Raw genomic sequence first — 55,529 nt, forward strand, 5'->3', positions numbered from 1 at the left:
CGCTCGTTTTTGGGGGCGTGCCGCCGGGGGGGCCGCCCCCCCCCCCCCCCCCCCCGCCGGGGGGGGGGGGGGCGGGCCCCCCCCCGGGCGGGGGGGGGGGGGGGGGGGCCCCCCCCGCGCCTCCAGTCCGTCACCCGGTCGCGTCGCGAGCCGGGCGGACGTCGTCAGCGACGACGGAAGTAGCCGTTCGCGCCACCGACGAACATCAGGACGGTCGCGACGATCACCGCGACGGCACCGATCCAACCGAAGGCGTTGCCGCCCGAGGCCGCGCCCACGCCGACACCGATGACCTGCAGGATCGCGAGGACCAGCAGGACGATGCGGGCCCAGTTCCGGCCGTCGCGCATCTTGAAGACGATGATGAGCTCGATCACGGCGAGGATGAAGGCGAAGATCGCGCCGCCGACGAGCGGGGCGGTGCCGACGCTCTCCGCGGCGGACGATCCACCGCCGGACACCAGGCTGATGATCCCCTGGAGGATGTTGGCGAGGACCACCACCAGCCAGATGACGAACGAGACGGTGACGGAGGTCGGACGACCTGTCGTGCTTGCCATGTGCTGCTCCTTCTGACCTGGCCGCGTTCAGCGACCTTTCCGCCAACGTACAGCGTCGTCTGAGGCTTGTCCGGATGTCCGTTCTGCGCTGGCGCAGCCGACGCTCGCTCAGTCGCTGGTCGCGCGGATGTTGGCCGTCGTTCCGGGCTCGGCCGGCAGGTCCACCCACTGGCCGGAGGCGGCGGACTCCTCGGCGGCGCTGAGCACCCGCGCGGAGGTCACGGCGTCGTGGATGTTGGAACCCGTCGCCTCGCCACCGGTCGCGGCCGTGAGGAACTTCGCGGCCTCGATGACCTTGAGGTCGTCGTAGCCCATGCTCGTGCCGGAGCTCGGCTGGAAGCGCGAGTAGTCGGGGAAGTACCCGTCCGCGAACGCTCGGGTGTACCCGACGTGCCGACCGGTGCGGGCGAGGGCGACCTCGAGCTCGTTGAGACGCTCGAAGTCCCAGCGGAGCGAACCCTCGGTGCCGAAGATCTCGAACGCGTACTCGGACCGCGGGCCGACCGCGATGCGGGACGCCTCGAGGTTGCCGATCGCACCGGCACCGACGGCGGACTCGTCGAACCGGACGAGCATGGTCGCGTAGTCCTCGTTCTCGACGGGCAGCAGCTTCCCTTCGTCCGGGGTGCCCGGCAGACCCGGGCGCTCGGTGAGGTACGTGCCGGTCGCGGCGGAGATCGAGCCGATCGGGCCGAGGACGTAGTGCATGAGGTCGACCAGGTGGCCCATCAGGTCGCCGAGGACGCCGCTGCCCGAGGTCGCGCGGACGAAGCGCCAGGTCAGGGGGTCCTCGGGGTTCGACGAGAACCCGCCGAAGAACCGGCCGCGGACGTTCGTGATCCGGCCGAGTGCGCCGTCGAGGACGAGCTGGCGGGCGTGCTGCACCGCGGGGACGTGCCGGTAGTTGAAACCGATCGTCGTCGCGACCCCGGCGGCGTCCGCTGCTGCTGCGACGGCCTCGGTCTCCTCGGCGCCGCGGCCGACCGGCTTCTCGATCCAGAACGGCTTGCCGGCCCGGGCTGCCGCGATGCCGATCTCGGCGTGCAGTGAGTTCGGCGCGCAGATCGAGACGACGTCGACCTCGGGGTCGGCGAGGACCTCACGGTAGTCCGAGACGACCCTCTCGTAGCCGAGGACGTCCTTCGCGTAGTCACGCCCGGCCGGCGCCACGTCCGCGGCTGCGACGAGGCGCGGGCGGATGCCGAGCTCCGGGTACAGGAGCGGGAGGAGGGCGTAGGAGCGGGAGTGCAGCCGCCCCATCCAGCCGACGCTGATGAGCCCCACACCGACGGTGCGGGGAGCGCTGTTCGTGGGCGCGCTGGTCTCGGCCACAGGGGGCTCCTTTGCTTCCTGGAAGGATTTTGAACCGGTCCAAAATCTTGGACCGGTTCAATCTACGATGCCGCTCCCGAGGATGTCAATCGGTGCGCTGGCCGGCCCCGAGCCGCTCAGCGCGCGGCGGGCACCGAGGATGCCCGGACCCGGAGCGACGGTGCGACCAGGACCTCGCCGGGGTCGTCGTCGGACAGCAGGACCTCGGCAGCACGGCGTCCGATCGTCGCGTTGTCGGGGTCGACGGAGGTGAGCTCGATCGCCCCGAGCGCTGCGAGGTAGGTGTTGTCGTACCCGGTCACGGCGATCCGCCCGGTGAGTCCTCGCTGCCGGAGGGCGGCGGTGACGCCGATCGCCGCCAGGTCGTTGACGGCCGTGATGGCGGTGGGTGGCTCGGCACGGTCGAGCAATTCCCCCGCAGCCCGGAACCCCGCGGACTCGGAGAAGTCGCTCTCGGCGACCAGCGTCCCGTCGAGCCCGTGCTCCCCCATCGCCGCCGCGAACGCGCTCGCACGCCCCGAGGAGACTCGACCACCAGCACCGCCGACGTGGCCGATCCGTCGGTGCCCGAGCCCGGTGAGGTGGTCGACGACGAGCCGCATCCCGACCTCGTCATCGCCGCGGACGGTCGCCGCCCCGGCGAGCCGCCCCGGCCGCGCGCTGGCGATCACGATCCGGGCGGACCCCATCGCCTCGACGACACGGTCCATGCTCGGCAGCGATCCGACGACGATGAGTCCGGACGGCTGCAGGTCGCCCAGCATCGCGACCGCCTCGGCGTCGAGCTCGGGCCGCGCGGAGTCACCGGCCCCCTCGGGCAGGACCGCGCTCGTCATGAGCCCGAGCCGTCCGTGCGCCGCCAGTTCGATCCGTGCTGCGTCGACGACCTCGGCGAACACCGGGTAGCGGGAGCCGGCGACGAGGATCCCCACGAAGTCGTCCCGCAGGCCGTTGAGGGACCGCGCGACCCGGTTCGGCCGGAAGCCGAGGGCCTCGGCCGCGTCGGTGATGCGGGCGAGGCGCTGGGGGCTCACCGACTCCGGCGAACTGAACGCCAGCGACACCAGCGACTTCGAGACCCCGGCACGGTCCGCGACGTCGCGCATGGTCGCGCGGCGCACGAGCGCGTCGGATCCGTCGCCAGCCATGGACCTCATCCTGCCGCACGTCCTAGTCGAGCAGCTCGACGCCGGCGCGGGCGACGACCGCACGCACCTCGTCGAGGTAGGTCTGCGCCTGCTCGGAGAGCGGGATCGCGGTGTGCGCGATCCACCCGATCTCGATGCGTTCGTCGACGTCGAGGGGCACGGCGACGATCCCGGGGTCGAGGTCGTCGCTGATGAGCCCCGTCGAGATCGTGTAACCGTCGAGCCCGATCATGAGGTTGAAGATCGTGGCTCGGTCCGAGACCCGGATCTCCCGCTTGCTGGACAGGGTCGAGAGGATCTCCTCGGACAGGTAGAACGAGTTGTTGGCGCCCTGGTCGAACGTCAGCCGGGGCAGGTCCGCCAGGTCGGCGAGCGTGGCGTGGTCCCGGGACGCGAGCGGGTTCCGTCGGGACACGAAGATGTGCGGCGCCGCGACGAACAGCGGGTGGAACGCGACCCCCGCGTCCCGGAGCAGCTTGGCGATGACCTTCCCGTTGAAGTCGTTGCGGTACAGGATGCCCACCTCGCTCCGCAGCGTCCGGACGTCCTCGATGATGTCCCACGTGCGCGTCTCGCGGAGGGAGAACTCGTACTCGTCGGCGTCGGCCCCGTCGACCATGCGGACGAACGCCTCGACCGCGAACGAGTAGTGCTGCGTGGACACGCCGAGCAGCCGCCGTGACGGCTGACGGCCGACGTAGCGCTGCTCGAGCAGGGCGACCTGCTCGACGACCTGGCGCGCGTAGCCGAGGAACTCGACACCGTCGACGGTGAGCTCGACGCCTCGGGCCGACCGGATGAGGAGCGCGCGTCCGACCCGCGCCTCGAGGTCCTTCATCGCCGCGGACAAGGTCGGCTGCGCGACGTAGAGCAGGTCGGCCGCCGCGCTGATCGAGCCCTCGGACGCGATCTCGATGAAGTAGCGGAGCTGCTGGAGGGTGATGTCGTTCGACACGCGAGGCATAGGCGCAGCCTATACGTGGCCATAGCAGCTGTGGATTACCCGATGACTGCGCTCGATCGGCAGGATTGCACCACACCCACCGCACGGTCCCCGGACCGCTGAACGTACGGACTGGCCGGCCTTGGACTTCTCCTTCCACATCGACACGACTCGGTTCGACGAGGACTACACCCCGTCGACGAGCTCGCGAGCGACCACGAACTTCGCCAACCTCGCCCGCGGCGAGCACCGCCAGCAGAACCTCCGCAACGCGCTCACGATGATCGACCGGCGGTGCAACGACCTCGCACGGTGGGACAACCCGAACGGCAACCGTTACCGCGTCGAGCTCGAGATCGTCTCGGCCACCGTCCGGTTCGAGGCGTCCGGCGCGGACCAGGAGTTCCCGCTCCTCGAGGTGCTCGACGTCCACATCGTCGACCAGCACACCGGGCTGCGCCACCAGGGGATCGTGGGCAACAACTTCTCGTCGTACCTGCGCGACTACGACTTCGCGGTCCGGCTGCCGTCCGTCGACAAGGCCGCGGGCATCCCCGAGGACTTCGGCCGTCTGCACGGGCTGCTCTTCCAGGACTTCCTGGCGTCGGACGCTTACCGCGCCCGCTTCGACGCGGAGCCCGTCGTGTGCATCAGCGTCTCGTCGAGCCAGACCTACCGCCGCACGGACAACGTCCACCCGGTGCTCGGCGTCGAGTACCACCACGAGCGGTCCTCGCTGACCGACGAGTACTTCGGCCGGATGGGCCTGCAGGTGCGCTACTTCATGCCGCCCGGGTCGAAGGCGCCGCTCGCCTTCTACTCCGGCGGTGACCTGCTGAACGACTACTCGGACCTGCAGCTCGCCGGCACGATCAGCACGATGGAGACGTTCCAGAAGATCTACCGACCGGAGATCTACAACGCGAACGCGGCCGCCCCGAGTGTCTACCGCCCGAGCCTCGAGCACCAGGACTTCTCGAAGACCGCCGTCGACTACGACCGCGAGGAACGCAGCCGACTCGCGGTCACCCAGGGGCACTGGACGGCGGAGCACTTCGTGCAGCCGCACGGAGAACTCCTCGACCGCTGGGCCGCCAGCGCCGCCACGATCCGATGACCGACAGGGACACCATGACGAACACCCTCCTGCCCACCTCGATCGTCGGCAGCCTGCCGAAGCCGTCCTGGCTCGCCGAGCCCGAGCGGCTCTGGTCCCCGTGGCTGCTCGACGGCGACGCATTGGCCGAGGGCAAGCAGGACGCACTCCGGTCGGCCGTCCACGAGCAGGTGCACCGCGGCATCGACATCGTCAGCGACGGCGAGCAGACCCGGCAGCACTTCGTCACGACGTTCATCGAGCACCTCGACGGCGTCGACTTCGAGCACAAGGAGACCGTCCGGATCCGTGACCGGTACGACGCACAGGTGCCGACCGTCGTCGGAGCCGTGAGCCGCCGGCAGCCCGTGTTCGTCGAGGACGCGAAGTTCCTGCGTGCGCAGACCGACCGGCGGATCAAGTGGGCGCTGCCCGGCCCGATGACGATGATCGACACCCTTGCGGACCGCCACTACGGGAGCCGCGAGCAGCTCGCGTGGGAGTTCGCCACGATCCTCAACCAGGAGGCGCGCGAGCTCGAGGCCGCCGGTGTCGACGTCATCCAGTTCGACGAGCCCGCCTTCACCGTCTTCCACGACGAGGTCCGGGACTGGGGCGTCGCGGCGCTCGAACGGGCCGCCGAGGGGCTCCGCGCCGAGACCGTCGTGCACATCTGCTACGGCTACGGCATCGAGGCGAACAACAAGTGGAAGGCGACCCTCGGGGCGGAGTGGCGCCAGTACGAGCAGTCGTTCCCGCTCCTGCAGCAGTCGTCGATCGACACCGTCTCGCTGGAGAGCATCCACTCGCACGTGCCGCTCGAGCTCGTCGAGCTCATCCGCGGCAAGAGGGTCATGCTCGGCGCCGTCGACGTCGCCACTGAGACGGTGGAGACGCCGGAGGAGGTCGCGGAGGTCCTCCGCCGTGCCCTCGACTTCGTCGATGCCGACAAGCTCGTGCCGAGCTCGAACTGCGGGATGGCACCGCTCGGGCGGCAGGCCGCGCTCGGGAAGCTGAGCGCGCTGTCCGCAGGCGCGGAGATCGTCCGGAGCGAACTCACGGAACGTAGCTGACGGTCTCGACCTGACGAGTCGACGGACTGGAGGCACGGTGCCAGCTGGCACCGTGCCTCCAGTCCGTCTCTGCGCGCGTCAGCGCGACGTCGCCCCGATCGACCGGATCAGGGCCCGTGCACTGCGGAGGTACGACGCGGCCAGCGCCGCCTCCCCGTCGAGGTACCCGGCGACCATCGCACCGTCGCGCAGCAGCATGAGGTCCGTCGCCACCCCCTCGGAGTCCGGCAGACGCAACGGTTCGATGACCTGCGCGTAGGTGGCCTTGCACCAGGCCCGGTGGCGGTCCACCGCCTGGCGCACGCCGCTGTCACGGTCCGGGTACTCGGCCGCGGCGTTGATGAAGGGGCAGCCGCGGAAGCCGGGCTCGCACGCCATCGAGCCGAGCGTCTCCGCGATGAGCTCGAAGGTCCGCTCTGCATCGCCGCCGGCGTGCTCGATCGCGGCACCGATGCCGTCCCGCTCCTGCTGCGCGCGGCGCTCGAGGTGGGCGACGACGAGGTCGTCCTTGCTCGTGAAGTGCCGGTAGAACGTGACCTTCGTCGTCCCGGCACGCTCGATGACCCGGTCCACGCTCACGGCCCGGATGCCCGACGCGTAGAAGAGCTCGGTCGCCGAATCGATGAGTCGATCGCGCATGGACACCTTCACCGCACCGATCATAAGCGGTCCCCCGTCCTCTCTTGCGCTTGATGGTTGCGGCCTACGGTCAGTAGAGTAACTAGTCATTCTACTTCTGATCTCGACGAGAGGCACTCCGTGTCCACCACCTCCGCTCCACGTCCGGCAGGCATCGCCGCGACGCTAAGCACCCTGTACGCCGTCCGCTTCGTGTTCCAGCTTGTCTGGGCTCTCGTGCTGATCCTGACCGCCTCCGCCGGGCTGGGTCCGGTGAGCATCACGCTGCTGCTGCTCTACCCGCTGTTCGACGTCGTCGCGGCGATCGTCGACCACCGTGCGTCCCGCGGCACCGGGCCGTCGCCGCTGCTGTACGTCAACATGGGCCTCAGCCTCGTCGCCGCGATCGGCCTCGCGTTCGCCGTCGCCTCGGGCATCCCGGCAGTCATGGTCGTCTGGGGTCTGTGGGCGATCACCGCCGGCGCCGTGCAGCTCATCGTGGCGCTCCGACGCCGCCGCCTCGGTGGGCAGTGGCCGATGATCCTGAGCGGCGGCATCTCGGTGCTCGCCGGTGCGGGCTTCATCGCCGGGTCGGTGAACAGCGAGTCCGTCGCCGGGGTCGGCGGGTACGCGATCCTCGGGGCGGTGTTCTTCCTCGTCTCGGCGGTCCGGCTGCAGCGTGCCGCGAGGGCGGACGGAACCGGTGCCGTCCGGGCATGAGCGGCGACGAGGTGTTCGGCGCTGCGATCCGCAAACAGCGTGTTCGTGGGAGCCGCGCATCTCCGCTGCGACAGTCCCACCGTCAGTGGTCACGGCGGGTGGGCACGTGAGCCGCGTCGAGATGCAGCCCGCTTCGGCCCGTTTGTCCCACGGCATCGGAGCGCGTTCGCGCTGACTCTTCATCGGTAGATCCGCTGAGCCGTCCGGGAGACGGCGCTCTGGGATCGTCCTCCCCCAATTGGGCTGTCCCTGGCCGCTGGTGCACACGGTGCGCGGTAGCCGCGGTGACGATGAGCCCCGGACCGATGATCCACCTGGCGTCGATGTGCGCACCCGGTGGGCCCGGAGTCGTCCGAATCGTCCCGTCCGCAAGCACCTGGGTGATCTCGATCCGGTGTCCTGGCTCGAGGTGGGCCTGCAGCTTGAAGAGAGATTCCTTGGCGCTGAACAGCAGGCGATCCCAGTTGATGCCGGCGGGTAGGCCCCGAGTTGCTGCGGCCTCCCCAACCGTGAAGATTGCTCGTGCGACGCCGGGCGGGAGGGGCGCATCGGGTTCAGCGTCGACGCCCACGGCGAGCACGTGCTCGCGCTTGGCGACGACCGCGGCTCGGTACCCGACGCAGTGGGTGATGCTTCCGACGATTCCTGCCGGCCAGACCGGTGCGCGGTCCGCGCCGACCGGGATGCTGATCATGGGTTCACCGAGCGTCCGGAGGGCCTCCCGTGCGCAAGACCGCGCCGTGCGGAACTCGGCAAGGCGTTCCGGCGATGCGTGCGCGAGCGTTCTCTCTTCCTGTTCGAAGAGTTCAAGGTCAGTGCGGTTGCCGAACGTTTCGTCGGTAGCCGTGTGGCTCCCGAAGAGAGCGGCGGCAAGCATGCCTGATCCGTTCATGCTCGCCGCCGCTCCGGCCCGTTACATGGAGTAGCCCGGTTTGCGGACGAGGCCTTCGTGGCGTGGCCCGATCTCGACGTCGAACACGTCGACTTTCCAGGCATCCTCCGGTACCGCGATCTCATCGACGGACACCGCGTTCGGCGAGGTTCCGAAGACGTCGACCGCGACGGTTTCGAGGGCGGCGGCGAGCCGCTGCCGTTGGCCATCAGTGAGTTCTGGGGGAAAGTGCCAGATCTTGAAGTGGGGCATCATCCCTCCTGCAGTTGTCGGTCACCGAGCATCTCGACGATGGTCGCCGCCGTCGGGTCGCGAAGGATCGTGTAATGGTCGACGGGAACGCGACGAAGCCGACCAGCGTCTTCGAGGTTCGTCTCTGCTGCTCGGAGGAACGATGGGCTGTCGCCGGTGGCGGTGAACACTTCCATGTTTTCCAGCAGCCCGGTGACGTCCGGGCCTATCTCTGCCCGGAACTGGAAGGTGGTCGATGCGACGCGGAGGATCCTCCTTGCGAGTTCGGTGTCGAGGTCCGGCCGCCAGACCGTCAAGGCAGCGAGGAAGTCAGCCTCATCGGAGACCGTGTCCAGGCGTGCTGACGCTGCAGCGTCGGGGAGCTGGCCGAGGAACACTGAGTACGCCATCCTGAGGAAGTACGGCTCGGTGAATCGGTCGCCCGGTGTGACACGAAGCCCCGGAACGAATGGTGAGCCTGGCGCGACGAGGATGAGCCGACTGATGGCGCGTTCCTCCCGCCGCAGGGCGGCGGCGACGGTGGTCGCGACCCGAGCGCCGAACGAATAGCCAGCGAGGGACAGCTCCTGGTCGGGGAACGCTGTGCGGAGGAGCGCAACGTCTCGGTCGACCATCTCCTGCAAGGTCGGATACGGGTTCTCTCCCACGTTCAGCCCATGGGTTTGGATCGCGTAGACCGTGAACTCCGAAGACAGGTGCTTCGCCAGCGTGCGGAGGTTCATCGGGTATCCGCCGAGGCCCGGCCAGACGACGCATGGCCGCCCCGGACCGTCGGCGAGTTTGATCAGCCTGGAGCCGGACGAATCGGCGCTCAGCGCCGTGGCAATGGCGCGGACGGTGGGCCGTTCGAAGACAGTCTGCACCGGGAGTGTCCCTCCGAGTTCCCGATTGATGCGGTTGATCAGTTGCACCGCGTCAAGGGAGTTCCCGCCGACATCGAAGAAGTCCGCCGTGACGGAATGCTGCTCGCTGCGGATCACCTCGTTCCAGATGGTGAGTATGCGCCCCTCGACTTCGTTCGCTGGCGGAACTGATTCGGCTGGGGGTGCGACGGTCGTCTCCATCGTCGTGATGAGCGCGGACCGGTCGTGTTTTCCACTGTTGGACACGGGGATGCTGTCGATGACGGTGACCCGTGACGGCACCATGTAGTAGGGAAGGGTCTTCCGGAGGTCGTCGCGGAGGATTTCCTCCGGACCGCGCGTGTGGACAGAGTCTTCACGCATGCCGACCGAATCGACCTGCTCATCGGATACCGCCCCGGCGACAGCGAAGTACACCAGGGGATCACCTCCGATGATGGTCCGGTAGCGGACAGCGGATGGCAGGTCACGTCCCGTCAGTGACGAGTAACCAGCCGACATCAGTCCGATGTTGGAGGCGTTCATCTGCAGACGGTGGAGGGTGCGACCGAGTTCTACGAAACCGCGCCATCCTGCCCCGGCAGGCACTGACATCGCCACTCCGAAGCTGGACCGATCGTACGTTTCCTGGTTGATCGCGATGACGTGCCGACGTTCGATGACGTCTGCGCTGACACGTTCCAGACCGTTGGGCCCGACGTCGTAGGTTCCGGCGCGTCCGTTCGCGACGTTGCTGTGGAGCTGCACCGTCGTCCGCACCGGGAAGCCGTCCGGAGCCGGTCGGTCCGTTCGAAGCTCCATGACTGCGGTGCAGACCCGGTGGGTGCCGGAGATCCGCGGATCCTGCACCGGGGTGCGGTGGTGGCTGAAGTAGCCGAGCTCCGCGGAGGCATGGTCGAGGAGGCCAGCGATGTGCCCTGCTTCGAAGTGCAGCACCTCGTCGACGTTGGTGGCGTACACCGCTTCGATTGCGTCACGGTCACCGACGAGCAGCACGCGGATCAGTCCGGACGCGGCTTCGGTTGGCACCGTTCCGACCTGGAGGAGCGAGTGGGTGTCGGGGTGGTACTCGTGAAGTCCATCGTCAATGCCGTCGACGCCGACGACCTCGAGGTAGACGGTGGTCGCGTTGAGGGCTCCGGGCGACGCGTACGCGTACTTCGGGAGAAGGCGTTCGCTGCTGCTGAACGGCCCGAACCAGCGGAGGAGGTGCCCGATGCGTTCGACGTCCATGGGCACGGGCGGCATGGTCGGTTCCGGTTGCCGGTCGTCGGCGATGAACGCGGAGATGTCGTCCTTGGTCAGGTCGCCGCCGTCGTAGAACCGGTACGTCTTCCGGGCGAACGCCGTCTTTCGCTGCTCGGGGGAGCCGTCCGCGTTGGGAAGGGCGGTTTGCTCTGATGGTGACAGGACGCTGTCGCGCTCGAGTGCGGCGAGTTGTGCCCGGACTTGCTCGTGCCCCTTCTTCGACCGGTGATGCTGTCCAGCGCGGTCGGCGTCCATGACCGCCGCCTCTTCAGGGTCAAGCTCCACGAAGGCGGCCAGGCGTGCGAGGCCATCACGTGGGTCAGTCCAGGGGACGACCGCGGCGGAGCGCACCCAGTGATGCTGCTCGATGGCGAGGCGGACTTCTTCGGTCTCCACACGGTGGCCGTTGATCTTCACCTGGTCATCTACTCGACCGTGGAAGTGCAGGTCCCCGTTCGGGGACTGAGAGACGAGGTCCCCGGTGACGTACACACGCGCAGGTTCCCGGTCGATGTGGAGGAACCGTTCCGCTGTTCGCTCCGGGTCGTTCATGTACCCGGATGCGACTTGAGGGCCTCCGATGGCAAGCTCGCCGACGTCTCCAACGGCGACGGGTCGATTTGCGCCGTCCAGGATGTGGATGGTGCAGCCGGGCACGGGCTGTCCGATGGCGATCACCGACCGGACATCGTCGATGTCCTCGGCGCTCACTCGGTGGAAGGTGGCGTTGATCGTCGTCTCAGTCGGGCCGTAGAGGTTGATCAGCGCCGCGCGAGGTACCGCGTCCATGATTTCTCGCGCGTCGGTGGCCGTCAGCGCCTCGCCGCCGCTGAACACGTGGGTGAGTGTGTCGTTGGTGGTGAACGAGGGCTGTCGCACGAGGGCACGCCACAGGGTGGGTACACATTGCAGATGTGTCACCCGCTGCTCGCGGATGAACTGGACGATCTGTGCCGGGTCTCTGTGAATACCGGCGGGGCCGATGATGATGGTCCCGCCTGCAGCGTTGGCAAGGATCTCCCACTGCGCCGCATCGAAACTCGTCGGCGTTTTGAGGAGGATGCGTGAGCTGCCGAGGGTCATCTCGCGAGCAAGCCAACCCATCTGGTGGCTGATTGCCCGATGCGGGACCACGACACCCTTCGGCTTCCCCGTCGAGCCGGACGTGAAGATGACGTACGCGGGTCCGGCAGGGTTCGGGAGGTGGTGGTCGACCGTCTGGTTCACGGATGACGGAGCGTGGCCATCTACCTGGTGCACCCGCACAGTGTCCGGCGTCAACTGTCGAACGAGGGCTTCAGATCGCCCGTCCGTGATGATGTTCTCGAGCTTCGAGTGGTTGATCATGTACTTGATGCGTTCCGCCGGGTAGTCCACAGCCAACGGGACGTACGCGGCCCCGGCGAGGAGGACACCCCAGACTGCAGTGACGAGTTCGACCCCGGGTTCCAGGAAGAGCCCTACGGCGTCGCCGAGGCGGACACCGGAGTTCGTGAGATGCGCTGCCTGCGCTTGGGCCTGTGTCCACAGGTCCGCGAAGGTGACGACGGTGTCACCGTCTATGACCGCTGCTTTCCGAGGGTTCTCCTGGGCTGCCGCTCGAAGCAGCGCGGTCAATGTCGCTGCGTCCCCAGATGCAGCGACCGATGTGAGTGGTTCCATCAGATTCCCCTTCCTGACGGTGATGCTTATGAGATGGCTTGGCGCAGGGCCGCACGTGGCTTGTACGCCGGCGTGAGCTGACCGCCGAGCGAGCCGCCGAGCGCGACCACGAACCCGATGATCTGCACGAGTGTGAGTGCCTGCCCGAGGACGACCCAGCCGAGGACGGCTGCCGTGACCGGGCTGAGTACACCGAGGAGTGCGATGCCCGTGGGGGCGAGGGCGCGGGCGCCTCGGAACCAGAGGCTGTATGCGAGTGCCCCACCGATGAAGGTCAGCCATGCGTAGCCCGCGAGGCCACCTGCTGTTGGGTCCCAGGGCCCCCGGTCGAAGACGGGGATGAGCGGGATGATGGCAGCACCACCGACGATGAGCTGCCACGCAGTCGAGTTCAGCGGATGCGTGTTCGGTGGGGTACCCCACCGGCGGGTCAGGAGGATCCCGGACGCCATCGACACGGTGCCGAGGACCGACGCGCCGAACCCGACGAGGTCGAAGGACTCTCCTCCCGTTACGGACACCAACGACACTCCGATGAGGGCGACGATGCCCCAGAGCAGGTGTGCCAGCGACGGTCTGCCCCATCGGAGCACCAGCGTCAGCCCGATGATGATGAGGGGTTGCAGTGCGCCGACGACTGACGCAAGTCCGCCGGGAAGGCGGTATGCGGCGATGAACAGCAGCGGGAAGAAGCAGCCGATGTTGAGCATTCCGAGGACCGCGGTCCGGAGACGCCACCCCCGAGGAGGGAGGCCGGGCCGCATTGCCAGCAGGAGCAGCCCCGCCGGCAGGGCGCGGAGGACGCTGGCGGTCATCGGGTGAGCGGCGGGTAGCAGCTGAGTGGTCACGACGTAGGTCGTTCCCCAGACGATGGGCGCCACGGCGGCTGCCGCGGTGATGCCAGCGACACCGATGACCGGCGTGCTCGCGGAGGGGGTCATCGGAAGGTTCCGTAGTACCTGTCGCCGAAGTCTCCGATGCCCGGGCGCATGAACGCCTGCTCGGTGAGTCCCTCGTCGATGAAGCTGGTGACGACGCGAATCTCCGGATAGTCGTCGAAGAGCTTCTCGAGCGCCTCGGGGCAGGTGAGGAAGTTGACGAGGACGATGTCCGCCGGTCGGACGCCAGCTGCGGCGAGGATACTGACCGCCATCTTCACTGTGCCCGCGGTCGCCATCATCGGGTCGAGGAGGAGCACTTCCTTGCCTGCGAGGCCCTCTGGCAGCTTGCTCCAATGGAAGACGGGGACCTTCCTGTCGGGATCCCTCTGGATGAGGATCTTCCCCAGCCGCGCATCCGGGACGATCGCTCGCAGTTCCGCTTCCAGGGCGTCGCCTGCGCGTGGAACTGACACAGCGAAAGTCTCGTGCTGGACTCGGCGGCGTCCGGGGAACTCAGCACCGATGGGAGTGGTCGGGATGCTGTCCGTGTGTCGCAGCCTTCCGAGTGCGTCCTCGAGGAGGAGCCGCATGATGCGTTGCGTTGCGAGGACGAACTCCAGATGGGTGGCGTCGGCGTTCCGCGCTGCCGCGTGCAGAGCCAGTAGGGCATCAGTGCGGGCGAGTGCGTGGACCTGGCGGACAGCTTCCATCGGCCGGGCGAGCGTTTCGGTTCTGTGGTTGCTCACGAGTGGACCGCATCCTTTGCAGTGGAGTCAGTGGCGAGCGCGGATGCGACCGCCGGGAAGTCGTTCACGATGAAGGTGGGCTGCAGGGCTGCCATCGCTGCTGCACTGGTCGCCCCGTAGGTCACCCCGATGGACTGCATGGGGACCGCGTCAGCCATGTGGATGTCGTCCGCGGTGTCGCCGACCATCACTGCAGAAGCAGGCTTCGCACAGAGCAACTGCAAGGCGTGACGGCCGGCGTCTGCCGCGGGTTTCGGGGTTCGAACGTCGTCAGCGCCGACGATGACCTCGAAGAACGGCAGGAGGCCTGCCGAGTCAAGGATCAGTTCCGCGGCATGGTGGTTCTTGCTGGTGACGACGGCGAGTTGTTTCCCGTCCGCTGCCAGCGCGGCGATGCCGACCGCAACGTCGGGGAACAACAGGTTCTCCGCGTTCGGGACGATGTCTCGCCGGTAGCGGTCCTGGTACGCGGCGATGACAGCGATCGTCACCGGGTCGTCTTCGTCCCGGTTGACGAGCCGCGCGCACAGTCCCGGCAACGGTCTGCCGATCAGTGGGACGATGCTGGCCAGGTCCAGTTCCTCACCAGTCGTGTCCACAACCGCCGCCTGAAGCGCGACCGCGATCGCGGGAGGGGTGTTGATGAGCGTGCCGTCCAGGTCGAACAAGACCGCTTCGACGCCGTTCACGAGCGACTCTCCCGCGTCGCTTCGGCATGAGCGACTGCAGCCTCCGCGCCGATCGCGGTGGTGCTGATGAGGACGGCGGCGTTCGCTGCACTCGCTCGACCCTCTGTGGCGTCGTTCACCGCGTCGAGGAGATACCGAGTGACGCGTTGTCCGCTGATGCGTTCGGACGCCACTCGGAGAAGCGCTTCATCGATGGCTACGTCGACCTCAACAGATGAGAGTGCATCTGTGTCGGGAATCGGGTGGGTGACGAGGATCGCCCCGCTGTCCCGCATCGACCAGTGGTTGAGTGCTGTTCGCACGATCTCCGACATGTCGTCGGTTCGATGTGGCACCGGCAGACCGCTGGAAACACAGTAGAACGCTGGGAAGTCATCGGACCGGTAGCCGACGATGGGGACGCCCGCTGTTTCGAGGTACTCCAAGGTGGCCTGCAAGTCGAGGATCTTCTTCGCGCCTGCGGACACGACGATGACTTTGGAGCGCACGAGTTGTGGCAGGTCTGCGGAGATGTCGAAGCTCTCGCTCGCGCCGCGATGCACGCCGCCGAGCCCGGCAGATGACACGACGGCGATGCCGGCAAGCTCCGCAATGGCCATGGTCGCAGCGATCGTCGTTACACCGGTGCCACCGCGCGCCAGGCACGCGCCGATGTCTCGGGTGGAGAGTTTCGGCAGCGTCGGCGAGGATGCGATCCGTTCGAGTTCCTCCTGGGTGAGGCCGACGCGGAGGACACCGTCGAGGACCGCAGTGGTCGCAGGGACGGCGCCCGCGTTCCGCGCAGTTTCCTCCACCTGCAGCGCGGTGTCGAGGTTCCTCGGATACGGCAGCCCCTGGGCAACGACGTTCGATTCGAGCGCCAGTACGGCAGCACCGTCGGCGAGCGCGTCCGCGACCTCGTTGCCGAGGCGCAGCTCCATCGCTCCTCGAGTGACGCCCCGCCCGTTGTTGCTCATATCGCCGCCCCCACCGTTCTCTTAACGTCGTACTGTTGAACGTTCATGAGTATAGGGGGCGTACAGTCGACGTCAAACAGTTCGACGTGAAGGAGTGTGGATGCCCGACGCCGTCGACCGCGTGCTCGCGCAGTGGGCGAAGGAACGTCCAGAACTCGATGTGAGCCCGATGGCGCTGATCGGACGCATCAGCCGCGCGGAAGCAATCCTTGACAGGCGCATCGCCGCAGTCCTTGCCGAACACGATCTCCTGCCGGGTGAGTTCGACCTCCTTGCAGCCCTCCGCCGCGCCGGCACGCCTCACCGGCTGACCGTCGGCGAGATACTCGCCAGCACGATGGTCACATCCGGCGCCATCACGAACCGCCTCAACCGGCTGGTGGCGAAAGGGCTCGTCACCCGAGAGACCGACCCCGCGAACCGCCGCAGCGTCATCGTGGCGCTCACACCGCAGGGGCTCGCAGCCGTCAATGACGCGCTCGTCAGCCACGTCGAGAACGAGCGACAGCTCCTCGCACCGCTCGACGACGACGAGCAGTCGCAGATGATCGGCCTGCTCAGGAAGTTCCTCGAGGGCCTCGGGGACGGCGGCGACCGTCGCCCCTTCCCCTGAACACCCGTGGCTCCGCCTCCAGGATTCGAACCCGGACCTAACGGCACCAAAGGCCGTCGTGCTGCCATTACACCAAGGCGGAACGCGCACGGAGGCGCCCGACCATCCTCCCACGACCGACGAGGCTGGCCGTGCAGCCCTCGCGTCCGCCAAGATGGGGGGATGCCGCAGGAGGACGAGGTCGACCGCATCGTCGCTGCGTGGGGACGGGAACGAGCAGACCTGGACTTCGGACCGCTCGAGGTCCTGTCCCGCGTCGACCGGCTCGCCCGGCACCTCGACCGTGCACGTCGGGCCGCGTTCGACGAGAGCGGCGTGGAGCCATGGGAGTTCGACGTCCTGTCGGCACTGCGGCGGGCTGGTGAGCCGTACGAGCTGAGCCCGAAGACACTCCTGCAGCAGACCCTGGTGTCGAGCGGCACGATGACGAACCGGGTGGACCGGTTGGCGGCGCGCGGACTCGTTGCGCGACGAACCGACCCGAGGGACGGCCGGGGCATCCTCGTGTCGCTCACCGCCGAGGGTCGCGCCGCGGTGGACGCCGCGATCGCCGATCTCCTGGCGGCCGAGCGGGACATCCTCACCGGGGTGTCCGACACCGAGCAGGACCAGCTGTCCGGACTGCTGCGGCGACTGATCCTGGGCCTCGGGGACTGACCCGCCGGCCAGCGACTACGCTCCGGCGCATGCATGCGATCACCCTGGCCGTCGCCGACGTCGCACGATCGGCGGAGTTCTACCGTGCCCTGCTCGGGATCGACGGCAGCGGGGTGATCGGTACCGAGTACCCCGCGACCGAGACCGAAGCGGGCGGCACCACGGCGATGTTCACGCTCGACGACGGCCTGATCGTGAGCGTGTACGGCCGGGACGACATGGCGAAGGACTCGGGTGTGCCACTCGCCACTGCACCGAGCAGCACGATCGGGCACTTCGTCGACTCGCAGGCCGACGCCGAGGCGTTCCTCGAACGGGCACGGACCGCGGGAGCGACGATGCTCGCGGCGCCGTACACGCGTCCGTGGGGCATGTGGTCCGGCTTCTTCCAGGACCCGGACGGCCACCTCTGGGAAGTCGTCGCCAACCCCGGCGGGGGCGCCCCCGAGGACGCGAAGCCAGCCGCGTAGAGCTCGCTCAGGCTCGGAGGGCGATCGCGCCCCGTGACGAACATCGCGCCCCGGCACAACGGGGCGCGATGTTCAGTACGGGGCGCGATCGCACATCGACAGCCGCCGACCGACCCGCGCCTCAGACCCCGAGCAACTCCGCGACCTCGAGCCAGCGCTCCTCGAGCTGCTCGACCTCGGCCTCCAGGTCGGCCAGGCGCGACTGCAGCTCCCCGAGCCCGGCGTAGTCCGACTGGTCGTGGGTCGCGAACGCGTCGAGGAGCTTCTTCCGCTCGTCCCCGACCTTCGCGATGCGACGGTCGAGCGCCGACATCTCCTTCTCCGCCGTCCGACGATCGGCTCCGGAGAGCGACGACGCGGCAGACCCGGAACCGGACCCGGCGGCACTGGACCCGGCCACCGCGGACGGCGAGCCGGTCCCGCCGGCCGTGTCGGGCCTCCCGGCAGACGCGGCGGCAGCCGCCGAAGCGGTCCCACCACCGGTGCCGGACGACCGCAGCCGCATGTACTCGTCGACGCCGCCCGGCAGGTGCCGGAGGTGCCCGCCGAGCACGGCGTACTGCTGGTCGGTGACGCGCTCGAGCAGGTAGCGGTCGTGCGACACGACCAACAGGGTGCCCGGCCAGGTGTCGAGCAGGTCCTCCATGGCGGCGAGCATGTCGGTGTCGAGGTCGTTCGTCGGCTCGTCGAGGATGAGCACGTTCGGCTCGTCGAGCAGGATGAGCATGAGCTGCAGGCGGCGCTTCTGACCACCGCTCAGGTCCTTCACCGGGGTCGAGAGCTGCTCCGACGTGAAGCCGAGCCGCTCGAGCAGCTGGGAGGGCGTCATCTCCTTGCCGTCGGCGACGTAGCTGGTCTTCTTGCGGGCGACGACCTCGCGGACGCGGTCGTCGGCGAACTGCGCGAGGTCGGCGAGCTGCTGGTCGAGCACGGCGATCTGCACGGTCTTGCCGGTCTTCACCCGGCCGGACGTCGGCTGGAGCTTCCCCGCCACGAGGTTGAGCAGCGTCGACTTGCCGGCGCCGTTCGGGCCGAGGATGCCGGTGCGCTCCCCCGGTGCGATGCGCCACTCGATGCGGTCGAGGATCTGGGTACCTTCGAACGAGACGCTGACGTCGAGCAGGTCGACGACGTCCTTGCCGAGTCGCGCGGTCGCGGTCTTCGCCAGCGCGACCGTGTCGCGGATCGGGGGCACGTCGTCGATGAGGGCGTTCGCCGCGTCGATGCGGAACTTCGGCTTGCTCGTGCGCGCCGGAGCGCCACGGCGGAGCCACGCGAGTTCCTTGCGGGCCAGGTTCTGTCGGCGCTGCTCACTCGCGGCGGCCTGCCGGTCACGCTCGACGCGCTGCAGGATGTACGCCGCGTAGCCGCCCTCGAAGGGGTCGACGACACCGTCGTGGACCTCCCAGGTATCGGTCGACACCGCGTCGAGGAACCACCGGTCGTGCGTCACGACGACCATGCCGCCCTGGTTCGCCGACCACCGGCGGTTGATGTGCTCGGCGAGCCACTGGATGCCCTCGACGTCGAGGTGGTTCGTCGGCTCGTCGAGGAACAGGACGTCCCAGTCGCCGACCAGCAGCCGGGCGAGCGCGACGCGGCGCCGCTGCCCACCACTCAGGTCGTCGACCGACGCCTCCCACGGGATGTCGGACACGAGGCCGCCGATGATGTCGCGGATCTTCGGGTCGCCGGCCCACTCGTGCTCGGCCAGGTCGCCCACGACGACGGTGCCGACGGTCTCGCCCGCGGGCAGGATGTCGCGCTGGTCGAGGTACCCGACCGTCAGCCCGCGGCGGTGCGTGACGCGGCCGCCGTCCGGTTCGAGGCGCTGGGACAGCAGGGCGAGGAGCGTCGACTTGCCGTCGCCGTTGCGTCCGACCACGCCGATCCGGTCCCCCTCGTCGATGCCGAGGGTGACGTTGTCGAAGACGACCTTGGTGGGGAACTCGAGATGGAGGTTCTCGGCGCCGAGGAGATGAGCCACCCGTCAAGGGTAGGCGGCGCGCGGGGGTGCGTGGTGCGGGGTGCGGACCGAGTCGGAACGACAGATCCGCTGTCGTGCGACACCGGCGTTGTCGTTCCGAGTCCGGTCACGTCGTGCAGACGGGCGGCGAGCACCGGCCTGGAGGCGCGGGTCAGCTCCCCGGGGTCGGCTCGCCTTCGCCGGCAGCCTCCTTGGCACGGCGCAGTCGCGCCTGGGCCTCCCAGTACTCGATCTCACGCTCGAGCTCGGCGAGCTCCTGCTCCGTGCCGGTCACGCGCTTGTCACCGTGGGCGGCGCGGGCGTGACCGAGACTCGCGTACTGGTCCTCGTGACGCCTGGGCTCGATGTAGCGGCCGTGGTTCCGGTCGCCCTGGCTCCAGTCGTGCCCGACGGCGAACCACACGATGCTGCCGACGACGGGCAGGAAGATGCAGATCAGGATCCACGCGAACTTCGGCAGGCCCCGGACCTGGTCGTCGCTCTTCGTGATGATGTCGATCAGGGCGAAGACCAGCAGGACGATCGACGCCCCGTACAGCAGCACGCTCATGAGCAGCGAGTCTATGGAGCGCCTACGAACCTGCGCTACGCCCCGAACGCGTGCCGCGGTTGCGATCCGGCAACGGTCTACTGCGCGGTCAGGTGGACTCCGAGTCGAGGTACCGCCGCGCGAGCAAGACCTCGCGAAAGGCGTGGATGCCGGCGACGCCCCAGAGCGCCGCGACAACTGTGTACATCGGCCACAGGTCGGCACCCGAGACCGCGAGCGCGGTCCACAGCAGGAACGGAGCGCACGCGGCCAGGAGCGTCCGTCCTCGTGCTTGCTGCACCGCGGCGGCACGGACCACGTCGAGGCGATCGTCTTGCACGGGACTGCGCCGGCGGATCGCTCGTGAGACTGCGGACTGCTCACGCGTGAGGAGACCCTTGATGACAGCCTGCCGTTCGGGGTACCGCGCACCGTCGACGACGGTTCGGATGACCTCGACGGTGACGACCGCCAGGCCGACGACCGCGCCGACCATCGCGGTCACCCACCTCCCGACTTCCTCCGGGTCGAACGACAACGCAACGGCCACGAGGACGAGCTCTGCTGCCGCGAGCACGCCCAACGCAAGCGGGACAGAAGCCCGGCGTTGCACATCGCTCTCGAGGATGCGGTGCGCCTGCTCGGCGGCCTGCGTCCAGCGCCACTCGGCGGCTGCTGCGGTGTCGGTCATCGCCTCCGCCCCAACCACACGGCGTGAGGATCCGTCAGAGGGCGGCGACCCACTCGTCGGAACCGTCGGTGAACTGCTGGCGCTTCCAGATCGGCACCCGCTCCTTCACGAGGTCGACCAGGGCCCCGCACGCTGCGAAGGCCTCAGCCCGGTGCGGCGACGACACCGCGGCGGCGAGCGCCACGTCCCCGACGACCAGCGCCCCCACCCGGTGCAGCACCGCGATGCGGACCTCGGGGTGGGCGTCGGCGATGGTCCGGGCCACCTCGGCGATGACGGCACCGGCGCTCGGGTGCCGTTCGTACTGGAGGGCGGTCACGCCCTTGCCGCCGTCGTGGTCACGGACGACCCCGGCGAAGGTGACGACGGCGCCGTCCTGGTCGGTGGCGACGACGGCCGAGACCTCGTCCGCGGAGATCGACCGGTCGACGACGTCGGCGACCACGACACGGTCGTGCGCAGCTGCGCCCGTCACGAGGCGCTCCGCGGCGCGTGCCCCTCGCCCGCCACCTGCGCCAGCACGTGGTCGAGCAGCCCGTCGAGGACGGCGAGCCCGTCCGCGACGCCGCCGCGCGACCCGGGCAACGTGACGAGGAGTGCGCCGCCGCTCGCGACCCCGGCCACACCGCGGCTGAGGAGCGCGGTCGGACCAGCGCCGGCGAGCCCGCGACGACGGATCTCCTCGGTGATGCCGGGCAGGTCGAGGTCGATGAGCGGTGCGACGGCCTCGGGTGTGCGGTCGGTCGGGGTGACGCCGGTGCCGCCCGTGGTGATCACGACGCGGGCATCGGCGATCAGTTCGCCGGCGACGGTGTCGGCGATCGGACCGCCGTCCGGCACGATGAGCGGCTCCGCCACGGTGAAGTCGTGCTCCCGGAGCCAGCCCGCGATGACCGGCCCGGTTCGGTCGAGCGCGGGGTCGGCGGCGGCCTGGGTCGACACGACGACGACGGCCGCACGGCCCCTGGTCGGTTGCGAGGTCATCGGTTGCTCCAGTCTCCGGAACGACCGCCGTGCTTCTCGAGCACCCGGACGTCCGTGATCGTGGCCGTCCGGTCGACGGCCTTCACCATGTCGTACACGGTCAGCGCCGCGACGCTCGCCCCGGTCAGGGCCTCCATCTCGACGCCCGTGCGGGAGGTCGTGCGGACCGACACCTCGACGACCACGCGGTCGTCGTCGCCGGTGATGTCGACCTCGACCCCCGCGATCGGCAGCGGGTGGCAGAGCGGGATGAGGTCGGAGGTCTTCTTCACCGCCATGATCGCCGCGATCCGCGCGGTGCCGATCACCTCGCCCTTCGGCAGCGAGCCGTCGAGGATGCGGGCGACGACGTCCGGCCGGGTGACGAGGGTCGCCGTCGCGGTCGCCGAACGGGCGGTGACGTCCTTCTCGGAGACGTCCACCATGTGCGCACTGCCGTCGGCGCGGACGTGCGAGAGCTCATCGGAGGCGGGTGCTGGTTCGGTCAACGGAGGCTCCAGACGGTCAGCGGGTCACCGGGCTCCACCGTGGCGGTGCCGATCGGGACGTGGACGAGGTGCGTGGCGGTCGCGTAGTGCGCGAGCAGGTGCGAGCTGGGGCCGCCGACGAAGTGCACTCGGCCGTCCTCGACCCGGCCGCGCCGGACCTGGTGCTTGCCCTCCGGTGAGGTCGCGGTGTCGGCTGCAGGCAGGACCTCGGCCACACGGTCGTCGGGGAGCCCGGCGTCGGCCGCCAGCAGCGGGCGCAGGAACACCTCGAAGGACACGAGCGCCGACACGGGGTTACCGGGGAAGGACACCACCGGGATCGGACGGCCGGCGAGTTCCACGGTGCCGAACGCCTGCGGGCCGCCGGGCTGCATCGCGACCGGTGTCACCGCGAGCCCGCGGGGTTCGAGGGCCTGACGCACGACCTCGTACGCCCCGGCACTGATGCCACCCGTGGTGAGCACGAGGTCGGCCCAGTCCCCCACGGCCTCGTCGAGCGCGGCGACGAACGTCGCGTCGTCGTCCGGCACCCGGACGGACCGTGAGACCGCCCCGACCTCTGCGAGCGCCGCCCGCAGCGCGATGCCGTTCGCGTCGCCGATCGTGGCGTCACCGGCACCCTGGAGTTCGGACCCGGTGGACACGACGAGGACGCGGAGCTGGCGGACCAGGTCGACCGTCGTGACCCCGGCGGCGGCGAGCGTGCCGAGCAACGCGGGGGTCACGGCAGCGCCGGCCGGAGCGAGTTCGCCCCCGCTCGGCAGGTCGGTGCCGGTCGCCCGGACGAAGGTCCCCGCTGCGAGGTCGTCGGGCACGGTGACCTGGTCGAGCGCCAACGCCGCAGGGAACGCTCCGACCGCGGTGGCCTCGACCGGGAACACCGCGTCGGCGCCGAGCGGGATGCGCGCTCCGGTCATGATCGGCGCCGCGGTACCGGGTTCCAGCGCCGGCGGCATCGTCCCCGCCGGGATCGGGGCGACCACCCGGAGCGCGCGTCCTGCCTCGGCGGCGCGGACGGCGAAGCCGTCCATCTGACTGTTGTCGAACGGCGGGAGGGGAACCGGTGCGACGACGGCCCGTCCGAGCACGCGGCGACCCCGTCCGGCGCCGGCGCTGGTCGCCAGGTCGTCGATCTCCCGTGCCTCCAGGCCGGAACGCCGTCTGCCGGACAGGACCGGTGCGACGAGGGCCGCGATCTCGTCGCGGTGCTGACCGATCGTTCGCACGTGTGCCTCCGAACAGGTGAGAAGTGCCCGCTCCCGGTTCGTCCGGGGGCGGTTTCAGTAGCGTAACGAGCGCGCAGAACGCGCCGAGGACCATTCGGAGGACCTGTGGAGAACGACGTGACCACGACCGGAGCTGTGGACGAGACGCGCATCGGGGTGATCGGGGGCTCGGGCCTCTACGAGCTGTTCGAAGCCGGCACCGCGGACGAGATCGACGTCGACACCCCGTTCGGCCCCACGTCGAGCCCCATCAGCATCGGCACGATGGCGGGCAAGCGCGTCGCGTTCCTCACCCGTCACGGCCGCGCGCACTCCGTCGCGCCGCACCGCATCAACCACCGGGCGAACCTGTGGGCCCTGCGCTCGCTCGGCGTCCGCGCCGTGGTGTCGTCGAGCGCCGTCGGCGGCCTGCACCCCGACTACGCACCGGGGACCTTCGTGGTGACCGACCAGCTCATCGACCGGACCTGGGGCCGCGCGGACACCTTCTTCGAGGACGCCGTGCAGCACCTGTCGTTCGCCGACCCGTTCGACCCGGTGCTCCGCGGTGTCGCGGTCGACGCGCTCGCGCAGCTCGACGTGCCGTTCCGCCCGACTGGTACCTGCGTGGTGATCCAGGGGCCGCGGTTCTCGACCCGTGCGGAGTCCGTGTGGATGCGCGAGGCCGGAGGCCACACGATCAACATGACGATGACGCCCGAGGTCCCGCTCGCCGCGGAGCTCGGCATCGGCACGGTGAACCTGTCGTTCGTGACCGATGCGGACGCCGGCCTGGCGCCCGCCGAGGGCGAGGAGTCCGGGGAAGCCCCGGTCACGCACGGCATGGTGATGGAGCGGCTCGCCCGGGCGAACGAGGTCATCGTCCGCGCGATCGGCTCGATCGTCGGCGCGATCCCGGACGACTACAGCCCGCGCGAGCTCGTCCCCGCCGAGGCGAGCGCGAGCGCACTGGCCAGCGCCGGCAGCCGCACCGCCCCGGGAGCCACCGCGTGACCCGCCTGCTCGTCACCGGCGGCGCGGGGTTCATCGGTTCCGCGATCGTCCGTCGCGCCCGTGCCGACGGCTACGACGTCCGGGTGCTCGACTCCCTCCGCGACGACGTGCACGGCGACCCCGCCGAGATCGTCACCGCGCACCAGCAGCAGGGCATCGAGTTCGTGCACGGCGACGTCCGGGACCGGGTCGCCCTCGACGCCGCCCTCGACGGGGTCGACGTCGTCTGCCACCAGGCCGCCAAGGTCGGCCTCGGTGTCGACTTCCAGGACGCCCCGGACTACGTGTCCTCGAACGACGCCGGCACCGCGCACGTGCTCGCCGGCATGGACCGCCACGGCATCGGCCGTCTGGTGGTCGCGAGCTCGATGGTCGTCTACGGCGAGGGCGCGTACACGACGGCGTCGGGCACCCCCGTCCGACCGCCGGCACGTCGCCGCGAAGACCTCGACGCCGGACGCTTCGACCCGATCGGCGAGGACGGCCAGCCGCTCCTACCGGGCCTGATCGACGAGTCCGCCGCCCTCGACCCGCGCAACGTGTACGCGCAGACGAAGGTCGCGCAGGAACACCTCGCGTCGTCGTGGGCCCGCGCCACCGGCGGTCGCGCGATCGCTCTCCGCTACCACAACGTCTACGGTCCGGGGATGCCGGCGAACACCCCCTACGCCGGTGTCGCGTCCCTGTTCCGCTCGGCGCTGGCGCGCGGCGAGGCCCCTCGCGTGTTCGAGGACGGCCGGCAGCGCCGCGACTTCGTGCACGTCGCAGACGTCGCCGGAGCGAACGCTGCGTCCATCGCCGCGACCGCCGAGCAGCCGTCCGAGTCCTTCCGCGCGTACAACGTCGGCTCCGGCGTCGTGCACACCATCGGCGAGATGGCCGCCGCGATCGCCGGACCCGATGGCCCGCAGCCGGTCGTGACGGGCGAGTACCGACTGGGCGACGTCCGGCACGTCACGGCCTCGTCGGACCGGATCGCGTCCGAGCTCGGCTGGCGAGCCGAGGTCGACTTCGAGCGCGGCATGCGCGAGTTCGCGACCGCGCCGCTGCGCGCCGCCGTGCTGTAGCGGACCCGGTGGGCGGACTGCCGCCCTGGTCGCAACCGCCTGGAGGCGGGGGGGGGGGGGGGGCGGCCGCGCCCCCCCCCCCCCCCCCCCCCCCCCCCCCCCCCCGCCCCCCCCCCCCCCCCGGGGGGGCGGGGGGGGGGGGGGCCCCCGGGGGGGGGGGGGGGGGCGGCCCGCCCCCCCCCCCCCCCCGCCTCCAGGCGGTCACGTCGCGTCCCCGCACTGACCGACGCGCCTGTCCCCCGTTCGCGGGTCGCAGCAGACCGATAGTGCGCGGAACGTCCAGCGGGGGACACCGAACCTGTACCCCGCCGGACTGTTACGTGTTGTGTCGTAGGCATGGATCGACAGCCGGCCGATGAGACCGACCGCACCGACGCGGCGACACACGCGGAGGACGCCGCGACCAGTCGATCCGGCGCCCGGCACCGAATGGATGCCATGAACGTCGACGTGATCCTGCCCTGTCTCGACGAGGCGGACGCCCTCCCCGAGGTCCTGGGCAGACTCCCCCGCGGCTACCGCGCGATCGTCGTCGACAACGGCTCCACCGACGGTTCAGCCGACGTCGCCCGCGCACACGGCGCGACGGTCGTCACCGAACCCGTCAAGGGCTTCGGCTCGGCATGTGCCGCCGGCGTCGCCGCTGCGACCGCCGAGTACGTCGCGTTCTGCGACGCCGACGCCTCGATGGACCCCGCCGAACTCGTCCCGCTCGTCGCACGCGTCGCGACCGGGCACACCGACCTCGCGCTCGGCCGACGCGTCCCGACCACCCCCGGCGCCTGGGCACCGCACGCACGCTTCGCGAACCGTGTCCTCGCCGTGCTCATGCACCGCGCGACCGGCTACCGCCTCCGCGACCTCGGTCCGATGCGCGTCATGCGTCGCGAGGACCTCGTCGCACTCGACCTCCGCGACCGTCGCAGCGGGTACCCGCTCGAGATGGTCCTGGCCGCGCACGCGGCGGGCTGGCGCGTCGACGAGTCCGACATCGGGTACGCGCAGCGCATCGGCGACAGCAAGGTCACGGGCACGCTCCGCGGCACGGTCAACGCTGTCAAGGACATGTCACGTCTCCTGCGTCGGTACCGCCTGGAGGCACGACGCACCATGGGCGCACCGGCTCCCGTCCGCCAGGCGGCCGGTCCGGTCGAGACAGCTGATCCGGTCGAGACGGCCGGTCCGGTCGGATCGGCCGCGACCGAGGGGGTCCGGTCGTGATCGACATCACCGTGGCCGTGGTCGCCAAGGAGTGCCTGCCGGGCAAGGTGAAGACCCGGCTCACGCCGGCACTCACCCCGTCGGGGGCGGCGCGGGTCGCTGCCGCCAGCCTCGCGGACACGCTCGCCACCGTTGCTGCACTCCCCGCCGCCCGCCGCGTGCTGTTCTTCGACGGCGACGTCCTCCCTGACGGCGCCGACGACTTCGACGTGCTGCTCCAGCCCGGTGGTGGCCTCGACGAGCGGCTCGGGTTCCTCTTCGACGCGATCGACGGCCCCCTGCTGCTCGTCGGCATGGACACGCCCCAGGTCTCCGCCGAGGCGCTCGCCCCGCTGTTCGACGACCCCGAGCGGGACGCCTGGTTCGGACCCGCTGAGGACGGGGGCTTCTGGTCGCTGTACCTGCGCGAGCCGACCGGGGACCTGCTGCGCGGCGTGCCGATGTCGCAGGACGACACGGGTGCGGTCCAGTTCGCTCGACTGACGGACGCCGGGCTCGACGTGGGCACGCTCGAAACCCTGCTCGACGTCGACACCGTGCCCGATGCCGAGCGCGTCGCCGAACTCGTGCCGGACTCCCGGTTCGCGCGGGCGCTGCAGGCGGGGGAGTCCTCGGCCGGGTCGTCGTCCGCTCCGTCATCGTTCGCCACAACCGGAGGGATTCGCTCATGACCATGGAAGCCCCGGTCTCCTTCGGCGCCGGTGGCGGCGAGCCGTACGCACGAGCCCTCCGCACCGACGGCCGGCTCCGACTCACCGACACCTCGCGCCCGGGTTCCGCCGTGACGCTCGACGTCGGACGGTGGAGCGCCGCCGCCGACCGGGTCGACCGATCGCTGCTCGACGGCGTCGACGGTCCCGTGATCGACATCGGTTGCGGTCCGGGCCGGATGCTCGTCGCCGCACGGACCCTCGGGATCCCGGCGCTCGGCGTGGACGTCTCCGCCGATGCCGTCGCGATCGCGCAGCGCTCCGGTGGCACGGCACTGCAGGGGTCCGTCTTCGACGAGGTCCCCGACGAGGGCCACTGGGACACCGCGCTCGTCATCGACGGGAACATCGGCATCGGCGGCGACCCCGCAGCACTGCTCGCCCGCTGCGCCGAGATCGTCCGGGTCGGTGGACGCATCGTCGTCGAGACCCACGTCGACCGGAGCGCCGACCGGGTCTACACCGCCCGCGTCGTGGACGCCGACGGCCACCAGAGCGAGGGGTTCCCCTGGGCCGAGGTCGGTGTCGACGCACTGCTCGACCACGCCGAGTCGGTGGGCCTCGTCGCCCGACAGAGCTGGACCGCGAGCGGCCGGACGTTCTGCGAGCTCGTCGCCTGAGGTTTCCTTTCTTTGCATCATGCAAAAGAACACGGTAGGCTCAACGTCATCAGGCCGACGGAGTCGTGGTCGCCGGCCCGGTGACCGACGACCCTCGGCACGACGACGAGGAGCACCCATGCAGAACCGTCAGAACCCCCTGGGCGGCGCCTACGTGACCGGCCTCGAAGCACGCGACGAGATCGGTGGCTACGCGGTCGACGCGGCATGGCGACCGGTCGGCAGCTACACCGGAACCGGCATCGGGCGTGCGCTCGGTCGGTTCGTCGACACGCAGTTCCGTCGGCCCGGCACGGCGACGTCCTCGACGCGCACGGCGACCGGGTCGCTGCGCACGGCGACGGGATCGTTCCGTACCGCCTGACGCGCCGCCCCAGGCCGCGAGCGGTCGTCCATCCCGGGTCGTCCCCCTTTCGACCCGGTGTGGGCGGCCGCTCGCTCCGTGCTCACCAGTCGACTTGTGGCCCCCATGGCTGGCGCTTCGCCATCGGATGCTGGATGAGGTGCGGCGACCACGTGTCGGGATGACGCTGCGCCCACTCGAGTGCGCGCAGGAATCGAGCCTGCGTGGACGGTGCGCAGTCCCCGAGCCATCCCGACGGTTCGTCGTTGTAGGGAAACTCCCACATGAGAAACCGATGGGCGACCCCCTCGCCGAGATCGATGCGGTCGATGGTCGCTCGATCTCCGCACGGATCCTCCTGTCGATCGTCGCCCTCCCAGACGATTCCCGCGTTGTCGAGCGCGTCCGTGAACGCATCCCACGTCGGAGCCGCTGGCGCGTGTTCCAGCGCGACTTCGTCGAGGTGGGCGAACAATTCACTCCGCACCGCCGCACGCCGCTGCCAGGAGTCAGCAGTCACGAGCGCCCGGACCACCTGATCGTGGTCGCCGAAACAGGCAATCGTCACGGCGTCTGGTTCGACGGACTCCGTGACGGGATCATCGAGTCCGAGCGCCCACGCCAGGACCTCTTGCCGGGAACGAGACTCGAAACGATCATCCTCACGGCGCAAGCGCACGGCGACCCCGGATCGGTCGCCCTGCAGCGCTTCCATCCCGAGGACATCCTCGGCGGGAGGCAAGAGTGCCTCGACCTGCCGGATCAAGGCCGCAGCAACTTCCTTTCCTTCCACGACGGCAACGACGGCCGCGAGCTCGGATGAAGGGTTGAGCTCCGCGGGGAAGCTCCGATGAACCACCGGGTTCGCCGTGGTGTCTCGATAGCGCAGCCAGACATGCTCCCCGGCCTGCAACAGTGCACTCCAAAGGTTCGGAACAGCGAGAGCGAAGAGTGCTCGCTGACAAACAACTCGCGGCGGAGCAGGTACCGCTCTCCTCGCCCAGTCCGACAGGAGGTTGCCGTCCGCGAACCCGTGTTCATCCGTGATGGACGCTGCGTCCAACGCCACCGGTCCGAGCTGGTCGGCCGCTGCCATGAGCTGTGCTGACGTCATTCCGCCATCGCCTCCTTTGTTCGGCCGCACTCCTTTGGCCTGCACCATCGACACCCACGTGCTCCACTGCAAGGACACGCGCGCTGGAACAGTGCAGAGTCTGCCGTTGAATCCATCAGCGCTCGGCGTCTCGACGTTCGCCCGGCTGCTTACACATCGGCAGCGTCGAGCGCGTTGATGCGTTGGACGAGACGGTCGACCCAACCGAGAGCGCTCACCTGCGCATCGACCTCCGGCCGGAAGCCACTACTCATCGACTCCAACAATTCCACCACGTCAGCCTCCGAGCACGTTTCCCGTATCTGGAGCAACTCGGGCAAGAGCGCTCTCCTGGTCGCAGGGAAACCGTCGAGGGCTTCGGACAGGACCTCGTCAACCGAAGACCACTCGTCCTTCCAATCCTGGTTGAAGGCGCCACCCATGAGCGCATCAAAGCCGGGGTACTCGGGGGAGGCGTCCAAGTGATTCACTTCTTCTCGATCTGCGGCGATCGGCCGCTCATCGACGGCGAACCACGCCGACCCGGTGCGGACGGCCCCTGACCGCAGATTATCATCGGTCACCGCGGGGCTCCCGGGTCGAAGTCACTGAGCCGCCGTTCAACTCGCTCGGCCACCGTTCTCAGCCACACGTCGAGCGCGTACGCCACCACCTCATTCGCTCGCTCGACGCTCGGGAAGTAGGACTCGCCGGTCCGGAGGCTATGCATCATCAGACCGCGTCGACCTTCTGACGACGGTGCGATCGGAGAACGTCAGGCATGACTATCCCCGCAGTCTCCGCGCGACGGTGAGCAGCCACTCTCGGCCGCTCACACCAAGGTCTGAGTGCGGGCGGATGCCGGTTTGACTCGCGCGGATGACGTCATCGACCTCATCCTCCGAACGAGTCGCGACGAACGCCTCGATCTGCTCTGCTCGCGCCAGGCGCGCGACGAGCGGCTCGTCATCGAGGATGTCTTCGTAGACTTCCTCGACACGGTCGTAGTCTTCCCGCCAGTCCTGGTTGAAGACCGCGCCGAGGAGGTTTCGGACAAGCGGGTACTCGCGCAGCTCAGCTTGATACTCCAGTGTCATCCACTCGTTCTCGGGGTTGCCAAGGTGTAGCTCCTGTACACCTCGTACCAGGGCGGTACCTTCGTCGCCTGGAGCAGGACGTGCGCTCTGAACCACTCGGAACTCCGCGGTCATGCTTTCGTTCGACGCCGTAAGGGTGCGCCATGAGTTCTCTTCAATCAGGAGGCGACCCCCGCACGACCCCGCGGGCAGCTTCAAGCCAGGCGCGAACATCTCCACCAAAATCGCGTCGGAAGTCGATGTCAACATTGAAGGAGAGGAAAAATCCCTCGACGTCCTCCGTCGTCGGAAGCGCCGCAAGGAGTCCATCGATTTCGCGCACGATCGCTTCTCGCTCCGCCAGCGGGCGGTATGCGAAGGCCAGTTCCAACGTCTCGTCCGCCGAACGATCCTCGTACCAACCTTGGTAGAAAAGGCCTCCGATGACGTTGGCCATTCGCGGAGCCCTACGAGCTAGGGTCTGACTGTCCATTATTTTACCGTTCCATCCGTATAGGCACTGACGATACGGAAGCCAGCCGAGTCGTCTGGAATGCGAACGACCACCACGCGGAGCGCGCGAATCTCGGGATTCCAAATCCCATTGACTTCACCATATCCAATTGGATCATCAAAGCGCATGGTCCGATCAAAGACTGGAGCTCCGCCATTCAGCCAGCTCTGAATTTCTGCACGATTCTTTTCAAGGTAGTCGCCGACGAGTGAATTCACCTGCTCCACACCCCCAGAGAACACGGTGTGGTTGGGCTTCGGCGAATTTCGTATCTCCTCGGGCGTAAAATGTTCTCCAGTTTGCGCGTTGACGATATGTCGCGATGCGACATGCCCACCGGCTGCATCGACTCCCTGCACGCCGCCCGTCCTGGCGAATGAGTCCGGATCGAATCTCGGGCCGAGAAGACCGGACTCCGGGTGCGCCGCTTTGTACGCCCCGACCTCCACATTGAACATCCGATCGAAGGCACTCCCAGCCCCCGCCGCGCCCTGGTCTTCACGAAGGACCCGTTGGATGAGATTGTCCATAGCGTCGACATCGGAATCGGACGCACCTGACCTGAGCCAATGCTCGACATCGGATCGAAGTGCGCGCTGTCCGATTCGATCCAGATCGCCGAGGATCTTCTCGGCCCGACCCGCACGCCCTGCCCAACCTTCGGGCCCGAGGAAACTCGTCCCCACCGCCGATGCCGCCGCTCCGGCCGCGATGCCCGGGTGCTCGCGTGCGTCCTTCCACCAGTCCTGCGCCGCATCCCCCATCGCGCCGAGCGTCTGCCCTGCTTCGCCCTTCGGGTTCACCGCGGCGTCGAGCCACGCCATCGGGTTCACGAGCAGGCTGAACGCAACAGCGCCGTCGGCGGCGCCCTTCCACGCCGACCCGAGGTTGCCCCAGCTCCAATCGCCGCTGTTGTCCCAGCCACCCAAGTGCAGGAGGCCGCTCAGGGTCTTCAGCAGATCGTCCTCGAAGCCGTCCTCGAACTGCTCGGCCCACGTCTTGCCTTCGGCCGTCCCCACGCGTGACCAAGGCAGGTCGACGCCCCGAGCATTGAGGTCGCTCTCGGACGGAGCCACGAAAGCCTTCTTGACGAAGGCACCGGCAGCCTTCTTGATCGCGAGGGCGCACTCCGCCTGCGCCGCCTGCAACAACGCGACCTGTTCGTTGATCCGCTGGACCAGCTGGTCGTTCTCGTACCGGGTGCCGACGTCGTCGTACCACGGCACGGTCTTCGACTGCGGTTTGGGTTGCTCAGGCTGGTACGCGTTCCAAGATCCCGACACCGGCGCTTCGGCCTTCGGTGTGAAGGCGGACTCGAACCGTGGAACGCCGTGCTGCACCCTCGCGACGAACGCAGCCGCCTTCACCCGCAGCTCGTCGAGCTTGCGCTTCGGATCGGCCGCGGCCGACGCGTAGGTCTCGAGCGCCGACGCGACCTTGCGCGCGACGGTACCGATCGTGTGGACGTCGTCGGTCACGGGGTCCATCAGGGCGAACACCTGCTCAGATTCCGGCGACTCGTACACGCCCGACAACCGCTGCCACTTCGAGGGCAGGTCGTCGGCGACGGTCTTCATGGACCGGCCGCCGGAATTGATCGTGCCGGCGCCGGAGGACACGACCGCCAGGTCGAGGTCCGCACCGGGGATGCCGTCCGGATCGACCAATCCGTGGTCGCCGTACCCGACGCCGCTCACCGTCGCGCCTCCGCCGCTCGGATGAAGAACGACACGTCGTGACTCTCGTGCGCCGACAGCCCGGCGCGCTGCGCGTTCGCTGCCATCTCGAGGTCCCCAGCGCGGTAGGCGTCGACGGCGTTCGTCACGCCCTGGACCCCGCCGATCAGCCGGTACGTGACCTGGTCGACGTCGTCCTGCGTCTTCGTCAGGAACGCGCCCAGTGCCTCGTTCACGATGTCGCCCGCACCGCCCGCGACCTCGGCCACACCGCCCTGCACCGACTGCAGTGCGCTCGCGGTGCCGTTCACCGAAGCGCTCACGTCGTTCATCACGGATTCGACCCCCGCCGGATCGATCCGCCACCCCGCTGCACCCATCACTGTCCCCCCGTACGGGTGCCATCGTGGCGGAGCCCGCCACGCTCTCGCAAGTCCTCGGGATGCACGGCATCCGCTTGCAGATCCCGCAGCCCGCTGGCCAGCGCCGCGGCGTCGGACCAACGATCCCGTTCCGTGCCGTCGAACCAGAAGACGACTCCCGGAGACGGACTGACGCCGATCGTGTGGCCACCGAGGGCCTCGGCCGCGTCCGCCAAGCCACGAGCGCGCGTCTCGCGCGCTCCGGAGAACACGCCGAGCGGGGCCGGCGGCCCCGCCATAGCCGTGTCGACGACGCCGTCGACGCGCCCACGGCTGGTCGAGAACTGTGCCGACTGCGGGTGGCGACCGAGCATGACGGACTGGAGACCCGCCTCCAGTCCGTCTCGGACCACGCGGAGATCGTCGGTCGGCTCCGGCAACGCGACCATGCACCGGAGCGTCTCGAAGACGGACCGGGGGCCACGCTGGACGGTGAGCACCCCGCCGACTGCGCGCGATCCCGTGCCGGTCACGACGAAGGTGGCGTCACGTGGGGATCGGCGCTCGGCCATCGCCGTCAGGCGGGCCGGCGCGAGTGCGGACGAGCCCTCGGCGAGACTGAACGCGAGCTCCGTCCCGAACGAACGCTCGATGAACCGCGCGGGCGTCGCGGCGAGCACCAGTCCTGCGTGTGCGGCGTGCTCGATCGTCAGGTCGACGTGCAACCGCAAGCCTGTCGGTCCAGGCTCCACGGTGCTCGGGTCCTCCGGCGCCCAACGGAACCCGTGCGCTGCCAGCAGGTGCAGCGCCGCCCAGGACACGACCGCGCCGCTCACCGTGTGCAGCGTCGCCCCGTCGCCGGCCTGCACCTCGGCGAGCAGCGCTGCGTCGGCGCGGATCACGTCCCCCATGCGCTCCACCTTAGCCCCGGCCGGTGACATGCCGGATACCGCGGTCCCGCCGGCGACTGCACACCGCGACGACGGATGCGCACGGTCCACCACGCGCAGATGTCGTCAGGGTGCGCACAAGCACGCACCCCGCACCCACACCCGCGCCGCCTCCCCACACGCGCACCCCGACCCGACCCTGAGCGCCCCGAGCCCCGCGATGCCAGGATGGACCCATGAACGACCGCGCCGGCACCCCCGCCACTGCAGACGACCTCGTCGACCTCGACGCCCTCATCGCCGCGTACCACGAGCGCGTGCCGGACGTCTCGGTCCCCGAGCAGAAGGTCGTGTTCGGCACCTCGGGCCACCGTGGCTCGTCCCTGGACTCCGCGTTCAACGACACCCACATCGCCGCGATCACGCAGGCGATCGTCGAGTACCGCAACTCGCAGGGCACCGACGGCCCGCTGTTCATCGGGCGCGACACCCACGCCCTGTCTGGTCCGGCGGAGCGGACGGCGCTCGAGGTCCTGGCCGCGAACGGCGTGCACGTGCTGGCAGACAGCGAGAACGGGTACGTGCCGACGCCGGCGCTGAGCCACGCGATCATCGCCTACAACAAGGCCGGCCACAGCGACACGGCGGACGGCATCGTGATCACGCCGAGCCACAACCCGCCCCGCGACGGCGGCTTCAAGTACAACCCGCCGCACGGCGGCCCGGCCGACAGCGACGCGACGAGCTGGATCGCCGACCGCGCGAACGCGATCATCGCGGGCGGGAACGCCGAGGTGCAGCGCACCGAGCAGGCCTCGCCGGACCGGTACGACTTCCTCGGGAACTACGTCGCCGACCTCGAGAACATCATCGACATCGATGCGATCAAGCGTGCGGGCGTGACGATCGGCGCGGACCCGCTCGGTGGCGCATCGCTGCCGTACTGGAACCGCATCCGCGACCACTACGGCCTCGACCTGACCGTGGTGAACCCGGACGTCGACCCGACGTGGTCGTTCATGACGCTCGACTGGGACGGCAAGATCCGGATGGACCCGTCGAGCGCGAGCGCGATGGCGTCCGTCGTGGCACGGAAGGACGAGTTCGACGTCCTGACCGGCAACGACGCGGACTCCGACCGACACGGCATCGTCACGCCCGACGGCGGCCTGATGAACCCGAACCACTACCTCGCCGTGGCGATCGAGTACCTCTACGCGCACCGTCCGGCCTGGCGCGAGGACGCCGCCATCGGCAAGACCCTGGTGTCGTCGAGCATCATCGACAAGGTCGCGGAGTCGCTCGGCCGGCGCTTGTGGGAGGTCCCGGTCGGCTTCAAGTGGTTCGTCCCCGGACTGATCGACGGCTCGGTGGCGTTCGGCGGCGAGGAGTCCGCGGGGGCGTCGTTCCTCCGCAAGGACGGCACGGCGTGGACGACCGACAAGGACGGCATCATCCTGGCGCTCCTCGCGTCGGAGATCATCGCCGTCACGGGCAAGACCCCGTCGCAGCTGTACGACGAGCTGACCGAGCGCTTCGGCGACCCCGTGTACCAGCGTGTCGACGCGGCGGCCAGCAAGGACCAGAAGGCACGCCTGTCGAAGCTCGACGGCGACGCGATCACCGCGGAGACCCTCGCGGGCGACCCGATCACCGCGAAGCTGTCGAAGGCCCCGGGCAACGACGCGGCGGTCGGCGGCGTGAAGGTCGTGACCGACAAGGCGTGGTTCGCGGCCCGGCCGTCCGGCACCGAGGACGTCTACAAGATCTACGCCGAGAGCTTCGTCGGGCAGGAGCACCTCGAACAGGTGCAGCGCGAGGCCAAGGAGATCGTGGACGCCGCCCTCGGCGCCTGACACCGCCGCGCGCATGGGGTGGTTCGGACGGAAGAAGCCCGAGGGTTCGGCTCCGACGCTGGTCGTCCTCGCACAACAGGCCCTCGCCGAGCGCGGCATGGAGACCACCGTCGAGGTCCTGCCCGGTGAGCACGCTCGCCTGGTGGGCACCGACGGGCGGGTCTTCCTGCTCGAGAACCTGGCGTCGCAGGTGCACGGCGAGCCCCCGGCCGTGCAGGCCGACCTGGTGGCCGACCACTTCGACCGGATGATCCAGGCGTACAGCGAACCCGCGCCGGAGGAACTTGACGCCGACGAACTCCGCACCCGGATCCGGACGCGGATCCTGTCGGAGCACAGCGGGACCCCGTCGGACCCCGCCGACCTGTCGTACGCGCGGCCCTTCGCCCCCGGGCTCGTCCTCGGCCTGTGCGTCGACTACCCGACGATGGTGAGCACCCTCTCGGCGTCATCCCTCCCGAGGCTCGCGCTCGGCATCGACGAGCTCTTCGCCATCGGCCAGCTCAACACCGACGACGAACCGGTGGACGGGCACGCCGAGATCGCCCCCGGGGTGTTCGTGGTCGAGGGTGAGTCGCTGTTCGTGGCGTCCAAGGCGGTGAACCTGCCCGCGCTGTTCGGCGCCGCCCCGTTCGGCACCGTGTTCGCGATCCCGCACCGGCACCTGCTGCTCGCGGCGCCGATCCGCGACGCGGACAGCATCCAGGCGGTGCAGACGCTCGCGGGGATGCTGCTGCAGGTCCTCACCAGCACGGACCGGGCGCTGCCGGGCGGGCAGCTCAGTCCGCTGCTGTTCTTCTCGCGGAACGGGCAGGTCAGCGCGGTGTCCGGCTTCGACGAGGACACCGGCGCGATGCGGATCGAGATCGACGAACGCTTCCAGACGGCCCTGGAACAGGCCGCCGACGACTAGTCGGTAGCCAGCGCCAGCTCGCAGAACATCGCGTCCGCCCACGAGAACCACGGCCGGGAGAACTGCGTCGGGTCGTCGACGTCGAACGACTCGTGCATGTCCCCGGTCCCGGCGTCGGTCGCCACGAGCAGGTCGAGCAACTCGCGGCGCCGTGCGGACGACGTCGAGACGAGCCCCTCGACCGCGAGCGCGATCGGCCACACCCGTCGCGGCAGCGTGTGCGGGCTCCCGATCCCGGACGCGACCGAGCCGGAGTACCAGAACGGGTTCGCCGGCGAGGTCACGAACGACCGGGTCGCCTCCCACACCGAGCGGTCCACGACGTCAGGGGCGTCGAGCGGCAGGGACAGCAGCGACGGGGTGTTCGCGTCGTCCATCAGCAGCACGCCGCCGAGTCCGTCCACCTCGTACGCGTAGACGGGCGCACCGTCCGGTCCGGGCACGATCCCGTGCCGGACGACCCCGTCCAGGATCGCCGCCCGGAGCGCGTCCGCGTCGGCAGCGAGTCCACCGTCGTCCCACACCGACCGCGCGATCGCCGCGATCGCGAGCAGCGCCTGCGCCGCGAACAGGTTCGCCGGGACGTTGTACCCGTACGTGCACGCGTCGTCAGACGGTCGGAAGCCGCTCCAGGTCATCCCCGTGACGGCCACCGGGGTGCCGCGGCCGTCCCGCGCGAGGGTCTCGGTCGCGATCGCTCCGGGTCGCACGAAGCGGTACGGCGAGCGGTCGTGGTCCTGCTCCGTCGTCCACTGGTCGACGATCGTCCGGAACGCCCGCCGTGCCCGGTCGTCGAGCACGGCGGTCGACCCGGTGGCACGCCAGAGCGCGTACGCGAAGGTCACCGGGTAGGCCAGGCTGTCGACCTCGTACTTCTGCTCCCAGACGAGCGGGTCGGCGTTGAGGTCGTGGTCGTCGTAGTGCGCACCGTTCGGTTCGCGGTTGAACGAGTTCGCGTACGGGTCGTGCTCGATGAGCCGGAACTGCCGTGCGACCACCGCCCACAGCACGTCGGCGAGCGCCGGGGACTCCCCCACGAGTCGCAGGTACGGGGTCATCTGCGTCGTCGAGTCGCGCAGCCACATCGCCGGGATGTCACCGGTGATGACGAACGCGCCGTCGTCGTCCACGGTGATCGTGTCGGTGAGGGTCCGGCGGAGCGCGCGTTCGACACGGTCACCGATCTCCGTCCCCAGCACGGTGCGGACACGGTCTGCCGCAGCGCGCACGGTGCGGGCGATCTCGTCGTCGAGCGTCGTCGTCATCCCACCCACGCTACGGCCCCGTCCTCGTCGGTGACGCGAAGACGCACCGCGTCCGGCGGCGGGTCGAGCACGTCGTCCGTCCAGCAGTCCACCTCGAGGGGGCGCACCGTCGGACGGAGGTCGCCGCCCCACGTCCCGAGGGCGGCGCGCCCGAGCGGGAACCCGGCCGTGACCGCGCGGCCGGCCGGCACGTCGAGCGTCACCAGGGCGAGCACGACCCGCCGTCGCGGCCGGACACCGGGCTCGCGGCGCCGACCCCAGAGCGGCACCGACACCCGTCTCGGCACGCCCGACGTGTTCGTGACGGTCACCGGGACGGTCACCGGGACGGTCACCCGGTCTCCGGCCTGGAGGCGCGACACCGTGATCGCGTGCGTCACCGCGCCGAGTCCCACCTCCACTGCCCGCCCCAGCCCCGGCAGGCCGGTCACGGTGTTCGGTGCGGCGACGTCGACGTAGCCGCGGGCGGTCTCGAGCCGCTCGTCGTGGGCGGCCGGCTGCACGCCGTCGGCGCCGGGCCACGTCGCCGGGAGTCGTCCCTCCGCCGCCGCCCCGAAGAGCACGTCGACGATCGCCGTGCCGCCGGTCGGCCCGGGGAACGGCACCACCAGGACGGCGTCCGCGAGCGCCCGGACCTCGGTGAGGACCCGGGGCCGACCGTCCACCACGACCGCGACGACGGGCCGTCCGGCGTCCCGCGCTCGACGCAACAGCGCGAGTTGCGGGTCCGGGACGGCCACCGAGGCGAGATCGACCCCCTCGCCGTTCGTGGTGTCCGGGTCGGGCCCGCTCACGGCGCCGTTGTCCTCGAACCCGTCGTCGTAGCTGCGTCGGCTCGACCCGCCGAGCACGACGACGACGGCGTCCACGCCCGCGAGTGCTGCCGCGACCGCGTCCGCGGCGTCCGGCAGGGGGTGTCGGAGCCGGCTGCCTGCGGAGTGGCGGACCCTGCCGGGGCCGAGCCGTGCCTCCAGGGCGGAGCGGACCGTGGACGTGCCGGGGTCGACCGGCGGCCGCGGTGGCGAGTAGTCGCCCAGCAGCGCGTCGACGTCGTCGGCGTTCGGACCGAGCAGCGCGACGGTGACGTCCGACGCGATCGGGAGCACGCCGGTGTCGACGGCGACGACGGACCTGCGGGCCGCACGCTCGGCGAGGGTCGCCGTCGCGCGCTCGCGGGCGGGGTCGTGGGAGACGGTCACCGGGCGCGCGCCGAGCAGTCCGACCCGTTCCTTGAGCGCCAGCACGCGGTCGACGGCGCGGTCGAGGTCGGCGAGCGCGACGAGCCCGCGCTCGAGCGCTTCGTCGAGGTGCGTGTACGCGTCGTCCCACAGGCTCAGGTCGACGCCGGCCCGGAGCGCCACCGCGGCTGCGGTCGCCGGGTCCGGCGTCGTGTCACGGAGCCGGTCGATCGCGGTGCCGTCCGCCATGACGATGCCGTCCCAACCCCACCCGTCGCGGATGGTGGTGGTGAGCAGGTCGCGGTTGCCGCAGCACGGGACCCCGTCGACGTCGTTGTAGGCGGCCATGAACCCGGCGACGTGCTCCTCGGCAGCGGCGAACGCGGGCGGCAGGTGGACCTCGGCGAGCTCCCGGCGGCCGATCGGTGCCCCGGAGCCGTTCCGACCGCCGATCCCCGCTCCCTGACCGGCGAGGTGCTTCGCGACGACAGCCACGTGCCGGTGGTCGATCGGCCCGCCACCGGCGCCCTGCATGCCGCGGACCGTGGCGCGCACCATGATCGCGGCGAGTGCGGCGTCCTCCGACCAGCACTCCTCGGCGCGGCCCCAGCGGGCGTCGCGGAGGACGTCGAGGCCGGACACCAACGCGACGTGGGTGCCGCGGGCGCGGACCTCGGCGGCGACCGCTGCGGCGAGTTCCTCGACGAGGTCGGCGTCCATCGCGGCTCCGAGCGCGAGGTTCACGGGGAGGGTGGTGGCACCGAGCGCCTGCAGTCCGTGCGGGACCTCCTCGACGAACAGGGTCGGGACACCGCCGTCGCTGTGCGCCACCACGTACTCCTGCACCGCCGCGTACGCCTCGGCCGAGCGCTCGGGCGGGATCCCGTTGCCCCAGTGCACGCCCGACCACGGGTCCGCACGGAGCACGCCGTAGACGGCTCCGACCCCGCCCCACCGGTCGACCTCGGCGCGGAGGACGTCGGTGATGCGCGGTCGGCCGTCGACCCAGCGCACGGCCTCCCAGCCCTTGAGCCGCTGGTTCACCTGACCGATCCGGGCCCGGACGTCGAGGTCACTGGCGGTGACGGTCATCCCTTGATCGCCCCCGAGACGAGGGCCTTTTGCATCTGTCGCTGCAGGATCGTGTAGACGAGGTAGACCGGCAGCAGCGTGAAGAGGGTGCCGGCCATCAGCATCCCGTAGTCCGTCCCCGCGTCGACCTTGAGCGTCGGCAACGCCACCTGGATCGTGCGCTGCGCGGTGTCCGGTCCGATGAGGACGAGGGCGTAGAGGTACTCGTTCCAGAACGACAGGAAGTTGAGCAGGAGCACCGTGGCGATGCCGGGGATGCAGATCGGCAGGTAGACCTGACGCATCACCTGCCAGGCCGAGGCGCCGTCCATCGACGCGGCTTCCTCGAGTTCGCGCGGGATCGTCCGCATGAACTGCGTGAGGATGACGATCGCCAGGGGCATCGCCGTCGCGGGCAGGAGCAGCACGAGGAACGTCCGGGTGTGGAAGAGCCCCATGGTGGCGGCCAGCAGGAACGTCGGGAACAGGGCGGCGAAGGACGGGATGAGGAACCCGAGCGAGAACAGTCCCTCGACGATCCTGCCGGCCCGGCCGGTGGCCCGGGCGAGGGCGAACGACGCCGGCAACGCCAGCAGCAGCGTGAGCGCGAGGGCGGCGACGGTGGTGAGCACCGAGTTCGCGATCGCCGGGCCGAGGGATGCCTGCCGGATCGCGCCGACGAAGTTGTCGAGGTCCCACGACGCCGGCAACGCCAGTGGGGACTCGAAGATGCCGTCGTTGTCCTTGAAGGACGAGACGACGAAGTAGTAGAAGGGCAGGATCAGCAGTGCCGCGTAGATCCAGGCGACGGTCCCGCTGGTGATCGAGCCGATCCGGTCGCGGAGCTTGGTGCCGACGGGTGCTTTGGCCATGGTGGTCTCCCTGGTCGGTGCGGGTCAGTGCGTCTTGCGCAGGACGCGACGGATGATGAACATGCCCACGAGACCGAAGACGAACAGGACCACGCCGACGGCCTGGCTGTAGCCGAGGTCGGTGTCGACGAACGCCTTCTGGTACACGAGGTACGACAGGGTGGTGGTCGCCGTCCCCGGCCCGCCCTGGGTCAGCAGCAGGACGTTCTGCGCCGAACTGAACAGCATCGACAGGAACTGCAGCATCGCGACGACCCCGATGAAGTCCCGTGCGATCGGCCAGTACACGCCCCACGCCAGGCGCCACGATCCGGCGCCGTCCATCCGGGCCGCCTGGACGACCTCGCCGTCGACACCGTCGAGCCGGCTCGCGATGAGGACCGCCGAGTAGCCGATGCCGGCCCAGAGGTCGACGACGATGAGGGCGCCGAGCGCCGTGGCGGGATCGGCCAGCCAGGCCTTGCCGCCGATCCCCAGCGTCTCGAGGACTCCGTTCACGAGGCCGTCCGGGTTGAGCATCGCGTAGAACATCATGGCCGTCGCCGGGGCCGAGATGAGCGCCGGGATGAACAGCAGGTAGCGGAGCACCCGGTGTCCGCGGGGCTTCTGCACCACGTGGAAGGCCAGCAGGAACGCGAGCACGATCATGATCGGCAGACCGATCACGATCTGGACCGTGCTGTTCCGGACCGCCGCCCAGAACGTCTCGTCGGAGAACAGCACCCGGAAGTTGTCGAGACCGGCGAACGTCGGCGTGACGAGCATGCCGGGCCAGCTGAGGAACGCGATGACGATCATCGCGACGACCGGGCCGATCATGAACACGCCGTACCAGGCGAGGGCCGGGATCGCGAACGTCGGGAAGCTGCCCCGGGCGGTGCCGACGGCCGGGCGACGACGGGACGGGCGCGGTGGGGTACCGGCGGACCGGACGGGTGGTTCCTCGACGAGCACTGCCATGGGGAGCTCCTTCTCGGGCGGGGTGGTCAGGCGGCCGTGTAGGCGCGTTCGAAGAGGTCGATGATGCGGTCGGCGGAGGTCCCGCTGCCGTAGGCGAGCGACGTCGCACGGATCATCGGCTCGTACGCCGAGTCGGGCACGAGCAGATCGGGCAGCATCACCGGGGTGACCTGGTCGTCAGTGAGCTTCGACGCCTGGGCCACGAGCGGGAAGTCACGGCTGACGGTCTCGGTGATGCGGCTCATGTCCCGGCCGGAGTCGAGGACGAACTCGCTCGTGACCGCGGCGGAGTAGAGGTACTGCACGAACGGCTTGATGAGGTCGAGCTTGTCCCGGCCGTTCTCGCTGATCCAGATGCCGTGCCCGTTGTAGCTCTTGATGACGCTCGGTCGCGCGATCGCGGCGTGCTCGGACGGCACCGGCCAGCCGCCGACCGTGACCTCCTCCGCTCGTTCCTTCGACACGAGCGCGAGCGCCGACGACATCGCCGGCACGATGGCCGCCTTGCGGGTGGTGAACTGCGTGAGCTCGGAGTCCGACGTGAAGCCCTGCACCGAGTCGACGAAGACCCCGGCGTCGCGGAGCTCGACGAAGTGCTGCACGCCGCGGACCGCTCCGGCACTCTCCGAGATCTTCCCGGTCGAGAAGACGGTGGCGGCCTCGTCCTGGGAGACGAACCCCTGGATGATCTGCATGAGGAGCTTCTGTCCGCTCCAGTCCGAGCCGCCGACGGTCACGGGGCCGATACCGGCAGCACGCAACCGGTCGGCCGCGGCGATGAGCTGGTCGGAGGTGGTCGGGATCTCGCTCACTCCGGCCTGCTCGAGGAGCGCGGTGTTGAACGACACGGGCCAGTTCGTCCGGGTGAAGGGGAACGCGCGGACCCGGCCCTCGGGATCGGTCCACTCGTCGATCGCCTCGGGGATGATCAGGTCGCGCAGCCCCCAGTCGTCGAGGTTCTGGTTCACCGGGACGGTCGCGTGCTCCCCCGTCCACGACAGCGTGCGCCCGACCATGTTCACGATGGCGACGTCCGCTTCCTTGCCGGCGAGCGAACTGGTCTCGAAGACGATCGGCAGGTCCGAGCCGTTCGACAACAGGGCCACCCGGCGGTCGGTGCGGCGTCGGTAGGCCGCAACGACGTCCGTGAACGTCTGCGCCCCGGCGACCGCGCCGCTCAACTGGGTGTGGACGCTGAGCGTCCCGGGTCCGCTCGAGGCCGGCGTGAGTGCGCTGCACCCGGCGAGGATCGGCGCGAGGAGCCCGGCGCCGAGGCCGGCTCCGAGGAGGGTGCGCCTGCTGATGCCGTCCGTCACGGTGCCTCCCTGGCAGTGGTCGGTGGAGCGGTTCGCGATGCGTTTGGTACAGCGGTGTACTTCAGGTGACGAGCAACGTATACCGCTTTACACGAATGGGTCAACCCTCTACGCTCGACGGCATGAGCGACACCACCGCCGGCGCCGTCGACCGTCGCCGCGTCACCATCGCGCAGGTCGCCAAGCGCGCCGGGGTCTCCACGTCGGCGGTCTCGCACGTCTTCAACGGACGCCCGAACGTCTCCGCCGCGACCGCGGCCCGCATCCGCAAGGCGGCCGACGACCTGAACTGGCGCCCGAACCTCGCGAGCCGGAAGCTCTCCGGCAGCGCAGGACGGAGTCTCGGTCTCGTGCTCGCACGCTCGCGGGACACCTTCCAGCGCGACCCGTTCACGATGCGCCTGATCGCCGGCCTCACCGAGCCGCTCGCCGCGATCGGCTGGTCACTCTCGATGACGCTGGTGCGCGCCGAGGACGAAGCCGAGGTGTACCGACAGTGGTGGACCGAGCAGCGGGTCGATGGGTTCCTGCTCGTCGACGTCCGCACCGACGACCCGCGCACCTCGCTGCTGCAGCACCTCTCCGCCCCCGCGGTGATGCTCGGCGCACCCGTCCCGGGCAGCACGATCCCCGCGGTCACCGTCGGGGACGCCGACGCGACCGAGGCACTGCTCGACCACCTCGGTGCGCTCGGCCACCGGCGGATCGCCCGCGTCGGCGACGGGCCGACACTCGCGCACACGAGCGCCCGCGACGCCCGCTTCACCGCGGCGGCGGACCGACGCGGAGTGGACGCCCTCGTGCTCGACTGGCGCGCCCACAGCGAGGATCCGGTCGCCGACCTGCTCGGACGACTCGACGGCGCGACCGCGATCGTCCTGGACGGCGAGGCGATCGCCGCTGAGGTGATCGCACACGCACCCGAACTCGGCGTCCGCGTGCCGGAGGACCTGTCCGTCGTCGCGTGGGAGGACTCGTGGGTCTCCTCGATCGTCCGCCCGACGCTCACCGCGCTGGACGCCCCGGTCGAGGAGTCCGCCCGCACCGCGGTCGCACTCGTCGAACGACTCGTCCGCGGCGAGGACGTCGCCGACGCCGAGGTGAGCGGCCGAGCCCTGCACGTCCGTGGGTCGACCGGCCCAGCACCCGCCGATGCCACTCCGACCGAGGGAGACCGATGACCATGCCCACGCGCTTCGGCGTGAACTACGTGCCGTCGACCGACTGGATGTTCCAGTGGCAGGCGGTCGACGTCGACACCGTGCGCCGCGACCTCGAGGCGGTCGCGGGGCTCGGACTCGACCACGTCAGGCTGTTCCCGCTGTGGCCGACGCTCCAGCCGAACCGCACCCTGATCCGACGCCGGGCGCTCGACGACGTCGCCGCCGTGGTCGACGTGGCGGGCGAGTTCGGGTTGGACGCGAGCGTCGACGTGATCCAGGGGCACATGTCCGGATTCGACTTCGTCCCGGCGTGGCTCGTGAACTGGCACGACGGCAACATGTTCACGGACCAGCGGGCCATCGACGCGCAGGCAGCCCTCGTGTCCGCCGTCTACGACGCGGTCCGTGACCGGCCGAACTTCACGGGTCTGACGCTCGGCAACGAGGTCAACCAGTTCCAGCCGCCGAACCCCGCCGCGATGCCCGCCGACACCGCGCAGGTCACCCACTGGTTGCAGTCGTTGCTCGACGCACCGCGGGACAAGGACCCCCGCCACGTCGTCACGCACAGCGAGAACGACCACCTCTGGTACCGGGACGGCCACCCGTTCGTCCCGACGCACGCCAGCCGGCTCGGGGACGTCACGACCGTGCACTCGTGGATCTTCAACGGGGTGGCGGGTCGGTACGGGGCGCTCTCCGACGAATCGGTGCGGCACGCCGAGTGGATGATCGAGCTGTCCCGCGCGTTCGCGACCGATGCCGAGCGACCGGTGTGGTTGCAGGAGGTCGGTGCACCGGACCGCCACCTCGCCGAGTCCGAGATGCCGGAGTTCCTGGAGCGGACGATCGCGGCGGCCCTCACCACCGAGCGGCTGCACGCGATCACGTGGTGGTGCTCGCACGACGTGTCGCGTGACCTCGGTGACTTCAAGGACCTCGAGTACTCACTGGGGCTCCTCGACGTCGACAACCGGGTCAAGCCACTCGGACGCCGCTACGCCGAGGTGGTCGCCGACGCCCGCCGCGCCGCCCCGGCGCCGACGCCGCGCACGGCGGCCGTCGTCGTCGAGGTCGACGGCGACGACCTGCCACTGCACCGGTCGGACCTGGCACCGGGTGGGCAGGTCTTCGACCGGTGGCACCGGCTCCGCGCAGCGGGCGAGGTGGTGACGGTCGTCACCAGCCGGACGGCGGCCGACCCGGCGGCACTGGCAGCACGTGGCGTGACGCGTGTCGTCGAGGCCGCGGCCGTCTGACTGGAGGCACGGATCGCCTCAGTCGGTCAGCACGCGTTGGTACCGCAGCCAGTTCTCGCAGAGTCGCGTCCACTGCGACGTGTGCGGCTGGCGCACCGCGGTCCCGAGGCCGTGCCGACCGTGCGGGAAGACGTGCACCTCGACGTCGACCTCGTTCCGGACGAGGGCGTCGGCGTACCCCAGTGCGTTCGTCGCCCGGACGATCCGGTCGTCGGCGGTCGTCCACACGAACGTCGGCGGGGTCCGTGCGTCCACCCGGGTCTCCATCGACAGCTCACGACGCTCGCGCCAGGTCGGGGCCTCCCCGAGCAGTCCCACGACGGGCCGCGGCCGGGTCGGCGCCTCCATGCTGATCACCGGGTAGTTCAGGACGCAGAAGTCCGGACGGTCGAGGGTGGGGTCGTCGATGCCGTTCGCCAGGCTCGCCGCCAGGTGTCCGCCGGCGCTCGACCCGACGACCCCGACCCGACCGGTGTCGATCGTCACGTCGGCGCCCGGAGCACCGGCGCGCAGCCAGTCGAACACCCGACGGGTCGCCTCGATCGGCGCGGGGTGCAGGAGCCCGGTGGTGTCCGGGGTGCGGAGCGGGTACCGGAACAGGAACGCGTGCAGGCCGATCCCGGCGAACCAGGCGGCCATCGGTTCGGAGCCCGCCCGGCCGTGCTCCTCGTACCCGCCGCCCGGCAGCACGATGACGGCCGGGCGGGAACCCGGTAGGACGCTCGGGCGTACTGTGACGGCGTCGGGCGTGCTCATGACCGCGACCCTACTGTTCCGGCGCCGGTGCTGCCGATCCACTCAGGAACCCTCCCCGGCGCGACCAGCCACCTTGCGGCAGATGTAACTTTGCAGCCAGCGCAAAGTTTTCGGGAGATCCTGCACATGACCCAGACCGCGACCGCACCCGCGGCACCCACCACGTCGTCGAACGCCGTGATGAGCCACCGGCAGATCCTGCTGGTCATCTACGGCCTGATGGCCGGGATGTTCCTCGGCGCCCTCGACCAGACGATCGTCGGTACCGCGATCCGGACGATCGGCGACGACCTGCACGGCCTCGACCAGCAGGCCTGGGTGACGACCGGGTACCTCATCGCCTCGACGATCACCACGCCGATCTACGGCAAGCTGTCCGACATCTTCGGCCGGCGCCCGCTGTTCCTCACCGCGATCGGCATCTTCATCGTCGGCTCGTTCGCGGCGTCGTTCTCCACCTCGATGCTCATGCTCGCCGGGTTCCGCGCGCTGCAGGGCCTCGGCGCCGGTGGTCTGATGTCGCTCCCCCTCGCGATCATGGGCGACATGCTCGCTCCCCGCGAGCGCGCGAAGTACCAGGGGTACTTCCTCGCCGTGTTCGGCATCTCGTCGGTCATCGGCCCGCTCGTCGGCGGTGTCTTCGCCGGGTCGGGCGAACTGCTCTTCATCTCCGGCTGGCGCTGGGTGTTCCTGATCAACGTGCCGATCGGCATCATCGCGCTCTTCATGGTGCTGACGTTCCTGCACCTGCCGAAGTTCGGGGACCGGGGCAAGCCGCGCATCGACTGGTGGGGTGCGACCCTCGTCATCGTCACCCTCGTGCCGCTGCTGCTCATCGCCGAGCAGGGTCGCGAGTGGGGCTGGAGCTCTCCGGGTGCCTTCGCCTGCTACGGCATCGGTGCAGCCGGCCTGATCGCGTTCATCCTCGTCGAGCGCGCCATGAAGGACGACGCGATCCTGCCGCTGAAGCTCTTCGGGTCGCGGGTGTTCTCGATGTCCGCGGTGCTCTCGGTCCTCGTCGGCTTCGGCATGTTCGGCGCGATGCTCACCATCCCGCTGTACCTGCAGATCGTGAAGGGCGTCACGCCGACCGAGTCCGGGTTCGCGATGCTCCCGATGGTCCTCGGCCTGATGATCTCGTCGATCGCCTCGGGTCAGATCATCTCGCGGACCGGGAACTACCAGGTCTTCCCGATCACCGGTACGGCGTTCACCGCGATCGGGTTCACCGTCCTGACCTTCCTGACCGCCGACCGCCCGCTGTGGTTCCTCATGCTCGGCATGTTCGGCATCGGCCTCGGGCTCGGGCAGCTCATGCAGACGCTGACCCTGGCGGCGCAGAACTCCGTCAGCCCGCGGGACATCGGTGTCGCCACCAGCGCGGCCACGTTCTTCCGGCAGATCGGCGGCACGATGGGCACGGCCGTCCTCCTGTCCGTCCTGTTCACGCTCATGCCGACGAACATCACGACGGCGATGCAGAACGAGAGCGACCTCAAACCCGCCCTGAACGCCGCCCTCACCCCGTCCGTCGCCAACGCCGCGGACAACAAGGGCGTGATGGACCAGATCTGGAACAAGATCGTCGACCCGGTCCAGCAGAACGTCCAGGACGGTCTGAACAAGGGCGCCGTCCAGGCCAAGGAGGCCGCCGATGCAGCAGTGACCAAGCAGGTCACCGCTGCGGTGCAGCAGCGCGTGGCCGCCGGGCAGATCCCCGCGGCCTCGGCCGACTCGGTCATCGCCCAGCAGGTCGCCGCCGCGAAGCCCGCCGCCGAGCAGCAGGCCCTCGAGACCGCCGCGTCGAAGGCGCAGGCCGACGTCGTGGACGGCACCCTCCAGGTCGACTACTCGAACGCCGACCAGCGGCAGAACGTCGTCGACGAGGTCGCCCCCACCCTGGTCAAGCAGCTCAAGAGCGGTGACTCGGCGGCGAACTCGTCCTCCAGCTCGTCGACGAGCGACACCTCGTTCCTGAACGGTGCGGACAAGCGACTCACCCGTCCGTTCCTCGTCGGGTTCAGCGACTCGGCCGTCGTCGTCTACTGGGTCGGCCTCGCGGTGATCCTGCTCGCGTTCGTCCTGACCTGGTTCTTCCGCGTGCCGCCCCTCCGCAAGGTCTCCGCACTGCAGGAGCAGGCGAACACCGACCGGGCGAACACCGAGAAGGCGGCGTCGGACAAGGCCGACGCCGACCGGCTCACCGTCGACGCGCAGAACGCTGCCGCGGGCACCGGGTCGCTCGTCTCGCCGGACACCGGATCGATGGCGATCGTCCCGACCTCGCCGGACGTCCCGTCGCAGCCCCGATCCGCCGGATCCGCGGTCGGGATGGGGCAGCCGGGCATCGACACGGTGTCGGTCGAGGGCACTCGTGCACCCCTGCCGGACGCGACCACGCACGGCGCGCACTCCGCCGCCGCGCCGGTCGACGAGCCGCCGGTCACCACCGGCGCGATCCGGACCCGCGCCGCCCACGCCGCCGCGGCGCCCGTGGACGCGACCCCGGCACCGACCGCAGCGGACGCGGCGGACCCGAGCCGCGCCTCCAGGCCGGACGAGCACGCGCACGGCCGCCACTCGGCCGAGTAGGCGACCACCTGACGGAACCGCCCGTCGTCCCCGCGTCAGATCGCGGAGGCGGCGGGCGGTTCCACGACGTCGAAGGATGCCGTCGGCAGCCGACGGCGCATGACGTCGACGGCGACCGGGTTGTCGTCGACCAGGACGAACCGTCGCCCGAGGGCCTGCGCGACGGCGCCCGTGGTGCCGCTGCCGGCGAAGAAGTCGAGGACCCAGTCGCCCTCGCGCGAGGACGCCTGCACGATCCGCCGCAGCACGCCCTCGGGCTTCTGCGTCGGGTAGCCCGTCTTCTCCTTGCCGGTCGGCGAGACGATCGTGTGCCACCAGACGTCCGTCGGGAGCTTGCCGCGCTCGCGCTTCTCGGCCGTGACGAGACCGGGCGCCATGTAGGGCTCGCGGTCGACGGCCTCGGAATCGAAGTGGTACTGCGCCGGGTCCTTCACGTAGACCAGGATCGTGTCGTGCTTCGTGGGCCAGCGCGAACGGGACTTCGCGCCGAAGTCGTACGCCCAGACGATCTCGTTGAGGAAGGCGTCACGGCCGAACAGCGCGTCGAGCAGGACCTTGGCGTAGTGCGACTCGCGGTAGTCGAGGTGCAGGTAGAGGGTGCCGTCCTCGGCGAGCAGTCGCCATGCCTCGAGCAGCCGGGGCTCGAGGAAGGACCAGTAGTCCTCGAACCGGTCGTCGAAGCGCATCAGGTCGCCGCGGACGCGCTCGTAGGTGCTGCCCCGGAAGCCGGTGACGGTCTCGCGACGACCTGCTGCCGAGGTGCTCGGGAGCTCGCGCACCGCAGCACTGGCGTGCCGACGCTGGTAGCGGCCGGTGTTGAACGGCGGGTCGAGGTAGACGAGCGTGAACGAACCGTCCGCCAGGGTCGGGAGCACGTCGAGGTTGTCGCCGAGGACCACCCGGTCCGGGCCGCGATCGTCTCCGCTGTGCACGCGACCATTCTGGTGCACGGCGCGGGGCTGGCGCCGGTCGCCGGGTCCGAGCGCTGGGCAGCCGGCGTCCGGGTCAGCCGCAGGTCACCTGGGCGAGCGTCGCGTCGTCGTCGTCGGAGGACCACGCGCCCGCCGCCCAGACGTCGACCGGCTGACCGGCGTGCAGCGCGGTCGTCACCACGAGGTCGTGCGGGTCGGGCAGGTCCGCGGCTTCCTCGTCGACGGAGAACTGCACGGTCGCCGACGGGCAGTCCGCAGCGGGCGTGATCTCCCACCCGGCGCACCCCCAGTCGACGCACCCGTCGGGCCAGGAGCCGTCGGCGTCCTCGTCGTCGGAGTCGAGCTCGGCGCGGGTCAGCGCGACCGGGCTCTTCGGGGCAGCGGAGCAGGTGATGTCCCGGATGCCGCCCCAGTCCTCGGACCCCTGTTCGGTGAGGACGAGCGGTGTTCCCGAGGTGAGCAGGACCGTGCGGGTGTCCGTCCGCATGTCGTCGCCGTCCTCGGTGGCCGAGAAGCCGACGGAGACCACGGCGGGGCCGTCGCACTCGCCCTCGATCTGGAACGCCCAGCACCCGTCCGCGAAGTCGGTCGCTCCGCAGGTCGCCTGCCAGGTGTCCTCGTCGGAGATGAACGACGCCGTGATGGTGCCGTCGACGGAGGTCCACGGAGCCTCGTCCGTGGCGGCGCCGTCACTGCCGGTGTCGCCGGGGGTCGTCGCGTCCGGAGCGGGGCCCGTGTCGTCCTGCTCGCCGCGGGCGAGGGTCGACCCCGCGCTGTGCTCCTGCACCGTACGGACGACCGGGGCCAGGGCGGCGGTCGCGCCGAGGACCAGCGCGAACGCCGCCGCACCCGCCGTGATGCCCGTGACCGCGCGGCTGCGTCGGCGCAGTGGCGTCGCCTGCGGGTGCGGGTGTGGATGCACGGGCACGTGCGCGTGTGCGTGTGCTGTCGCCGCTCCCGCCGCTGCCACGAACGGCCGCGCGGCGTCCGTGCCCCAGGCCGCCGCCTCCCACGCTGCGACCGCCGCGGCGTCGTCCAGCGCCGGGTAGGCCGCCCGGGCGCGGGCCGGCAGTTCGGTGCGCCGCCACACGGCGGCGTCGTCACGGATCGAGGCCGCCGTGCGCGACGCCAGGTCCGCCTGCCGAGACGACGAGACGACCAGCACCGCGAGGCCGGCCACGAGCGGCGCGAGCCCGAACACCGCGGGCCCGCCGACGGCCCCCACGATGACCACCGCGGCGAGCGCGACGAGCGACACCACCAGGCCGATCCACTGCGCGACCCGGAGGCGACGGGCGAACGGCGGCAGGAAACCGCGGAACGACCGCGGCTCGGGGCTCCAGAACGACCAGTCGGTCGGGGCGGGCGGGATGCCCGGAGCGGGTGTCCACCCCGGTGCCGGCTCCGCGGCCTGGTGGAGTTCGACCCACTCGGCCGAGGGTGTCGGCCATCCGGGCGGCGTCCGGAAGCGGAACGGCGGGGTCGTCTCGTGCTGCACGATCAGACGATAGCGGGGCCCACAGCCACCACACAGGCCCTTCTTCGGGAGGTGCGGCGTACCGTCGTCGGCATGGCAGCACCCGAGGTCCACAACGACACCGACAAGCGGCAGTACTCCCTCATCGAGGACGGCGAGGTGATCGGCTTCGCGGCGTACGAGGTCGACGGCGACGAGATCCGGTTCGTCCACACCGAGGTGGACCCGGCGCACCGCGGTGGTGGGCACGCGTCGATCCTCGTCGAGCACGCCCTGGACGACGTCCGCTCCGGGTCACTCCGTGTCGTTCCGCAGTGCAGCTACGTCGCGGCGTGGATCGAGCGGCACCCGGACTACCAGGAACTGACGACGCGCTGACGCGCTGGTGCACTGACGGGGCCGCCGTCAGTAGCTGCGGTCGTGCGTCCCGGCCCGCGCCTCGTGACGGCCGGCACCCCGCACCGCGGGGACCTTGATGAGCACGGAGCCGCTGAGCAGGTCGTGGTCGTCGTCCGCCGGTGTCGGTGCCTCCTTCGGGAGGCGCGACTGCCGTTCGTACTCCGCTTGCGTCTCGTGACGGGTCGGCGCGAACACCTCGTCCATCATCGAGATCACGCCGCCGGATCCGCCGCTGCGTGTGGCCTTGTTCGACAGGTCGATCCACCCCACGCGATCGGCGATCCACATCACGACGGCCGCGGCGGCCACCGCCCCCAGGAGGATCAACCAGTTCACGCACACGACGCTACGTGGACGATCAGGATGGGACATCAGCCGCGCGGAGGATTCTCGTGATCCACACACGTGGTTCTTCAGGACGATGTCCACACTGGTGGTGCGGCCGTCCGGGACCCCCTCCCCGGGCGGCCGACCACCGGAACCCCACAGTGCCCCCCGACCGCACGGGCGGCCGACCACGTTGTGTCAGGGCGCGGCGTCAGGGGACGCGCTCGAGCCACTCCCGCGTCGCGAACTTCGACGCCACGAGCTCCTGCGCGCGCTGCCGCTCCTCCGCGGTGACGTGCCCCTCGTGCGCCCCGTAGAGCTTCGTGAACGTCGCGATGAGCCGGTCGATGATCTCGGCACGGGTGAGCCCGGTCTGCGAGCGCAGCGGGTCGACCCGCTTGGCGGCCGAGGTGGTCCCCTTGTCGCTCATCTTCTCGCGGCCGATGCGCAGCACCTGCACCATCTTCTCGCCGTCCATGTCGTAGCTCATGGTGGCGTGGTGGAGCAGTGAGCCGGTGCCGAGGCGCTTCTGGGCCGCGCCACCGATCTTCCCCTTGGTCGAGGTGATGTCGTTGAGCGGCTGGTAGTACGCCTCGATGCCGAGGGACTTCAGCGCCTCGATCACCCACTCGTCGAGGTACGCGTAGGAGTCGGCGAACGTCATGCCCTGAACGAGGTCGGTCGGCACGTAGAGCGAGTACGAGATGATCGCGCCGGCGTCCATGAACATCGCGCCGCCGCCGGAGATCCGACGGACGACCTCGACGCCGTACTTCGCGGCACCCTCGGGGTCGACCTCGTTCTTGAGGGACTGGAACGACCCGATGACGACGGCCGGCTGGTCCCACTCCCAGATGCGGAGGGTCGGCCCGCGGCGGCCGGCGCCCACTTCCTCCGTCAGGACCTGGTCGAGCGCGAGGTGCTCGTTCGGGCTGATCGGTCCCTCGTGGATGATCTCCCAGTCGTACTCCTGCCACGTCGACGCGCGGGAGAGCGCCCGGCGGACGGCGACCCCGACGGCCTCGGGCGTGAAGCCGAGCAGCACGGCGTCCTCGGGCAGGGCGGCACGGACGGCGGCGGCGATGCCCGCGGCGTCGGTCGTGGCCGGCAGACCGTTCACGGCGGCGTCGATCAGGGGCAACGCGTCGTCCGGCTCGAGGAAGAAGTCCCCGGCGAGCCGGAAGTCCTGGACACCTCCGTCGACGACCTCGAGGTCGACGACGACCAACTTGCCTCCCGGGACCTTGTACTCACCGTGCACGGGACGAGCCTACGCCCGCCACGTGTCGGACGGGAGGCGCGGGACGGCGCCACCGCGCGCCTCCCGTCGTTCGCCTGGTCGCGTCAGCGAGCCGTGACGCGGTCAAGCCACGTGACCAGGTCGGCGACGACCTCGTCGCGGTTGGTCTCGTTGTAGACCTCGTGCCGCGCGCCCTCGTACACCCGCACCGACACGTCGGAGAGCCCGCCGCGTCGTCGGTACGCCTGCGCGAGGCGCTCGATCGAACGCGGGCCACCGAGGGTGTCCTCGGACCCCACCTGCAACAGCATCGGGAGGTCGTGCGGGATGCCCCGACGCGGGACCCCGAGCAGCCGCAGCGCGTCCCGGACGCCGAACAGCCCGATGACGTCCGCCTCGACTGCGAGCGGGTCCGCCTCGACGGCGGCGATGACCGCCCGGTCGCGGGTCAGCCACTCGAACTTCGTCGGGCCGGAGCCAGCGTGCCGGGCGTTGAGGTCACCGCTGTTCATCCACCCGGGCAGCCGGTACGCGGTGGCGGAGAGGACCACCCCGCCGTACGACTCCGACGACGTGTTCACGATCCGCTGGGCCATCAGCGAGCCCCACGAGTGCCCGAGCAGGACGAGCGGGACGCCCGGGGTGTCCTCCTTGGCGACCGCGGTCATCTGCTCGACGGCGGCGATGGCGGCCCGGAGTCCGCCGGGGCCGAGCCGACCGAGCTTGGCGTGGTCGCCGTCCCACTGCGCGAGGCCGGTGCGACCGTGTCCGCGGTGGTCGTTGGCGTGCACGGTGTAGCCGGCACGCACGAGGTCCTGCGCGAGCGGCTCGTACCGCAGCCCGTGCTCCCCGACGCCGTGCGCGATCTGCACGATGCCCTTCGGCCGCGCCGCACGCCAGGTCGAGTAGACGATCTCGACGCCGTGCGCGTCGGTGAACGAGGCGTCGCCTCGTGCTGCGGAGAAGGTGGGCACCTGTCGATCCTCCCAGATCAGGGACCGGTCCAGCCTGTTCACCCGGCGTTCACGCAGCCGGTGCGGGGCGGGCCTACCGTCTCGCGCATGGACGTCCTCGTCACCGTCGTGCTGGTGATCGTGGTGGCCCTCGTGTTCGACTTCACGAACGGGTTCCACGACACCGCGAACGCCATGGCCACCTCGGTCGCCACGGGTGCCCTCAAGCCCCGCACCGCCGTGCTCATCTCCGCCGTCCTCAACGTGGTCGGCGCGTTCCTGTCCACCGAGGTGGCGAAGACCGTCTCGCAGGGCATCATCCGCGAGGGCCAGGACGGCATCCACATCTCCCCCGTGATGATCTTCGCGGGACTCGTCGGTGCCGTGCTCTGGAACCTCGCCACGTGGTACTTCGGCCTGCCGTCGTCGTCGACGCACGCCCTGTTCGGTGGCCTGATCGGCGCGTCGATCATCGGTGCCGGCCTGAACTCGGTCGACTGGGCGACGGTCGTCTCGAAGGTCGTGCTGCCCGCGCTGCTCTCGCCCGTGATCGCCGGGGTCATCGCGCTCGTGGCGACCTACCTGGCGTACACGATCACGAAGAACGCGACCACGCACGGTGCGGCGACGGGCTTCCGGCACGGGCAGACGATCTCCGCGTCGCTGGTGTCCCTGGCGCACGGCACGAACGACGCGCAGAAGACCATGGGTGTGATCACGCTGACCCTGATCGCCGCGAACTACCAGCCCGCCGGGAGCGGCCCGGCACTCTGGGTGATCCTCGCTTGCGGTCTGGCGATCGGCCTCGGGACGTACATGGGCGGCTGGCGGATCATGCAGACCGTCGGCAAGAAGATCTCCGACGTGCAGTCACCGCAGGGCTTCGCGGCCGAGACGAGCTCCGCCGCGACGATCCTCGTGTCGTCCCACCTCGGGTTCGCGCTCTCGACGACGCACGTCACGAGCGGCTCGGTGATCGGCTCCGGGCTCGGCAAGAAGCTGGCGGACGTGCACTGGTCGGTCGTCGGGCGGATCGTCGTCGCCTGGGTGATCACGCTGCCGTCGGCCGCGGTGGTCGGAGCGCTCGCGACGTGGGTCGCATCGACGTCGG

57 protein-coding genes, 1 tRNA gene and 1 pseudogene (1 of these 59 running past the window's edge) are annotated in these 55,529 nt (G+C 70.1%); 20 read left to right on the forward strand and 39 right to left on the reverse strand.

The features are described from left to right. Positions 1 to 164: 164 nt before the first annotated feature. The 4 genes from ABIC61_RS09015 to ABIC61_RS09030 form a co-directional block, all read right to left on the reverse strand. On the reverse strand, positions 165 to 560 hold the full coding sequence (locus ABIC61_RS09015; RefSeq protein ID WP_144755841.1) for a hypothetical protein: 396 nt from the start codon (positions 558 to 560) through the stop codon (positions 165 to 167). Between the two features lie 108 nt (positions 561 to 668). Further along, complete coding sequence (locus ABIC61_RS09020) at positions 669 to 1,892, reverse strand: Gfo/Idh/MocA family protein (RefSeq protein WP_354029638.1); 1,224 nt, start codon at positions 1,890 to 1,892, stop codon at positions 669 to 671. Positions 1,893 to 2,008: 116 nt separating this feature from the next. Then, a complete protein-coding gene (locus ABIC61_RS09025) occupies positions 2,009 to 3,040 on the reverse strand; it encodes a LacI family DNA-binding transcriptional regulator (protein WP_354029639.1) in 1,032 nt (343 codons plus the stop codon). A 22-nt stretch (positions 3,041 to 3,062) separates the two neighbouring features. Continuing rightward, complete coding sequence (locus tag ABIC61_RS09030; protein ID WP_354029640.1) at positions 3,063 to 4,004, reverse strand: LysR family transcriptional regulator; 942 nt, start codon at positions 4,002 to 4,004, stop codon at positions 3,063 to 3,065. Between the two features lie 121 nt (positions 4,005 to 4,125). Between ABIC61_RS09030 and ABIC61_RS09035 the strand changes: the two genes are divergently transcribed. Next, positions 4,126 to 5,100 (forward strand): putative oxygenase MesX, encoded by a 975-nt coding sequence (locus tag ABIC61_RS09035; protein ID WP_354029641.1) that lies wholly within the window; start codon positions 4,126 to 4,128, stop codon positions 5,098 to 5,100. Positions 5,101 to 5,114: 14 nt separating this feature from the next. After that, positions 5,115 to 6,152, forward strand: a complete 1,038-nt coding sequence (locus ABIC61_RS09040; RefSeq protein ID WP_354029642.1) for a methionine synthase — start codon at positions 5,115 to 5,117, stop codon at positions 6,150 to 6,152. Positions 6,153 to 6,230: 78 nt separating this feature from the next. Here ABIC61_RS09040 and ABIC61_RS09045 read toward each other — a convergent pair whose 3' ends face one another. Then, on the reverse strand, positions 6,231 to 6,803 hold the full coding sequence (locus ABIC61_RS09045) for a TetR/AcrR family transcriptional regulator (protein WP_354029643.1): 573 nt from the start codon (positions 6,801 to 6,803) through the stop codon (positions 6,231 to 6,233). A gap of 108 nt (positions 6,804 to 6,911) precedes the next feature. Here ABIC61_RS09045 and ABIC61_RS09050 point away from each other — a divergent pair, with 108 nt between their 5' ends. Next, positions 6,912 to 7,490 (forward strand): hypothetical protein, encoded by a 579-nt coding sequence (locus tag ABIC61_RS09050; RefSeq protein WP_354029644.1) that lies wholly within the window; start codon positions 6,912 to 6,914, stop codon positions 7,488 to 7,490. Between the two features lie 82 nt (positions 7,491 to 7,572). Here ABIC61_RS09050 and ABIC61_RS09055 read toward each other — a convergent pair whose 3' ends face one another. From ABIC61_RS09055 to ABIC61_RS09085, 7 genes are read right to left on the reverse strand one after another with little or no spacing between them, the layout of a single operon-like run. After that, positions 7,573 to 8,367: a 4'-phosphopantetheinyl transferase family protein gene (locus tag ABIC61_RS09055; protein ID WP_354029645.1), complete on the reverse strand. Its 795-nt coding sequence runs from the start codon at positions 8,365 to 8,367 to the stop codon at positions 7,573 to 7,575. A gap of 36 nt (positions 8,368 to 8,403) precedes the next feature. Beyond that, positions 8,404 to 8,634 carry a tautomerase family protein gene (locus ABIC61_RS09060; protein WP_144755917.1) on the reverse strand — a complete coding sequence of 77 codons (231 nt, stop codon included), beginning with the start codon at positions 8,632 to 8,634 and terminating at the stop codon, positions 8,404 to 8,406. Beyond that, complete coding sequence (locus ABIC61_RS09065; RefSeq protein ID WP_354029646.1) at positions 8,634 to 12,407, reverse strand: amino acid adenylation domain-containing protein; 3,774 nt, start codon at positions 12,405 to 12,407, stop codon at positions 8,634 to 8,636. The genes ABIC61_RS09060 and ABIC61_RS09065 overlap by 1 nt, the downstream gene beginning before the upstream one ends. Positions 12,408 to 12,433: 26 nt before the next feature. Further along, entirely contained in the window at positions 12,434 to 13,348 is a 915-nt protein-coding gene (locus tag ABIC61_RS09070; protein WP_144755923.1) for an EamA family transporter, read from the reverse strand. Further along, positions 13,345 to 14,034 (reverse strand): uracil phosphoribosyltransferase, encoded by a 690-nt coding sequence (upp, locus tag ABIC61_RS09075; RefSeq protein WP_144755926.1) that lies wholly within the window; start codon positions 14,032 to 14,034, stop codon positions 13,345 to 13,347. The genes ABIC61_RS09070 and upp overlap by 4 nt, the downstream gene beginning before the upstream one ends. After that, positions 14,031 to 14,723: an HAD family hydrolase gene (locus tag ABIC61_RS09080; protein WP_354029647.1), complete on the reverse strand. Its 693-nt coding sequence runs from the start codon at positions 14,721 to 14,723 to the stop codon at positions 14,031 to 14,033. Before ABIC61_RS09080 ends, upp begins: the two co-directional genes overlap by 4 nt. After that, positions 14,720 to 15,643, reverse strand: a complete 924-nt coding sequence (locus ABIC61_RS09085; RefSeq protein WP_354029648.1) for a pseudouridine-5'-phosphate glycosidase — start codon at positions 15,641 to 15,643, stop codon at positions 14,720 to 14,722. Before ABIC61_RS09085 ends, ABIC61_RS09080 begins: the two co-directional genes overlap by 4 nt. Before the next feature lie 136 nt (positions 15,644 to 15,779). Here ABIC61_RS09085 and ABIC61_RS09090 point away from each other — a divergent pair, with 136 nt between their 5' ends. Next, positions 15,780 to 16,292, forward strand: a complete 513-nt coding sequence (locus ABIC61_RS09090) for a MarR family winged helix-turn-helix transcriptional regulator (protein WP_354029649.1) — start codon at positions 15,780 to 15,782, stop codon at positions 16,290 to 16,292. Between the two features lie 7 nt (positions 16,293 to 16,299). Here ABIC61_RS09090 and ABIC61_RS09095 read toward each other — a convergent pair. Beyond that, a tRNA-Gln gene (locus ABIC61_RS09095) sits at positions 16,300 to 16,374 on the reverse strand. Positions 16,375 to 16,454: 80 nt separating this feature from the next. Between ABIC61_RS09095 and ABIC61_RS09100 the strand changes: the two genes are divergently transcribed. Together ABIC61_RS09100 and ABIC61_RS09105 are read left to right on the forward strand one after the other, a co-directional pair. Continuing rightward, positions 16,455 to 16,949: a MarR family winged helix-turn-helix transcriptional regulator gene (locus tag ABIC61_RS09100; protein ID WP_354029650.1), complete on the forward strand. Its 495-nt coding sequence runs from the start codon at positions 16,455 to 16,457 to the stop codon at positions 16,947 to 16,949. 29 nt (positions 16,950 to 16,978) lie between these two features. Continuing rightward, on the forward strand, positions 16,979 to 17,419 hold the full coding sequence (locus ABIC61_RS09105; RefSeq protein WP_354029651.1) for a VOC family protein: 441 nt from the start codon (positions 16,979 to 16,981) through the stop codon (positions 17,417 to 17,419). A 121-nt stretch (positions 17,420 to 17,540) separates the two neighbouring features. On the opposite strand, the gene ABIC61_RS09110 is transcribed toward ABIC61_RS09105, so the two are convergent. The 8 genes and pseudogenes from ABIC61_RS09110 to ABIC61_RS09140 form a co-directional block, all read right to left on the reverse strand. Next, positions 17,541 to 18,881, reverse strand: a complete 1,341-nt coding sequence (locus ABIC61_RS09110; protein WP_502908797.1) for an ABC-F family ATP-binding cassette domain-containing protein — start codon at positions 18,879 to 18,881, stop codon at positions 17,541 to 17,543. Positions 18,882 to 18,937: 56 nt separating this feature from the next. Further along, positions 18,938 to 19,406: pseudogene (locus ABIC61_RS18635) on the reverse strand (ATP-binding cassette domain-containing protein); the annotation flags it as partial. 151 nt (positions 19,407 to 19,557) lie between these two features. Further along, a complete protein-coding gene (locus ABIC61_RS09115) occupies positions 19,558 to 19,956 on the reverse strand; it encodes a PLD nuclease N-terminal domain-containing protein (protein ID WP_079238199.1) in 399 nt (132 codons plus the stop codon). An 88-nt stretch (positions 19,957 to 20,044) separates the two neighbouring features. Next, positions 20,045 to 20,626 (reverse strand): hypothetical protein, encoded by a 582-nt coding sequence (locus ABIC61_RS09120; RefSeq protein WP_354029653.1) that lies wholly within the window; start codon positions 20,624 to 20,626, stop codon positions 20,045 to 20,047. Between the two features lie 34 nt (positions 20,627 to 20,660). Beyond that, positions 20,661 to 21,101 carry a molybdenum cofactor biosynthesis protein MoaE gene (locus ABIC61_RS09125; RefSeq protein ID WP_502908796.1) on the reverse strand — a complete coding sequence of 147 codons (441 nt, stop codon included), beginning with the start codon at positions 21,099 to 21,101 and terminating at the stop codon, positions 20,661 to 20,663. Continuing rightward, the gene (locus tag ABIC61_RS09130) at positions 21,098 to 21,610 is read right to left on the reverse strand and encodes a MogA/MoaB family molybdenum cofactor biosynthesis protein (protein ID WP_354029654.1); all 513 of its coding nucleotides are present in this window, start codon (positions 21,608 to 21,610) and stop codon (positions 21,098 to 21,100) included. Before ABIC61_RS09130 ends, ABIC61_RS09125 begins: the two co-directional genes overlap by 4 nt. Then, a complete protein-coding gene (gene moaC / locus ABIC61_RS09135; protein WP_354029655.1) occupies positions 21,607 to 22,098 on the reverse strand; it encodes a cyclic pyranopterin monophosphate synthase MoaC in 492 nt (163 codons plus the stop codon). The genes ABIC61_RS09130 and moaC overlap by 4 nt, the downstream gene beginning before the upstream one ends. Next, positions 22,095 to 23,324: a molybdopterin molybdotransferase MoeA gene (locus tag ABIC61_RS09140; RefSeq protein WP_354029656.1), complete on the reverse strand. Its 1,230-nt coding sequence runs from the start codon at positions 23,322 to 23,324 to the stop codon at positions 22,095 to 22,097. Before ABIC61_RS09140 ends, moaC begins: the two co-directional genes overlap by 4 nt. A gap of 117 nt (positions 23,325 to 23,441) precedes the next feature. Here ABIC61_RS09140 and ABIC61_RS09145 point away from each other — a divergent pair, with 117 nt between their 5' ends. The 7 genes from ABIC61_RS09145 to ABIC61_RS09175 all read left to right on the forward strand — a co-directional run bounded on the left by ABIC61_RS09145 (position 23,442) and on the right by ABIC61_RS09175 (position 29,101). Beyond that, positions 23,442 to 24,317 carry an MTAP family purine nucleoside phosphorylase gene (locus ABIC61_RS09145; protein WP_354029657.1) on the forward strand — a complete coding sequence of 292 codons (876 nt, stop codon included), beginning with the start codon at positions 23,442 to 23,444 and terminating at the stop codon, positions 24,315 to 24,317. After that, positions 24,314 to 25,384 (forward strand): NAD-dependent epimerase/dehydratase family protein, encoded by a 1,071-nt coding sequence (locus tag ABIC61_RS09150; protein WP_144755957.1) that lies wholly within the window; start codon positions 24,314 to 24,316, stop codon positions 25,382 to 25,384. Before ABIC61_RS09145 ends, ABIC61_RS09150 begins: the two co-directional genes overlap by 4 nt. Before the next feature lie 438 nt (positions 25,385 to 25,822). Further along, the gene (locus ABIC61_RS09155) at positions 25,823 to 26,605 is read left to right on the forward strand and encodes a glycosyltransferase family 2 protein (RefSeq protein ID WP_313957249.1); all 783 of its coding nucleotides are present in this window, start codon (positions 25,823 to 25,825) and stop codon (positions 26,603 to 26,605) included. Continuing rightward, on the forward strand, positions 26,602 to 27,276 hold the full coding sequence (locus tag ABIC61_RS09160) for a TIGR04282 family arsenosugar biosynthesis glycosyltransferase (protein WP_354029658.1): 675 nt from the start codon (positions 26,602 to 26,604) through the stop codon (positions 27,274 to 27,276). The genes ABIC61_RS09155 and ABIC61_RS09160 overlap by 4 nt, the downstream gene beginning before the upstream one ends. Further along, entirely contained in the window at positions 27,273 to 27,935 is a 663-nt protein-coding gene (locus tag ABIC61_RS09165) for a class I SAM-dependent methyltransferase (protein ID WP_354029659.1), read from the forward strand. Before ABIC61_RS09160 ends, ABIC61_RS09165 begins: the two co-directional genes overlap by 4 nt. A 118-nt stretch (positions 27,936 to 28,053) precedes the next feature. Next, a complete protein-coding gene (locus ABIC61_RS09170) occupies positions 28,054 to 28,299 on the forward strand; it encodes a hypothetical protein (RefSeq protein WP_144755960.1) in 246 nt (81 codons plus the stop codon). A gap of 274 nt (positions 28,300 to 28,573) precedes the next feature. Next, complete coding sequence (locus ABIC61_RS09175) at positions 28,574 to 29,101, forward strand: hypothetical protein (protein WP_354029660.1); 528 nt, start codon at positions 28,574 to 28,576, stop codon at positions 29,099 to 29,101. 440 nt (positions 29,102 to 29,541) lie between these two features. Here the strand turns inward: ABIC61_RS09175 and ABIC61_RS09180 are convergent, their stop codons facing one another. The 7 genes from ABIC61_RS09180 to ABIC61_RS09210 are packed head-to-tail and all read right to left on the reverse strand — an operon-like array spanning position 29,542 to position 33,910. Further along, on the reverse strand, positions 29,542 to 29,955 hold the full coding sequence (locus tag ABIC61_RS09180; RefSeq protein ID WP_354029661.1) for a contact-dependent growth inhibition system immunity protein: 414 nt from the start codon (positions 29,953 to 29,955) through the stop codon (positions 29,542 to 29,544). After that, on the reverse strand, positions 29,952 to 30,104 hold the full coding sequence (locus tag ABIC61_RS09185) for a hypothetical protein (protein WP_186322059.1): 153 nt from the start codon (positions 30,102 to 30,104) through the stop codon (positions 29,952 to 29,954). The genes ABIC61_RS09180 and ABIC61_RS09185 overlap by 4 nt, the downstream gene beginning before the upstream one ends. Positions 30,105 to 30,156: 52 nt before the next feature. Beyond that, positions 30,157 to 30,582: a contact-dependent growth inhibition system immunity protein gene (locus tag ABIC61_RS09190; RefSeq protein WP_354029662.1), complete on the reverse strand. Its 426-nt coding sequence runs from the start codon at positions 30,580 to 30,582 to the stop codon at positions 30,157 to 30,159. A gap of 40 nt (positions 30,583 to 30,622) precedes the next feature. Next, entirely contained in the window at positions 30,623 to 30,904 is a 282-nt protein-coding gene (locus ABIC61_RS09195; RefSeq protein ID WP_144755974.1) for a hypothetical protein, read from the reverse strand. Between the two features lie 35 nt (positions 30,905 to 30,939). Next, the gene (locus ABIC61_RS09200; protein WP_354029663.1) at positions 30,940 to 32,658 is read right to left on the reverse strand and encodes a hypothetical protein; all 1,719 of its coding nucleotides are present in this window, start codon (positions 32,656 to 32,658) and stop codon (positions 30,940 to 30,942) included. After that, positions 32,655 to 33,017 carry a DUF6507 family protein gene (locus tag ABIC61_RS09205; protein ID WP_097180870.1) on the reverse strand — a complete coding sequence of 121 codons (363 nt, stop codon included), beginning with the start codon at positions 33,015 to 33,017 and terminating at the stop codon, positions 32,655 to 32,657. The genes ABIC61_RS09200 and ABIC61_RS09205 overlap by 4 nt, the downstream gene beginning before the upstream one ends. Beyond that, positions 33,017 to 33,910: a DUF6177 family protein gene (locus ABIC61_RS09210; RefSeq protein ID WP_354029664.1), complete on the reverse strand. Its 894-nt coding sequence runs from the start codon at positions 33,908 to 33,910 to the stop codon at positions 33,017 to 33,019. Before ABIC61_RS09210 ends, ABIC61_RS09205 begins: the two co-directional genes overlap by 1 nt. A 215-nt stretch (positions 33,911 to 34,125) precedes the next feature. Between ABIC61_RS09210 and pgm the strand changes: the two genes are divergently transcribed. Further along, a complete protein-coding gene (pgm, locus tag ABIC61_RS09215) occupies positions 34,126 to 35,745 on the forward strand; it encodes a phosphoglucomutase (alpha-D-glucose-1,6-bisphosphate-dependent) (protein WP_144755983.1) in 1,620 nt (539 codons plus the stop codon). Between the two features lie 13 nt (positions 35,746 to 35,758). Continuing rightward, complete coding sequence (locus ABIC61_RS09220; RefSeq protein ID WP_354029665.1) at positions 35,759 to 36,658, forward strand: hypothetical protein; 900 nt, start codon at positions 35,759 to 35,761, stop codon at positions 36,656 to 36,658. On the opposite strand, the gene ABIC61_RS09225 is transcribed toward ABIC61_RS09220, so the two are convergent. The 5 genes from ABIC61_RS09225 to ABIC61_RS09245 are packed head-to-tail and all read right to left on the reverse strand — an operon-like array spanning position 36,655 to position 43,320. Next, positions 36,655 to 37,923: a glycoside hydrolase family 125 protein gene (locus tag ABIC61_RS09225; RefSeq protein WP_354029666.1), complete on the reverse strand. Its 1,269-nt coding sequence runs from the start codon at positions 37,921 to 37,923 to the stop codon at positions 36,655 to 36,657. The genes ABIC61_RS09220 and ABIC61_RS09225 overlap by 4 nt on opposite strands. Continuing rightward, on the reverse strand, positions 37,920 to 40,193 hold the full coding sequence (locus ABIC61_RS09230) for a glycoside hydrolase family 3 protein (RefSeq protein WP_354029667.1): 2,274 nt from the start codon (positions 40,191 to 40,193) through the stop codon (positions 37,920 to 37,922). The genes ABIC61_RS09225 and ABIC61_RS09230 overlap by 4 nt, the downstream gene beginning before the upstream one ends. Continuing rightward, the gene (locus tag ABIC61_RS09235) at positions 40,190 to 41,044 is read right to left on the reverse strand and encodes a carbohydrate ABC transporter permease (RefSeq protein ID WP_354029668.1); all 855 of its coding nucleotides are present in this window, start codon (positions 41,042 to 41,044) and stop codon (positions 40,190 to 40,192) included. The genes ABIC61_RS09230 and ABIC61_RS09235 overlap by 4 nt, the downstream gene beginning before the upstream one ends. Positions 41,045 to 41,068: 24 nt before the next feature. Continuing rightward, positions 41,069 to 42,004 (reverse strand): carbohydrate ABC transporter permease, encoded by a 936-nt coding sequence (locus ABIC61_RS09240; RefSeq protein ID WP_079238181.1) that lies wholly within the window; start codon positions 42,002 to 42,004, stop codon positions 41,069 to 41,071. 26 nt (positions 42,005 to 42,030) lie between these two features. Further along, on the reverse strand, positions 42,031 to 43,320 hold the full coding sequence (locus ABIC61_RS09245) for an ABC transporter substrate-binding protein (RefSeq protein WP_354029669.1): 1,290 nt from the start codon (positions 43,318 to 43,320) through the stop codon (positions 42,031 to 42,033). A 122-nt stretch (positions 43,321 to 43,442) separates the two neighbouring features. On the opposite strand from ABIC61_RS09245, the gene ABIC61_RS09250 reads away from it, so the two are divergent. Both ABIC61_RS09250 and ABIC61_RS09255 read left to right on the forward strand, forming a co-directional pair. Then, entirely contained in the window at positions 43,443 to 44,501 is a 1,059-nt protein-coding gene (locus ABIC61_RS09250) for a LacI family DNA-binding transcriptional regulator (RefSeq protein WP_144756002.1), read from the forward strand. Beyond that, on the forward strand, positions 44,498 to 45,742 hold the full coding sequence (locus ABIC61_RS09255) for a glycoside hydrolase 5 family protein (RefSeq protein ID WP_354029670.1): 1,245 nt from the start codon (positions 44,498 to 44,500) through the stop codon (positions 45,740 to 45,742). The genes ABIC61_RS09250 and ABIC61_RS09255 overlap by 4 nt, the downstream gene beginning before the upstream one ends. Before the next feature lie 18 nt (positions 45,743 to 45,760). Here ABIC61_RS09255 and ABIC61_RS09260 read toward each other — a convergent pair whose 3' ends face one another. Then, positions 45,761 to 46,498, reverse strand: a complete 738-nt coding sequence (locus ABIC61_RS09260; protein WP_354029671.1) for an alpha/beta hydrolase — start codon at positions 46,496 to 46,498, stop codon at positions 45,761 to 45,763. Between the two features lie 126 nt (positions 46,499 to 46,624). Between ABIC61_RS09260 and ABIC61_RS09265 the strand changes: the two genes are divergently transcribed. Next, the gene (locus tag ABIC61_RS09265; RefSeq protein ID WP_354029672.1) at positions 46,625 to 49,090 is read left to right on the forward strand and encodes an MDR family MFS transporter; all 2,466 of its coding nucleotides are present in this window, start codon (positions 46,625 to 46,627) and stop codon (positions 49,088 to 49,090) included. A gap of 35 nt (positions 49,091 to 49,125) precedes the next feature. Here the strand turns inward: ABIC61_RS09265 and ABIC61_RS09270 are convergent, their stop codons facing one another. Further along, positions 49,126 to 50,022, reverse strand: coding sequence for a DNA-methyltransferase (locus ABIC61_RS09270; protein ID WP_354029673.1), 897 nt, complete (start codon positions 50,020 to 50,022; stop codon positions 49,126 to 49,128). A 73-nt stretch (positions 50,023 to 50,095) separates the two neighbouring features. Continuing rightward, a complete protein-coding gene (locus tag ABIC61_RS09275; protein ID WP_354029674.1) occupies positions 50,096 to 51,520 on the reverse strand; it encodes a hypothetical protein in 1,425 nt (474 codons plus the stop codon). A 72-nt stretch (positions 51,521 to 51,592) separates the two neighbouring features. Between ABIC61_RS09275 and ABIC61_RS09280 the strand changes: the two genes are divergently transcribed. Continuing rightward, positions 51,593 to 51,877 (forward strand): GNAT family N-acetyltransferase, encoded by a 285-nt coding sequence (locus tag ABIC61_RS09280; RefSeq protein WP_144756020.1) that lies wholly within the window; start codon positions 51,593 to 51,595, stop codon positions 51,875 to 51,877. 27 nt (positions 51,878 to 51,904) lie between these two features. Here ABIC61_RS09280 and ABIC61_RS09285 read toward each other — a convergent pair whose 3' ends face one another. The 3 genes from ABIC61_RS09285 to ABIC61_RS09295 all read right to left on the reverse strand — a co-directional run bounded on the left by ABIC61_RS09285 (position 51,905) and on the right by ABIC61_RS09295 (position 54,439). Continuing rightward, positions 51,905 to 52,234, reverse strand: a complete 330-nt coding sequence (locus tag ABIC61_RS09285) for a hypothetical protein (protein WP_097180884.1) — start codon at positions 52,232 to 52,234, stop codon at positions 51,905 to 51,907. 202 nt (positions 52,235 to 52,436) lie between these two features. After that, positions 52,437 to 53,486, reverse strand: coding sequence for a lipoate-protein ligase LplAB (lplAB, locus tag ABIC61_RS09290; RefSeq protein ID WP_354029675.1), 1,050 nt, complete (start codon positions 53,484 to 53,486; stop codon positions 52,437 to 52,439). Between the two features lie 83 nt (positions 53,487 to 53,569). Next, a complete protein-coding gene (locus ABIC61_RS09295; RefSeq protein WP_354029676.1) occupies positions 53,570 to 54,439 on the reverse strand; it encodes an alpha/beta fold hydrolase in 870 nt (289 codons plus the stop codon). 87 nt (positions 54,440 to 54,526) lie between these two features. On the opposite strand from ABIC61_RS09295, the gene ABIC61_RS09300 reads away from it, so the two are divergent. Beyond that, positions 54,527 to 55,529: the 5' portion of an inorganic phosphate transporter gene (locus ABIC61_RS09300; protein ID WP_354029677.1), read on the forward strand. 140 nt of this gene lie beyond the right edge of the window; only the first 1,003 of its 1,143 coding nucleotides appear in the window; its start codon is at positions 54,527 to 54,529; the stop codon falls past the right edge of the window.

The sequence above is a fragment of the Curtobacterium sp. 1544 genome (assembly GCF_040544915.1).
GTDB lineage: Bacteria > Actinomycetota > Actinomycetes > Actinomycetales > Microbacteriaceae > Curtobacterium > Curtobacterium pusillum_C.

Coding starts and splice junctions, on each gene's coding strand:
- ABIC61_RS09220 (WP_354029665.1), top strand. CDS start 35,759: ATGGGGTGGTTCGGACGGAAGAAGCCCGAGGGTTCGGCTCCGACGCTG.
- ABIC61_RS09130 (WP_354029654.1), bottom strand. CDS start 21,610: ATGACCTCGCAACCGACCAGGGGCCGTGCGGCCGTCGTCGTCGTGTCG.
- ABIC61_RS09070 (WP_144755923.1), bottom strand. CDS start 13,348: ATGACCCCCTCCGCGAGCACGCCGGTCATCGGTGTCGCTGGCATCACC.
- ABIC61_RS09090 (WP_354029649.1), top strand. CDS start 15,780: ATGCCCGACGCCGTCGACCGCGTGCTCGCGCAGTGGGCGAAGGAACGT.
- ABIC61_RS09210 (WP_354029664.1), bottom strand. CDS start 33,910: ATGGGGGACGTGATCCGCGCCGACGCAGCGCTGCTCGCCGAGGTGCAG.
- ABIC61_RS09250 (WP_144756002.1), top strand. CDS start 43,443: ATGAGCGACACCACCGCCGGCGCCGTCGACCGTCGCCGCGTCACCATC.
- ABIC61_RS09060 (WP_144755917.1), bottom strand. CDS start 8,634: ATGCCCCACTTCAAGATCTGGCACTTTCCCCCAGAACTCACTGATGGC.
- ABIC61_RS09265 (WP_354029672.1), top strand. CDS start 46,625: ATGACCCAGACCGCGACCGCACCCGCGGCACCCACCACGTCGTCGAAC.
- ABIC61_RS09065 (WP_354029646.1), bottom strand. CDS start 12,407: ATGGAACCACTCACATCGGTCGCTGCATCTGGGGACGCAGCGACATTG.
- ABIC61_RS09195 (WP_144755974.1), bottom strand. CDS start 30,904: ATGGCCAACGTCATCGGAGGCCTTTTCTACCAAGGTTGGTACGAGGAT.
- ABIC61_RS09240 (WP_079238181.1), bottom strand. CDS start 42,004: ATGGCAGTGCTCGTCGAGGAACCACCCGTCCGGTCCGCCGGTACCCCA.
- ABIC61_RS09040 (WP_354029642.1), top strand. CDS start 5,115: ATGACGAACACCCTCCTGCCCACCTCGATCGTCGGCAGCCTGCCGAAG.
- ABIC61_RS09110 (WP_502908797.1), bottom strand. CDS start 18,881: ATGGTCGTCGTGACGCACGACCGGTGGTTCCTCGACGCGGTGTCGACC.
- ABIC61_RS09170 (WP_144755960.1), top strand. CDS start 28,054: ATGCAGAACCGTCAGAACCCCCTGGGCGGCGCCTACGTGACCGGCCTC.
- ABIC61_RS09120 (WP_354029653.1), bottom strand. CDS start 20,626: ATGACCGACACCGCAGCAGCCGCCGAGTGGCGCTGGACGCAGGCCGCC.
- ABIC61_RS09115 (WP_079238199.1), bottom strand. CDS start 19,956: ATGAGCGTGCTGCTGTACGGGGCGTCGATCGTCCTGCTGGTCTTCGCC.
- ABIC61_RS09015 (WP_144755841.1), bottom strand. CDS start 560: ATGGCAAGCACGACAGGTCGTCCGACCTCCGTCACCGTCTCGTTCGTC.
- ABIC61_RS09205 (WP_097180870.1), bottom strand. CDS start 33,017: ATGGGTGCAGCGGGGTGGCGGATCGATCCGGCGGGGGTCGAATCCGTG.
- ABIC61_RS09055 (WP_354029645.1), bottom strand. CDS start 8,367: ATGCTTGCCGCCGCTCTCTTCGGGAGCCACACGGCTACCGACGAAACG.
- ABIC61_RS09105 (WP_354029651.1), top strand. CDS start 16,979: ATGCATGCGATCACCCTGGCCGTCGCCGACGTCGCACGATCGGCGGAG.
- ABIC61_RS09085 (WP_354029648.1), bottom strand. CDS start 15,643: ATGGAGCTGCGCCTCGGCAACGAGGTCGCGGACGCGCTCGCCGACGGT.
- ABIC61_RS09255 (WP_354029670.1), top strand. CDS start 44,498: ATGACCATGCCCACGCGCTTCGGCGTGAACTACGTGCCGTCGACCGAC.
- ABIC61_RS09225 (WP_354029666.1), bottom strand. CDS start 37,923: ATGACGACGACGCTCGACGACGAGATCGCCCGCACCGTGCGCGCTGCG.
- ABIC61_RS09235 (WP_354029668.1), bottom strand. CDS start 41,044: ATGGCCAAAGCACCCGTCGGCACCAAGCTCCGCGACCGGATCGGCTCG.
- ABIC61_RS09260 (WP_354029671.1), bottom strand. CDS start 46,498: ATGAGCACGCCCGACGCCGTCACAGTACGCCCGAGCGTCCTACCGGGT.
- ABIC61_RS09280 (WP_144756020.1), top strand. CDS start 51,593: ATGGCAGCACCCGAGGTCCACAACGACACCGACAAGCGGCAGTACTCC.
- ABIC61_RS09175 (WP_354029660.1), top strand. CDS start 28,574: ATGGGCGACCCCCTCGCCGAGATCGATGCGGTCGATGGTCGCTCGATC.
- ABIC61_RS09030 (WP_354029640.1), bottom strand. CDS start 4,004: ATGCCTCGCGTGTCGAACGACATCACCCTCCAGCAGCTCCGCTACTTC.
- ABIC61_RS09190 (WP_354029662.1), bottom strand. CDS start 30,582: ATGACCGCGGAGTTCCGAGTGGTTCAGAGCGCACGTCCTGCTCCAGGC.
- pgm (WP_144755983.1), top strand. CDS start 34,126: ATGAACGACCGCGCCGGCACCCCCGCCACTGCAGACGACCTCGTCGAC.
- ABIC61_RS09155 (WP_313957249.1), top strand. CDS start 25,823: ATGAACGTCGACGTGATCCTGCCCTGTCTCGACGAGGCGGACGCCCTC.
- ABIC61_RS09165 (WP_354029659.1), top strand. CDS start 27,273: ATGACCATGGAAGCCCCGGTCTCCTTCGGCGCCGGTGGCGGCGAGCCG.
- ABIC61_RS09230 (WP_354029667.1), bottom strand. CDS start 40,193: ATGACCGTCACCGCCAGTGACCTCGACGTCCGGGCCCGGATCGGTCAG.
- ABIC61_RS09185 (WP_186322059.1), bottom strand. CDS start 30,104: ATGATGCATAGCCTCCGGACCGGCGAGTCCTACTTCCCGAGCGTCGAG.
- ABIC61_RS09100 (WP_354029650.1), top strand. CDS start 16,455: ATGCCGCAGGAGGACGAGGTCGACCGCATCGTCGCTGCGTGGGGACGG.
- ABIC61_RS09025 (WP_354029639.1), bottom strand. CDS start 3,040: ATGGCTGGCGACGGATCCGACGCGCTCGTGCGCCGCGCGACCATGCGC.